Below are 57,671 nucleotides of genomic sequence, written 5' to 3'. Positions count from 1 at the left end.
AGGTCTGTTTGAACCGACTTGGCTCACCAGCGATGTAGAAACGGCCATTCAAGAAATTCGTGAATATATTGATATGTTTGTGCATTAAAAGATGAACAATAAAAAAACCTCCGCAGTGGAGGTTTTTTTGTGCCTTTAAAGTCCCCCTTTGGACAAAGGGGGATTTAGGGGAATTCAATTTACGAGATAAATTATTCCGTTTAATCCCTCCTAACCTCCCTTTAAAAAGGGAGGAACTCTAAATGCTCTTACCAATAATTCTCTACCGCAATATTGCCTTCACCACGACGGTTCATCTTCAGACCACGCGCTTTTAATGCTTCTTTGGTATCTTCCACCATTTGTGGGTTGCCACACAGCATCACATGGCTGGTTTCAACATTCAATTGTAGTCCCACCGCTTTTTCCAGTTCCCCATTTTCAATCAGCACAGGCAAGCGGTCATGTAACGCTGCATTGGGATCTCGGGTGATAATCGGTACGAATTGAAAGCCGCTATGCCCTTCACCAAATGTTTCTGCAATTTCCTGAATACGCTCTACATAAGCCAGTTCAGCTTCTGTTCTTACGCTATAGACCAAGTGGATATTTTTATATTTAGACCAGGTTTCAAAGTCTTGTAGCATGGAAATAAACGGTGCCAAGCCTGTACCTGTAGCCAACAGCCATAAATCCTGCGGCAAAGGCAGTTGATAACGTGCCAGGGTTAAAAAGCCATAGGGAATTTTTTCCAGATACAGCTCATCACCCACTTTGAGATGTTGCAAATTCGAGGTAAATGCGCCTTCGGGTACCACAATTGAGAAAAATTCAAGCGTTTCATCAAATGGTGATGACACTACAGAATAAGCCCGAACCACCAGCTCATCACCCACTTTTAAGCCAATACGTGCAAACTGCCCGGCGGTAAATTTGAAATGCGCAGGTCGCGTCATGGTAAAACTGAATAAGTTATTGGTCCAACGGTGTACAGATAAAACTTTTTCTAAGCTAAATTTTTCAATTGACATGATTTCAACGTGGCATGAAAGACTGTGCTCATGGTAGCATGACCACATAATTTATTAATATTTTTTAAATGTTAAGGCTCTATTCATGCGCATGACTTTACGCCAGTTGGCTGTTTTTGTAGCAGTCGCACAAGAAGGCACAGTAACCAAGGCCAGTGATGCCGTCAAGCTCACGCAAAGTGCTGCAAGTATGGCTTTAGCAGACTTGGAAGATGGCTTAGGTGCTCCACTGTTTGACCGTCTCGGTAAACGTCTACAACTCAATGATTTAGGCCGCTTTTTACTCCCGCAAGCTCTGGAAATTTTAGGTCGTTGCGACGCTTTTGAACAGGCTGCCAAAGGTGAATTGCAAAGTATTGACCTGCGCTTGGGTGCAACATTGACTATCAGTGATTATCTGATGCCCGACCTGATGGCAGACTTTCTACAGATCCAGCCGCAAGCACATTTGCAGTTGCAAGTGGGTAATACCCGGCAGATGATTGAAGCCGTGAATCAGTTCCAGCTTGATTTAGCCTTGATTGAGGGTTCATGTCATCTGCCACAATTACAGTGTATCCACTGGCGTGACGATGAACTTGCGGTGTGTTGTGCACCGGATCATCCATTGGCGCAACTTGGACGTCCATTAACCTCTACGGACTTCGAGGCAGTAGGTGTAGAGTGGATTTTACGTGAAGAAGGTTCAGGTACCCGTGAAGTTTTTGATAATGCAATTCTCAAAGATTTACCGGATGCCAATATCCGATTAACCCTCGGTCATAATGAAGCCATTCTTAAAATTGTCGCTGGTGGTCTGGGAATGTCCTGTATTTCTAAACTCGCCATTGAACCTTTACGTGAAAAAGGTCAGCTGGTCATTTTAGAAACCCCTTTCTGGCAACTGACTCGACCTTTATTCATGTTGGTGCATCGTCAAAAATATCAGGGTCCGGGTTTAAAAGCCTTTATGAAATTCTGTGAAGAATAAAAAATGATTTAAAAAAAGCGCCTAAGTGGCGCTTTTTTATTACCAGCGTGAATCATTTTCACACGGTTCGCCATCGTTATTACCATCCATTTTTGTTCCTGGACAATTTCTTAAGAAGAATAATGCTTCTTCATAAGAACTCATTTGTGAACAATGCGTTCGTCCATCACATTTAAATTGTGTGGTTGCCAGCCTCACTCCATTTTGCTGATCAATACTAGCACTGATTTTTTCTGAACGCGGTTTATTGGTATTATAAGTTTCAGCAGCTAGATTACGCTGCCCCTGCTCCGATAAAATCGCTTCTGGTAAATCTCCCAGTGCTTCTCGCTGTTCCGACACAATACGCTGTTGCTCTATGATCAACTGTTGTGCTTTCAGCTGCTCGGTAGTGCGATAATCCTGATATTTGCCATAGCCCATCACAGCTCCCACCGCCATGATGATCAATGCAATGCCGATCAAGATTTTGCCTGTATGTCCACCTTTATGATAACGTGACGAAGCAGTCGATTTTTTGCTACCCGATGGCTTGGCGGCTATGCGATCCATTGAAACAGATTGTATGTCCAGTCGCACAATACGATCGGCTTTGAATTTACCGTCATCTTCGGCAATAATAAATTTAAAGTTCTCACCGACTTTAGGTTCGATACTGCTATTTGGTACATCCTGAATGTGAAAGAACACATCTTTCACCTCCCCATCCACTGCTATAAATCCAAAACCACACGTAGCATTATAGGTTTTGACTTTCCCCTGAATAAACATAAGGCACTCTTTTTCATTTATATTTTTTCTTATTATAATAAAAAAGAGACTAAAAAGTCTCTTTTCCATTCAGATCATTTGCAATGATCAGCGTTTAAAGTTAGACAGCAAAGCTGAAGTAATCGACTTGTTATGTGCTGCCACTTTAGATTTTTTAGCTTTCGCAGAATTGTCTTCGATACGCTCAATTTTAACAGCTTTATATTTATCGCCATTTTGAACAACATTGAACTTCACGCGTTCGTTACGTTTCGGTTCACCATCAGCAGCTGGGAAATCTGAAATATGGAAGAATACGTCACCTTCTTCTGACCCAATAAAACCGAACCCTTTTGCAGCGTCGTATTGCTTTACTTTGCCCTGATACAATTCATCTTTCATGTTTCTGTCCTATTCTAAAAATCCATATCTACAGTATATAAAAAAGAGGCTGTATCAGCCTCTTTTTTTGATTCTTTCAAAAATTAGTCTTTTTGAACTGAACCAAAGATTTTATCACCGGCATCGCCAAGACCTGGAACGATATAGCCGTTTTTATTTAAACCATCATCAATAGATGCGGTGAAAATTGTCACGTCCGGGTGTTTTTCTTCTACTTTCTTAATCCCTTCTGGCGCAGCAACCAGAACCATCACGCGGATATCTTTACAGCCGCTGGCTTTTAATACATCAATAGCTGCAACCAATGAAGAACCGGTTGCCAACATCGGGTCGATGATCATCGCCAAACGGTTTTGTACGTCTGGTACCAGTTTTTTATAGTAAGTACGTGCTTGCAAGGTTTCTTCATCACGCTCAAGACCCAGTACCGATACTTTGGCACTTGGAATCAGGTTTAAAAAACCGTCTAACATGCCAATACCGGCACGCAGAATTGGCACAACGGTAATTTTTTTCCCCGCAATACGGTCTACGGTTACTTTGCCATTCCAGCCATCAATTTTATGCTCACACATCGGTAAGTCTTTGGTTGCTTCATAAGTAAGCAGCATGGTGACTTCTTGAGCAAGTTCGCGGAAGTTTTTTGTACTAATGTCTGCACGGCGTAGCAAACCAAGTTTATGTCGGATAAGCGGATGACGGATTTCATGAATAGCCACGGGAGAACACCTAAAAGATGAGATAAAAATTTCGACTATTATAAATGTTTTTTATATCTCTTATAAACAAAAAGCCCCCTAACTAAGGAGGCTTTTTGCTAAAAACTTATATTTTTTTTAGATTAGTGTTGAGACAGCATGAAATGCAATGGAGATAAAATCTCGGCTTGGAGCGCTAACTTGATGAGCGGATCTGGGTAAACACCAATAACCAATACAGCAAGTGCCGCAGCCAACACCATAATACCACCCACTTTTTGACCCCAATGTTTATCGGCATCAATACGTGGGGTATCCGGCGGAGTCATGTACATCACCACCATCACACGCAGGTAGTAGTACAAGCCAATACCAGAACCAACAACAATCATTGCAGCAAGGAACCAGTGCTGAGTTGTTACCGCAGCCATTACCACCAGGAACTTACCAATGAAGCCCGCAGTCAATGGAATACCTGCAAGAGATAACATCATCACAGTCAAGGTTGCAGTAAGCACTGGACGACGCCAGAACAAACCACGGTAATCTGCAAGGCTTTGTGCTTCATCCACATTGTTAAACGGACTAGACATTAACGCTACAACACCGAAGGCACCGATCGTAGTCAACACATAAGTGATTACGTATACCGACACGTTACCCAAGCTCGCGTAAGTCATGCTGATTAAACCAATCAACAAATAACCAAAGTGTGCAATTGAAGAATAACCCAGAATACGTTTCAAGTTCACTTGACGCACTGCAAGGAAGTTACCCACCAAGATAGAAAGCACCGCAATAATCGTGATGATGGTTACGATTGACTCTACCAGGATTGCACCTGAAGTGAGTAAATAACGTACGAACAAGCCAATGGTCGCTACCTTGGCAACAGTTGCCAGGAATGTAGCGATTGGTGCTGGTGCACCTGCATAAACGTCTGGTGTCCATTTGTGGAATGGTGCAAGAGACAATTTAAATGCAACGGCAAAGACAATTAAGCCTAGACCTAAAATCACCATTGGCTGTTTGATGGCTTGCATCAATGCCTGAACGTTGTCATAGAAAGATAACGAGCCGGTATATGCATAAATATATGCCATACCCATCAACAACATTGCAGAAGCCGTTGCTGAAAGCACCAGGTATTTAATACCCGCTTCTAAAGATTGCGAACGCTGATGTGTATAAGCCAACAGGCCGTATACAGGAATCGACATCAGCTCAAGGCTAATAAAGAACGCTGCATAGTGAGAGCTTGCAACCATGAGCATTGCACCCGCTACCGAACACAACATCAGGATATACAGTTCTTCACGGTTATCTTGATAGCTTTCAATATAAGCATGTGACAAGGTACAGCAAGCCAGTGCAGCAACCAGAATCACCAATTGATAAAGCAAGGTAAATGGATCAACCATAAACATGCCCATCACGTTCGACGGCGCAAAAGCACCACCGAACATCGCAATCAGGACGTATGCTGCAGCAAGGTTTAAACCGACTACAGAGGCTGTTGCAATTAAATTATGGTTACGTTTAATTGCAATGAGAAGCATCACTACGATCGCAGTTAAAGCCACGATCATCACAGGAGCTAATGGCATAAGCTCAGAAAATGACATTGTGAAGTTCATGGCTTATTGGATCTCCACATTTTGTTGAGATACGACTTGTTGAGTCGCATCGACAACTTCTTGAACTGGGATATAGCTGTTTGCTAACCACGCCATGCTTGAATTTGAAATATCAAGGAAGCTTTGTGGGTAGATACCGAGCCATAGTAGACCAAAAGCACACACTAACAAAATAACAATTTCACGCGCATTCAAGTCTTTCAATGGGTTTGTATTATGTTGTTTTTGCTCTTCATTTGGCGTACCAAACAATGCTTTGTGAATCAGGATCAAGCCGTAAAGACCTGCCAACACCAAGCTGATTGCTGCCACAATGGTGTAGGTTGGGAATTTACCGAATGAACCCATAAGAATCAGGAATTCACCAATAAAGTTACCTAAACCTGGAATACCGACAAGTGCAGCAACAAAGAACATCAAGAAGAATGAAAGGTATTGGAACTGACCACGCATACCGCCCATTAAACGTAAATCACGTGTATGTAAACGCTCATACACTTGACCACACATAATGAACAATGCAGCAGATGAAATACCATGTGCCAGCATCATGATCATTAAGCCTTGGAAAGTCAGAATATTACCGGCATAAAGTGCAAGTAATACAAAGCCCATGTGCGAAATAGACGTATACGCAAGCAAACGTTTCATATCGGTTTGTTGGAAAGCACACCAAGCGCCGTAGAACACACCAATTAAACCGAAGATGATGGCAATGTCTGCAAACTGTGCAGAAGCTGCCGGGAAGAAAGGCATAACAAAACGCAGCAAACCGTATGCAGCTGTTTTAATCAAAATACCGGCCAAGTCAACAGAACCAGCTGTTGGGGCTTGAGCATGTGCATCTGGTAACCAGCCATGCAATGGGAACACTGGAAGTTTTACAGCGAAACCAATGAACATACAGATCATCAAGGCATAAGCCACTGATGGCAATTGTGCATCCAGGGTATTCGCCACACCTAACAAGTAGTTGTAATCGAAACCGATCATACCGGTCATCATGTAACCGTAGACCACCAGACCCAGGATACCGATCAGCATGATCAGGCCTGCAACCTGCGTATAGATAAAAAACTTGGTCGCTGCGTAAACACGTGACTTACCGTCTGCTCCCTTATGACCCCATAATGCAATCAGGAAGTAGATTGGTACCAGCATCATCTCCCAGAAGAAGAAGAACAGGAACAGGTCAATCGCCAGGAATACACCGATTACCCCACCTAAAGACCATAAAAGGTTCAGGTGGAAGAAACCAACATTTTTTTGAATCTCACCCCATGAACAGCCCACTGCAAGTACACCGAGTAATGCAGTCAAGCCAACCATAAGAAGTGAAAGACCATCCACCGCAAGGTGAATGTTAATGCCGAGGGTTGAAATCCACGGCAACATGAATTCGGCAGCCCAAGTTGGAACTTTTGCGCCGAGTTCGTAGTTATAAGTACCCGAATTCCAAAGCGCAACGGTTAGACCCAAAGTAATGAGCATACCGAATAGCGCAATGTAACGTGGTAATTTGTCGTTGAACTTGTCAACTAACCAGCAAATAAAACCTGCAATGAACGGTACGAGGATCAGCGCGGGTAAAATCCAGTTGTTTGTGATTTCCATCTTATTTCCCCACTACCTGAATCACGATCAGGATCATCAGTAACACCACTACACCGAGTGACATACTTGATGCGTATTCACGCAATGAACCTGTTTGACGTGAGCTGGTGAAGCTATGGCCACCTTTCACAATGGCAGGAAGCACTAACCACAAGCCATCAATCGGATCACGACCTAAAATTTTCGCGATAAGCAAATATGGTTTCACAAATACGATGTTATACAACGCATCAAAACCAAGTGCATTACGGCAGATATTAGCAAGACCAGCACCGAATGGAGTACGGGCAAAAGCTTTCACTGCATTATATGCAAAGGCAAATAACACAATACCCACCACCAGACCGGCAAGTGCGATACCTACTGCTGTATATTCAGCACCGTGTACACCTGCTTCAAGCGCTTCAGGAATGACAAATGCTGGAATATTGGCTTTGGTTAACGCAGCTTCTACTGGTGCTTTCAAGAAGTAAGCCAGACCAGTTGAAAGTACCGCAAGGATACCCAGCGGAGCCCAATAAGTTGCGCCTTTGATTTCGTGATACGGTGTGTTTTCTTTGCCAAAGAATACAACCCAGATTAAACGGAATGTATAGATTGAAGTTAAGAACGCACCGGCAACACCTGTCCAGTACAAGCAGTTATATACAGGAAGATTTGCAATATGGCTTTGTGCCCAAACTGCACCAAGGATGGCATCTTTAGAGAAGAAGCCGATGGTCAAGAATGGAATTGCAGCCAACGCACCGCCACCAATCGCGAAGCAGGCAAACAGGAATTTGTTATGTTTGAACAAGCCACCCATTTTGAAAATGTTTTGTTCGTGGTGGTAAGCCAGAATCACCGCACCAGAAGACAAGAATAATAATGCCTTGAAGAATGCGTGTGAAAGCATGTGGAACAGACCAGCCTGGTATGCTTCAGCACCCACAGCCATAAACATATAACCCAGCTGACTCATGGTTGAGTAAGCCAGAATACGTTTGATGTCGGTTTGAACCAATGCAGCAAAACCAGCAACAATCAATGTTACCGCACCAGTGATCGAGATAAACATCATCACTTCTGGTGTCATTTCAAGCACGGAGAACATACGGCAGCACAGGTAAATACCTGCTGTTACCATTGTTGCAGCATGGATCAATGCAGAAACAGGTGTAGGACCTGCCATTGCATCGGCCAACCATGTCTGTAATGGAATTTGCGCAGATTTACCGGCAGCACCCAAGAACAACATTAATGATGTCCAGATCGCAAGTGAATGGTCACCCGCTAAAACTTGAGGTGCATTGGCAACGATTGTTCCAATATGCAAAGTACCAAACTGTTGGTAAAGCAAGAACAATGCAATCAGCAAGAACACATCACCAATACGGGTTACGGTAAATGCCTTGATTGCCGCAAAACCATTTTCAGGGTTTTGGTAGTAGTAACCAATCAACAGGTAAGAACACAGACCTACGCCTTCCCAACCCAAGAACAATAACGCCAGGTTATCGCCAAGAACGAGCAGCAACATACTTGCTACGAACAGGTTGAAGTAAGAGAAGAAACGTGCGAAGTCTTCTTCACCGCGCATGTACCATGATGCAAAGATGTGAATCAGGAAACCCACACCTGTGATCATGCCGGTCATGAGTAAAGACAGGCCATCTAAATGCAGGCTCATGCCGGGTGCAAAACCACCGACATTGAACCAAGTCCAAAGATGTTGAACTTGAGCCACTGAACCATTGCTTACAAAGCCCATGCCAGCAATCAGTGCAAATAAAGCAGATAAACCGACTGAACCGACACCAATAATGGCTGCTACATTTTCAGGAAGCTTGTTACGCCCCGCCGCTAAGAGGACAAAACCAATGAGCGGAAATAATACTGTTAAATATAAATAACTCATCCGCGCATCTCACTAGCAGCATCCACATCCAAATGATGGAAGCGATGGTAGAACTGAAGGACGATCGCAAGACCAATACAAGCCTCTGCAGCAGCAAGAGTTAAAATCAAGATAAACATAATCTGTCCATCTGGCTGTAACCATGCACTACCCGCTAAAACGAACGCAAGCGCAGCTGCGTTCATCATGATTTCAAGGCTCATCAACATAAATAATAGGTTGCGTCGCACCATTACACCGTAAAAACCCAGTGCAAAAAGAATGGTTGCAACGATCAAACCATGTTCTAAAGGAATGTTGCCCATTATTCTTTTTCCTCTTTTGCACTTGGTTCACGTTTACCTAAGTGGAATGCTGCAACGAGGGCTGCAAGCAATAACATTGCGGCAACTTCTACCAATAGTAAGTAGTGAGTAAAGAGCGCTGTACCTACAGCTTTAGGTCCCACAACTTGAGTGCCCATCACAGGACCTGCGGTTGTGTAATCTGAACCAAGCATCCAGACAAGCACTAAGCCCATCAGGAAACTCATCAATGCTGGATATGCCCATGCAGATGAAGTCAGCCATTTACGTTCCTGTTCAACCGTATGTTGACCAAGATTCAGCATCATCACCACAAACACGAACAACACCATGATTGCGCCAGCATAAACAATAATTTCAAGCGCACCAGCAAATGGCGCGCCCACGATCATGAACATGCCTGCGACAGCAAGCAATGACACGATCAGGCTTAATAAAGCATGTACAGGATTCGCGTTAGTTACAACACGAACCGTAGATACAATGGCCACGAGTGCCATCAAATAAAATGGCCACATCATGGTAATAAGCTCCGTACGTCAACAGGTGCACTTTCACGTTGTGCCTGACCTTTGTCTTTACCTGTAACTGCCATACCGGTTACACGGTAGAAGTTGTAGTCCGGATATTTACCAGGACCTGAAATGAGCAAGTTCTCTTTCTCGTAAACCAAGTCTTGACGAACGTATTCACTTAACTCGAAGTCTGGTGTCATTTGAATTGCAGTCGTTGGACACGCTTCTTCACACATACCGCAAAAAATACAACGAGAGAAGTTGATACGGAAAAACTCCGGATACCAACGACCATCTTCTTTTTCTGCTTTTTGTAGTGAAATACAGCCCACCGGACAAGCCACCGCACATAAGTTACATGCAACACAGCGCTCTTCGCCATCCGGGTCACGTGTCAAGACAATACGACCACGAAAACGTGGCGGAACAATTTGTTCACCCGGTACTTCTGGATAAAGAATAGTGTCACGTTTACGTGTCACGTGGCTGAAGACCATCCACAGTGAACGTACGATTGACCCGAATCCAGCTAGAATTTTATACATTTTGTACTCCCTGCTGTCCTAGGCCTGATTCATCAGAATCACAGCACCAGTCACCAACAAGTTGACCAACGCCAATGGCAAACAAATCTTCCAACCAAAATTCATCACTTGGTCATAACGTGGACGCATGAGTGAACCACGTGCCAAGACAAACATCATCACAAAGAATGCTGTTTTGATAATGAACCAGAATACTGGTGGAATAAATGGAATTTCTAGGTTAAATGGTGCTAACCAACCGCCAAAGAATAGAGTGACGATCAATGCTGAAATAAGAACCACGTTGACATATTCTGCAACGAAGAACATACCCCATTTCATACCGCCGTATTCGACGTGATAACCTTCGGCCAATTCTTGTTCAGCTTCCGGTTGGTCAAATGGATGACGGTGCGTTACTGCAACACCTGCAACAATAAAGATGATGAAACCTAAGAATTGTGGAATCACAAACCAAACATCGCGTTGTGCTTCAACAATTTCACGCATGTTGAATGAACCGGCAATTGCCACCACACCCATCAGCGAGATACCCAGGAACACTTCATAAGAAATGGTTTGAGCTGCAGAACGTAGACCCCCCAATAACGCATATTTGTTATTTGAAGACCAGCCACCGAACAACACTGCATAGACTGCAATACCTGCCATTGCCATAAAGAACAACAGGCCGATACTCATGTCTGCTACGCCCATTGTTGGACTTACAGGAATCACCATGAATGAAAGCACTGCAGTCGCCATCGCAACTGCTGGTGCTAAACGGAAAGTCAGTTTGTCGGCAAACTTAGGTGTCCAGTCTTCCTTAAACATGATTTTCAGCATGTCGGCAACGATCTGGAACATCCCCCCGGGACCAACACGGTTTGGACCGTAACGGTCTTGCCATAACGCAAGTAAACGACGTTCGATGAATGACATCAACGCAGCGACAAGCACCACTACAAGCAAGATCACAATCGCTTGAACCACAGAATAAGCGATTGGCCAGTTCTCAGCCCATAGCGGTGTTTGACGTATAATTTCTTGATTCATGAATTACACTCCTACCGCGACTGAGACAGGTTCTGCAAGTGAAACCGTTGGTGCAAGACCAATTGGATAACCGATATAACCTGTAGGTAAATATTCGATCACTTGAACTGGAAGGCTAATGGTTGCCTCGCCTGCTTTCACAGTAATTTTTTGACCATCTTGAACGTTTAGACGCGCAGCATCTTGCTCACCTACTGCAAACATGGCATTCGGAATACGTGATTCCATGGCCGGAGTTTTCACAGTAAATTCACCAGAAGCAAAGATATGATGCATAGGCACTAAACGGAAGCTTTCAGCATTTACAAGTACTGGTGCTGGAGCAACGAATGTACGTACAGGACGTTTAGCCAAACGATCGAATAAACGAATACCTGAATCACCGCCTTTTAAGTGACCACCCACTTGGTCCTGGAATTTGTTCCAGGCTTGTGGAGAGTTCCAGCCTGCAGACCATGCAAATGGAACCAGTGAAGATGGAGTCTGATTACCCACATAACCTTCCATAGAGAATGTTAATGCAGAATCAACATCGACTGGCTGTTTAGGTTCATGCACTGAAAGCGGAGCACGCATAGAGGTACGACCTGAATAACGACGTGGTTCACGTGCAATCTTCAAGCCATGGACACGGTAACCCGCGTCTGGTGCTACATCTTGAATTGCTTCAAGTGCAGGAACGTTTTTCACTACGGATTCAATAACATCGTCAAGCAATGTCCAAGAAATCGCTTTGCCTTTCACACCAGTTTCAATGGCATGCAACCAGCGCCATGATTCTTTGATCGCAAGTTCAGGTTTGTAGTAGCTTGGGTCATACACTTGGTAGAAACGTTGTGCACGGCCTTCTTGCGATACCACAGTACCATCACCTTCCGCGAAGCTGGCAGCTGAAAGCACAATATCCGCTTTCTTCACTGTTTCAGTTTCAGAGTGATCTAGAACAATCACTTCTTTGCCTGAAAGTGCAGCATTCACTTGTGCAGCGGGTAAACGACGGTAAAGGTCATTTTCAACCACAATAATGGTGTCGTAATCTTGCGCGAAAGCTTGTTCTAAGCTTTGACCACCGAAGATTGCCAAGCCCATTGAGTTCACTTCAGGAACAGTCAAGGTTAAGCCTGCATTACCTAGGTTCTGAGCCACTTGTGCAGCAGCTTCCATGATCGCAGCATCTTGCAAGCTTGTACCAGAGATGATCAGTGGTTTTTTAGCCGCTTTTAAGGTATCAGCAATGGTTTGCGCAAATGCTTTGGCATCGTCATCTAAACCAAGAATGCTTTCACCTTTAACACCAGCAGCAACCGCAAAGCCTAAACGCGCGATATCGTTTGGAGATGCAACAACTTCACCAGTCGCTACGTCTGCTAAACGTGTTTGTGTAGCAGTAAGAATGAAGATTGGAGATTTTTCATCCTGACCAATACGTTGTAGCGGTTCAGCCAACCATTCTTGGGTGCGACGTTCTGCTGCCATTTCTTTGGCTTTGTTTTTCGCAGCCTGACGCACAGACAATGCCATGCGTGGCGCAGTTTGGGTTAAGTCTTCACCCAGGATCAACACAGCATCATAGCTTTCGATTTCACGCATGGTCGGGTTATAGACACCCTCGGTTTGCATGATAGAAGCTGCAAGTTCAACCAGGCTTTGCTCTTTTTGCGACATACCGGTTGAATAGTTATCTTGACCAACAAGTTCGCGAAGCGCGAAGTTAGTTTCAAGCGATGCACGTGGTGAACCAATACCTAGAACTTTTTTGCCCTGGATATTTGCAATCACGGTATCTAATGCCTGATCAACTGAAATAGTCGTTACGTTGGCACCATCACGTAATTGTGGTTGACGTGGACGGTCTGCACGGTTCACATAACCTGTACCAAAACGACCTTTGTCGCAAAGGAAATATTGGTTAACGTCACCATTGAAACGGTTTTCTACGCGACGAAGTTCGCCATAACGTTCACCCGGAGAGATGTTACAACCTGAAGAACAGCCTTGGCATACGCTTGGCGCATACTGCATGTCCCACTTACGGTTATAGCGTTCAGAGTGAGTTTTGTCGGTAAATACACCTGTAGGACAAACCTCAGTCAAGTTACCAGAGAATTCAGATTCTAAAGTACCTGATTCTGGACGACCAAAGTAAACTCGTGATGCACTTGCGTAGACACCAAAGTCTGTACCACCCGCATAATCTTTGTAGTAACGTACACAACGGTAGCACGCAATACAACGGTTCATTTCGTGAGAAATGAATGAGCCAAGCTCCTGGTTGTAATGGGTACGCTTCGTGAAACGGTAGCGACGACGGTCATGCTGCGTCATTACAGTCATATCTTGTAAATGACAGTGCCCCCCTTCTTCACAGACTGGACAGTCGTGCGGATGGTTGGTCATCAAGAATTCAACAATCGAAGCACGGAAATCTTTGGCTTCTTTGTCTTCAATCGAGATGTAGGTATTGTCAGATGCAGGCGTCATACATGACATGACCAAACGGCCACGCGTATCTTCTGGATTCGCGTACTGGGTCACGGCACATTGACGGCAAGAACCGACAGAACCTAAGGATGGATGCCAACAAAAGTATGGGATATCAATGCCAAGACTCAAACATGCTTGTAGCAAGTTTTCCGAGCCGTTGACTTCATACGATTTGCCATCGACATGAATTGTAGCCATAGTCGAATTCCTTAAGCTTGTTCTACGTTGCTGGTTTGAGCGGCGGCATTCACAACCTTCGCTTCAAATTCGCCACGGAAATATTTGAGTGCACCCATAAGCGGCTCCATTGCACCCGGTGCGTGGGCACAGAAAGTTTTACCAATCCAAAGCTTACGAGTCAGTTCTTGTAAGTGATCGATATCTTCTTTCTTACCTGTGCCATCTTCCAGTGCTTTCAGCGCTTTCACAGCCCAAGGTAAGCCATCACGGCAAGGCGTACAGAAACCACATGATTCGCGTGCAAAGAATTCTTCTAGGTTACGGGTTGCTGAAACCATACATTGGGTTTCATCAACTACCATCAATAGACAGGTACCTAAACGTGAACCTGCTTTCATAATGCTTTCTGCATCCATTGGCAAGTCGATATGCTCTGCTGCCAGGAAGTCAGTCGAGGCACCACCTGGTAACCACGCTTTCAGTTTCAAACCGTCGCGCATACCACCAGCGTGATCTTCAATCACTTCACGTGCAGTGGTACCAAATGGAAGTTCCCAAAGACCCGGGAATTTCACTTTGCCTGATGCACCGTAAATTTTGGTACCTGGATCTTTCGATTTACCCGCAGATAAGCCGATATACCATTCAGGACCACGCAGCATGATTGCCGGTAAGTTGTTGTAAGTCTCTACGTTGTTGACAATCGTAGGACGACCCCAAGCACCTGCAACTTGCGGGAATGGTGGTTTGGTACGTGGGTTGGCACGGCGACCTTCAAGCGAGTTAATCAATGCGGTTTCTTCACCACAGATATAACGACCCGCACCGGTATGCACATGCATTTCGAAGTTCCAGCCAGTACCAAGGATGTTTTCACCCAGGTAACCTTTGGCACGGATTTGCTCTAACGCTTCATTTAAGTAGCCAGCAGCTTCGATGTACTCACCACGGATAAAGATATAACCCTGAGTTGCTTCTAGCGTATAGCCTGCAATCAGCATACCTTCGATCAATTGATGCGGAAGTTTTTCCATCAACAAACGGTCTTTGAAAGTACCTGGTTCCATTTCATCGGCATTACAGATCAGGTAGCGTGGACCACCATCATTTGGCGCCATAAGCGACCATTTAATCCCTGCCGGGAAACCTGCACCACCACGGCCTTTTACAGTCGCAGCTTTAATTACCTCAAGAACTTCTTTCGGTTGCATGCCAATGGCTTTTTTGAAGCCGGCATAACCTTCAAGTGTTTCGTAATCATCTGCACTACGAACATGTTCCTGTTTGCTCAAACGCCATGTTAATGGGTGAGTTTCTGGGTTACCGTCGCCATAAATTGGTTTTGGTTCAGTATTCATACATACTTCTCCAATAACTGTTTAATTGAAGTTACTTCAACCAAACCGTGCGTGTCTTGATCAATCATCAGGGTTGGACCTTTGTCACAGTTACCCAAGCAGCAGATTGGCAATAAAGTGAAACGACCGTCAGCGGTGGTTTGACCAAATTGAATACCCAATTCACGCTGAAAGGCTTCTGCCAAAGTTTCCGCACCCATCAAGAAACACGCGATCGAGTCACATAATAAAATTACGTGACGACCGACCGGTTGACGGTAAATACGGTTATAGAAAGTCGCAACCCCTTCAAGATCTGCAACACTCATACTCAAAAGCTGAGCAATTGCATTCATTTGTGCATCATCTACCCAGCCATTACGGCGTTGTACACACTTCAGCGCATCTAGACATGCAGCACGTGGGTACGGATAGTGACCAATGTGATGTTCAATTTCGTGGATTTCTTCCGAAGTTAAAATCCCTTCAACATTCACACGTGGCTTTTTATCAGTCAAAATCATCATAATGCGATTACCCCTTAGCGATCCACGTCAGCCATTACGACGTCAATTGTCGCTAAATAAATGATTAAGTCAGACACAAGACTGCCATTAATCACAGAAGGCATTTGCTGTAAGTGCGTGAAAGTCGGTGTACGAATACGGGTACGGTAACTCATGGTTGACTTGTCTGAAGTCAAGTAATAGTTAGACGCACCTTTTACCACTTCCGCCATCACAGATGCTTCACCTGCAGGCATTACAGGACCCCATGATACGCTTAAGAAGTGCGTAATCAAGGTTTCAATATCTTGTAATGTCTTGTCTTTTGGTGGTGGAACAGCCAGTGGATGGTCTGCTTTGTACGCACCAGAAGGCATGTTGTCTAAGCACTGTTTGATGATTTTCAGCGATTGTTCGATTTCACGGAAGTGAACAATCACACGCGCGTAAGCATCGCCTTCGTATTCAACCGGTACGTCGAAATCGTAGTTTTCATAACCGCTATAAGGACGGTATTTACGTACGTCGAAGTCGATCCCTGTTGCACGTAAACCTGTACCAGTCACACCCCAAGCCAACGCAGATTTTGCATCGTATTGCGCAACATTACGGGTACGACCAATAAACACCGAGTTTTTCAATGCTGCGGTATAGTATTCATTCATACGCTTCGGCATCCAGTCCAGGATTTCGCGAATGAGTGATTGCCAGTTGTTTGGAAGGTCATGTGCTGTACCACCAATACGGAACCACGCCGGGTGCATACGGTAGCCAGTGATCGCTTCAATAGCGTCATAGATTTTCTGACGGTCAGCGAACATATAGAATACTGGGGTCATACCGCCGGCATCCTGAATGGCTGTACCGATATATAACAAGTGGTTATTGATACGGAACAATTCAGACATCATGACACGGATACATTGCGCACGGTCAGGAACGGTGATTCCCGCAAGTTGCTCCACACCCATTACATAAGGCATGTTTTGCGCACAACCACCCAGGTAGTCGACACGGTCGGTATAGGGAATGAATGAATGCCAGGTTTGACGTTCAGCCATCTTTTCCACACCACGGTGGTGATAACCAATGTCAGGCACACAGTCTTTCACTTCTTCGCCGTCTAGCTGCAAGATCACACGGAAGGCACCGTGCGCAGATGGATGGTTAGGCCCCAAGTTCAGGAACATGAAGTCTTCATCGGCATTACCGCGTTTTAGACCCCAGTCTTCAGGAACGAAACGAAGATGTTCCTGTTCAAAATCCTGTTTCGCCTGGTTCTGCATATACGGCGTATATTCAGTGGCACGTGCAGAATATTCTTTACGTAGCGGGTGACCTTCCCAATATGTTGGCAACAAAATACGACGGAGCATTGGATGCCCTTCGAAGTTGATACCAAACATATCGTAAGCTTCACGTTCGTACCAGTTGGCATTTGGCCAAATGTTGGTTGCTGTTGGAATATTGAGATCACTCTCATTCAAGGCAACTTTAATACGAATATCACTGTTACGCTCTAGCGACAACAAGTGATAGAACACAGTGAAGTCTGACGCAGGCAAACCGTCACGGTGAGTACGCAAGCGTTCATCTACTGCAGACAAGTCGAACAGCATCACGTAAGGACGTGCCACTGTACGCAAGAACATTAAAACTTCTTGTACACGTGCGCGCTCAACCCAGACTGTTGGAAAGTCTTCAAAAGTCGTTTGCACAAAGAAGTTCTCACCAAATTTGGTTTTGAGCTCTTCTATAATTGCAAATGCTGGGCGTGAATCAACTGGAGTTGATTCTGGCATAGCAATGTTAGTTTCAGCCATTGGCTTGGCTTCCTATTTAATACAAATTCAGGCAACCTTAAACGACAATTACACCCAGACCGGGTGCATCAATATTTTGTCGCTCAGATTATTTAATTTCATCCATAGAGCGTAAGTTTTTCACTGCAATACGTTCAGCATTCTTACGGTCACGTTCTGGCTGCATCTTTGGCTTATATACTGGCTGAAGATCATCACCAATGACCGCTGAAAGCGGACGGCGCTCTAATTGAATTTGGTCTTGTAACAACATTAATGCTTGCAGCAATGCTTCAGGACGTGGCGGACAACCTGGGATGTACACATCGACAGGGATGATTTTATCCACACCTTGAACCACTGAATAGATGTCGTACATACCGCCAGAGTTTGCACAAGCACCCATTGAAATCACCCATTTAGGCTCTAACATTTGCTCGTATAGACGCTGGATTACAGGTGCCATTTTCACGAAGCAGGTCCCTGCAACAATCATTAAGTCAGCCTGACGCGGTGAAGCACGAATAACCTCGGCACCGAAACGTGACATATCATGCACACCGGTCAAGGTGGTTGCATATTCTACATAACAGCATGATGTACCAAAGTTAAACGGCCATACAGAGTTTTTACGGCCCCAGTTTACAGCTGTATGCATTACATCCTCTAAACGAGTCATGAACACATTTTTATTCACTTCTTCTTCAAGCGGATCGCTAACGATCTGACGCTCTTGAAGTGGATATTGATCAGCATCCGGATTCGCACGGGTTAATGTATATTTCATTCCCGGGTTACTCCTTACTAGATGATGTAGTCGCAGATTTTTTCACACGACCAGATGATTGAGCTGGAATTTGACCTGTAGGATCAACAACCAACTCTTCAATAGAATTGAAGCGCGTAATGTCGGCAAGGTTCATATTCGGTGAACCCACTTTCGACTTCATAACTGCTGCTTTGAGACGATCGGTTGGTGCCCAGTTTAATGCCCCTACAGAAATGGCATAAACCAAAGCAATCAATAAATCGACCACAAAAATTACAACAGTGGTAAAACCGAACCAACCTACTTCACGAACTGATGTAGCCCATGCGTAGAGATACAGTGCTTCCAGGTCAAATACCACAAAGAAAATAGCAACCAAGTAGAACTTTGCAGACAAGCGGATACGTGCTCCACCAGCCCCTACCACACCTGACTCAAATTGCTCTTGCTTTGCACGGCCCCATGATTTACCCCCAAGGAGTAAAGGAACTGTGAGCATAAAGACACAAAGAAATGTAACGCCGATCACGAAGGCAATAATTGCCCAATCGTATGGAGTAATGGCACTCATGCGGGGATAACTCCTGGCAGGCCTAATTTATTAACAAAGAATGTATGTATTGGCCTTCAAATACACCAAACACAAAATTAATCCCGCCAATTGTACCTGATTTATGATTTCACTTGCTAGCTTATAAGCCTTAGTCTTTTGGATGATTTTTTCGACATTACCGCTTTTAATTTGCGTATATTCCCTTACACACAACTTTTATCGTTTTATTTAATAAAAATAGTTATTTTTATTAAATTTTCTCACATTAAGATTTTATGAGGAATTTTTACTCACTTATTTCTCAAACCAGAAGTGCAGTTATTAATGAATATCCCATCTATTTTAAAAGTTCATTTTATTTTCAGTATTTATTTAAAAAATGATAGCAACCACGGAAATTGATTAAATTTTCCTCCTGATCATCACGACATTAAACATAAATCACCTTCTTTGCTTTATAAGCTAACCCATATTTTTTGCATAAGCTGCTTTATTCTTGTGGTTTTTTTGCAACACTTTGACATGCGTTTAACAGTTTGTGATATTTGTATTTAAAACTCAAAAAGTGAATAGACAGGAGAAACTATAATGACATTAAAATATGCCCATGAATCTGAATACTTCTTCTTTGCACAACTGTTAGTGCGTCATGTGGAACGATATATCGAGAAACATCCAGATGCACGTGATGCTATTTTTGACCTGCGTGATATTTATGATCTTTTCCGCCAGGACTTTGCTTCAACCACCACCAATCTCGAAGCTATTTTAAACGTTGCTGATGAATACAGGGTCGAAACATTAAACGGGGACCAGAAATTGATCAGCCATTATGCAATTGACCCCAAAAACAATTCTTTGCTGCTAGATTTCAATGCAGATGCACTCGCCAGCTTAAAACAGGGAAAAAGCCTGATTGAACCGGATGCTACCAGTCACGAATAAGACTAAAAAGCACCGAATCCGGTGCTTTTTATAATCTAAAATTCTGTATTCAAGATGCCATCTTTTATAAGATTGGTTTTCTTTTTGGTTTTATTAAAGCGCTGCACAGGCCAGCACATGGTGAAGCGTGCACCACCCAAAACCGGACTTTGATCGACTTCAATCTTACCGCCAAACCAGTATGCAATACGACTCACAATGGATAAACCTAAACCATAGCCTCCGGAAGCACGGGTACGACTGTCATCCAGACGTGCGAAAGCTTCAAAAATGCGCTGACGCTCTTCTTCCGGCACACCTGCCCCGTCATCCTCTACCTGAACATAAGCCAAGCCTTCGTCATTAATTCCGCCACTGACAATCACCTTATGGTCGCAGTAGCGAACCGCATTACCGACCAGATTCTGCACCACACGATGCAAGTAACGACGTTCAGCATCCACCACTATAGTAATAGGCGGCGCTTTCAGTTCAATTTCTTTTTGAGTCTTCAGGGCTTCGGTTTCAATAACCACCTGATCCAATACTTCAAACAGAATAATTTTTTCAAAATCTAAAGAAGGCGTACCTTGCTCCAGTTTTGCATAGGTCATGATTTCATCGATCAAGGTATTCAGTGCCTCAATATCCTTATCAATCATTTCGACCTGCTGCAAGCGATAGTCGTAATCTTCCTCTTCCGCCAGCATCTCCATACCAAAACGAATACGCGCCACAGGCGTCCGCAGCTCATGCGAAACTGCACGCATCAGCTCACGCTGCGCCTCAATCAAACGCTGAATGTGATCAGACATGCTGTTGTAATTGGTCGCCAGACTGGCCATTTCATCGGTACCATCAACCGGCAAACGCAAAGTCATGTCACCCGATTTCATGCGATGCAAGGCATAATTTACTTCGCGTAAGCGACGCTGCATAGGCACCAGCAAACCATATACCCCAAGGCTCAATACAAACAAGCTTAACAAGGTAATGCCTGCAGCCAACTGGAAAGGCATCCAGTTAAATAAGGGTACCGGACCTAAAACCAGCACCTCTGAAGGTGAACTTGGCATCGGTGAAACAATCGAGATAGTGGTACCGCGCACCGAGGCATTATCACGGTATAAAATAATACTGTGATCTAGTCGAAGTCGGCCAATTTGCTCTGAATCGAGCGGCAGGTTTTGAACTTTTTCAATGGCAATTGGATAAGAAAAATTCGCTTGAATTTTGGCAAGATATTCTTTTTCCTGCCCAGGGTAATACACCAGATAATCCAGAATAAAAATCGGCAACGCCTTCATTTGACGTTCCCCAATTTTATCTACTTTTACATAAAGTAAATGCTTGGGATCATCCCTTAACCCAATAATAATATAGGCAATGGAGTTTTCTGCGTCATAACGAACCGCCGCTTTACGCTCCTCGACCCGTCTTTGCTCGGCACGGGATAAATCGACCTTGTTGGCATCGACATAATAAATGGGCAGCTCAAGCAAATCTGAAGCATCAGAAATCCAGTCCCGCTTTTGTTGCTCATTCGGCTGTCGGGCAATACCCTCGCTAATGATATAAGAAATGCCATCGGTTAAAGATTCACGATATTCTTGTGCGCGCTGGTAATTGATGATTTGTACCAACAGGTAGCCAAATAAAGCCACCAAGGCGACTAAAATCACTAACCCCGCATAAATGCGCAAGAATATACTGTGTTTAAACACGAAGCTGTCCTATAAAATTAGCGGGTAGCGCTTAAAGACCGGTTTCTTTAACGAACAGATAGCCTTTACTACGTACAGTCTTAATACGTTTTGGATTTTCAGGATCATCGCCAATTTTTGGACGGATACGTGAGATACGCACATCGATTGAACGGTCCTGACCATCATATTCAATGCCGCGCAGACGCTCAAAAATATCCTCACGAGACAGGATACGACCAGCATTTGAAGCCAACAGCCATAACAGGTCATATTCAGCGCTGGTAAAGTCAACCAAATCGCCATTCAAGGTCACTGAACGGCCACCGTTATCAATCACAAGGTCATCAAATTCGATGCGTTGAGCTACTTCATCTTCAGGTGCCTTGTCGGTACGGCGTAGCAAGGCACGGATACGGGCAAGCAATACACGCGGTTGAACTGGTTTGGCAACGTAGTCATCGGCACCCATTTCCAGACCCAAAACCTGATCCATATCTTCAGTACGTGCAGTCAACATCAAAATTGGTTGATGATAATGTGGACGCACTTCACGACAAATGGTCAAACCATCTGCACCCGGCAACATCACATCAAGCACCACCAAATCCGGTTGTTCAGCAATGATACGGCGGATTGCACGATTACCGTCAGGCTCTACCCCAACCTCCAACCCATTACGGATAAGGTATTCTTGAGTCAAACGCGCAAGACGTTCATCGTCTTCAACAATTAAAATTTTAGGTAACTTTTCTTCTTGGCTCATAAAATGCCCCTTTATATTGGATTAAGGTATCCTTAAAAATCCATTGGATACGCTTTAATATATTCAGCAATATACACACGTTTACATTGTAAACAAGATACCGTTCACCAAACTGATACATCAAAGTAGCATTTTGTTATGTTTTTTTTAAACATTGAATTTATTGGATTTTTCATATTTTAGTGATTTTCAGGGAATTTTTAGAAATATCAAGTTACAAAATGTCTATTTTTTGATCCACCCTGCTGTTTGCACAGTTTCTGACTAGTTAGCCCATTTCTTTTAAGTTATCCACAATGTTATCTATAAGCACATTTTTTTAGCTTTGATATGCTATGCCCTTGTCTGATAAGGCTTCTACAAGAAACATAAAAATAGGGACGTTTTTGCAAAGGATCATTGCAGAGTTCAATCAAAAATTTTAACGAAATGTCAATATTGATCTACCCTGAATTTTCCCGTATCTTGTGCTTATTCCGATTTTAAACCACTAGTTCTTGTGTTTAATCATCAAACACTGAGATGAAATATCGTCCAGTTCAAATGGTCCACACATATAAAACAATAGATGACAATGGAGCTATGCCACAATGAGCGTAATCACTTCAACTCCTGGTCAACTTCAGGTGATTAAACGCACCGGTGATGTTGCCACCTTTGACTCAGAAAAAATTTCTGTAGCGATAGGTAAAGCTTTTTTGGCTGTAGAAGGCCAGCAAAGCGCTGATTCAAGCCGTATTCATGACCGCATCGAGCAGCTGACCGAAATGGTCATGAATACGTTTAACCGTCGTTTACCGTCAGGCGGCACGATTCATATTGAAGAAATTCAAGACCAAGTTGAACTGGCGCTCATGCGTACGGGTGAACAAAAAGTTGCGCGTGCGTATGTCATCTACCGCGAACAACGCTCTGAAGCACGCAAACAAACTGGCGCTCATCATCATCCAACCCTGCAAGTGATTACTGCAAACGGTCAACATAAACCGCTTGACCTAGGGGCCTTAGAAGCTCATGTGGCAAAAGCTGCTGAAGGCCTTGAAGGCATTGACGTACAGGCAATTGTCGATGAGACCGTGAAAAACTTGTACAACGGCGTAAAAGAGTCTGACATCTCAACGACCATGATGATGGCGACACGTACCCGTATTGAACAAGAACCAAACTATACCTATGTCACTGCACGTTTACTTCGTGACAACTTGGTTGCTACAGGTCTTGAGTTTTTAGGTCTGTCTACAGATACCAATGAAGGCGATGCACTTGAAACTTTCTTGAAGAAAGGTATCGAGCTTGAGCTGCTTTCTCCAGAACTTCTTAACTTTGACCTGGCTAAACTGGCAGCTGCGATTCAGCCAGAACGCTCAAATCAATTCACGTACTTAGGTCTACAAACTTTATTTGATCGTTACTTCATCCATTCAGATGGCGTACGTTTCGAATTGCCACAATTATTCTTCATGCGTGTTTCGATGGGTCTTTCACTCAACGAAGAAAACCGTGAAGAACGTGCAATCGAGTTCTATAATTTATTGTCGAGCTTCGATTACATGGCGTCTACGCCTACCCTGTTTAACTCAGGAACACTACGTCCACAGTTGTCGAGCTGCTATTTAACGACCATTGATGATGACCTGTATGACATTTATGGCGCGATGCGTGATAACGCAATGTTGTCTAAATGGGCTGGCGGTTTAGGTAATGACTGGACACCAGTTCGTGCCTTGAACTCGTATATCAAAGGTACAAACGGTAAGTCACAAGGTGTTGTTCCATTCCTTAAAGTGGCGAACGATACCGCTGTTGCCGTTAACCAAGGTGGTAAGCGTAAAGGTGCCGTATGTGCATACCTTGAAACCTGGCACCTGGACATCGAAGAATTCCTGGAACTGCGTAAAAACACGGGTGATGACCGTCGCCGTACGCATGACATGAATACAGCAAACTGGGTTCCTGACTTGTTTATGCAACGTGTCTTTGAGGATGCTGAATGGACACTTTTCACACCATCGGAAACACCGGATCTTCACGACTTAACGGGTTCTGAATTTGCTGAGCGTTATGCTTACTACGAAGGCATTGCCAAAGAAACAAACATGTTGCACAAAAAAGTACGTGCAAAAGATTTGTGGCGCAAAATGCTGTCTATGTTGTTTGAAACAGGTCACCCGTGGATCACATTCAAAGACGTATGTAACTTGCGTTCACCACAACAACACGTGGGCGTAGTTCACTCATCTAACTTGTGTACAGAAATTACTTTGAACACAAGCAAAGAAGAAATTGCGGTATGTAACTTGGGTTCGATCAACCTGGTACAACACGTTCAAGGTGGTGTGTTAGATCGCGAAAAATTGGCGCGTACAGTGAAAACTGCTGTTCGTATGCTCGATAACGTCATCGACATCAACTACTACGCTGTTCCGCAAGCGAAAAATTCGAACTTGAAACACCGTCCGGTCGGTATGGGCATCATGGGCTTCCAGGATGCATTGTATGAAATGAAATTGGCCTACGGTTCAGATGCTGCGGTAGATTTTGCTGATGAATCTATGGAAGTGATTAGCTACTACGCGATTTCAACATCGAGCGATTTGGCTGTTGAACGTGGTACTTACGAAACTTTTAAAGGTTCACTGTGGGATCAGGGTATTTTACCGATCGACTCACTTGACCTGGTTGCGAAAACACGTCCTGAGCGTATGTTTGAAGTAGACCGTACACAACGTTTGGACTGGGACACTTTGCGTGCCAAAGTTCAAAAAGACGGGATGCGTAACTCCAACGTGATGGCGATTGCACCGACTGCGACCATTTCGAACATCTGTGGTGTTTCTCAGTCGATCGAACCAACTTTCCAGAACTTGTATGTGAAATCTAACCTTTCTGGTGAATTCACAGTGATCAACCCGTACCTGGTACGTGCGTTAAAAGATCGCGGTCTTTGGGATGCGGTGATGGTGAACGACCTGAAACATTTCGAAGGTTCTGTTCAAAAGATTTCACGTATTCCTGAAGAGCTTAAAGCAATCTTCGCGACTGCGTTTGAAGTTGAACCACGCTGGATTGTGGATGCTGCATCACGTCGTCAAAAATGGATTGACCAAGCTCAGTCACTTAACCTTTACATCTCTGGTGCAAACGGTAAGAAACTTGACCTGACTTACAAAATGGCTTGGTTACGTGGTCTTAAAACCACTTATTATCTTCGTGCATTGGGTGCGACTTCTGCCGAGAAATCGACTATTAACACTGGCGCATTGAACGCAGTTAAACCTGCAACTGTTGCAGCACCTGTTACTGCTGCGGTAGCGCCTGAAGTGAAAGCTGAAGAAGAAGATTTTGCTCAAGCAGCGCCAGTACCAATGGCATGTTCAATTGACAATCCTGATTGTGAGGCTTGTCAGTAATCTGACGGGCTTTAAATCCTCCCCCTTGCGAAGCAGCGCTTCTCACCTTTAATAAAAGAGGTAGACTCCTCGAAGCAAATGGCGGGATGTCAAGTCCCCCTTTGCAAAAGGGGGATTTAGGGGGATTCAAATTTGAAAGAAATTTTGTTCTGATTATTTTGATAGTCATAACACTCGAAGGCAAAGCAATTCCTACAGCCCACCCTAAGAGACAAATTTTAGACATAAAAAAAAGGGAATCTTCCTACAGATCCCCTTTCCCGTCTAAGAAGCGAGTTCTTCGACATATTGCTTCGCAAAAAGCAGGTGAATAATCGCCTGATCTCGCAATATCGTCAAGGACTTTTGAGTAACAACTGCCCTAATGATATTTAAGGAGTCTACAAATGGCTGTTTATTCTATAAGTTATGACCTAAATAAAACAGGTCAAAATTATGATGGCTTAATCAAAGAAATTGAATCTTTCAATGGTTATGCCAAAGTAATGAAATCTCATTGGATGGTTTGTCATAATGGCACCGCTAATGATGTTTATGAAAAACTGAAAAAGCACTTAGATTCAAATGACCATATTTTAATTATGGAAGCATCTAAGAATTTCCAATGTTGGCTTCCCAAAAACAAAATTGCTTGGTTAGACAAACATTTGTAATTTCAGTTTTAAGACCAACAAAGGAAACCACCATGCTCCATATGACTCACAACTACATGTTAGGACTTGCGGTATTGGTTGTTTCCTTTGTTCTGACCTTTTATGTACCCATTGCTTACTTCTGGGTAAAACAAGGTAAGAAGATGCGTAATCAAAATAAGTAGTGGGGATATTTGCTCTACCGTACAAGTTTAGAGCAGTGATCGACAAAACTTGATTTTGATTACACAAATTGAGCGTATAGTAGGACATCTCAGCCTTGCTGGATGTCTAATAAAAGATATAAGCATCGAAGAGAGAATTGATATGTCTATCCTAAGTTGGGACGATTTCGAAGATGATTCACAGAAACCGGCTGCACCTGAACACCAGTCTGCGCCCGTCGAACCGAAAAAAACGGCTCATTCACAGGTGGTATCTGATGCACACAACGCACCGTCGCATGTGGCAACTGCACAACCCCTTAGAGCCACTCAAAACCGAGGATCAAATCCAACCGATTCGTTGGCAAGAGCATCTGCTTCCCTAGATCAACTTGACGTTGCCCCAGGCTTGGAAGAGCTTGAAATGGGCGCTCAGCGTGTACAGGTTGATGATAAAGCCATGATCAACTGTCGTGCTGACTTAAACCAGCTTGTACCGTTCAAATACGAATGGGCTTGGCAAAAATATCTGGACGGTTGTGCCAACCACTGGATGCCACAAGAAGTCAACATGAACCACGACATCGCACTTTGGAAGTCTGAAAATGGCTTAACCGAAGATGAGCGTACTATTGTCATGCGTTCGCTTGGTTTCTTCTCGACTGCCGATTCATTGGTCGCAAACAACTTGGTATTGGCAATTTACCGTCACATTACCAACCCTGAATGCCGTCAGTACATCTTGCGTCAGGCATTTGAAGAAGCGATTCACACTCACGCTTACCAATACTGTATCGAATCTTTGGGTATGGATGAAGGCGAAGTCTTCAACATGTACCGCGAAGTTCCATCAGTAGCGCGTAAAGCGGCGTGGGGCTTGAAATATACTCAGTCTTTAACTGATCCTACTTTTAAAACCGGTACACCTGAAAACGACCAAATCTTGCTTCGCAACCTGATCGCGTTCTACTGTGTACTTGAAGGTATCTTCTTCTACTGTGGTTTCAGCCAAATTTTGTCTATGGGCCGTCGTAACAAGATGAATGGTGTTGCTGAGCAGTTCCAGTACATCTTGCGTGATGAGTCTATGCACCTGAATTTTGGTATCGATATGATCAACCAGATCAAAATCGAAAACCCAGGTTTATGGACTACCGAGTTCCAGGAAGAAATCATTCAGATGATTCTTGAAGGTACGATGCTTGAAATCGAATACGCACGTGACACTATGCCACGCGGTGTACTCGGTATGAATGCAGCGATGATGGAAGAATATTTGAAATTCATCTGTAACCGTCGTTTAGCGCAACTTGGTTTGCCTGAACAGTTTGCTGGCGTGAATAATCCATTCCAGTGGATGTCGGAAATGATGGACTTGCGTAAAGAGAAGAATTTCTTCGAAACGCGTGTTACTGACTACCAAACTGGTGGCGCGTTAAGCTGGTAATTTAAAGATTCAACGCTGAATGACAGTTGATGTGAGATTTTTGACACATATTTCGAGATTGTTACATCAACTACAATTATAAGCTCGATGAAACAGAGCCTAAATATTAGGCTCTTTTTTTAATCAAAAAATATATATCCAACACTTAACAAGAACTTTAAATATGATTTTTTTTACACAATCAGAAGCACGCTCTGCTGCAAATAGAGCAATTACTTCAAAATTTAATATATCAATGGAATCCGTACTTAATGAATCCGTTGATCGTCAAAAACAACAAGATCACTTTGATATCTTTTTATCTCATTCAATTAAGGATGCAGAATTAATATTGGGTGTAAAAACCCTCTTAGAAGAAAGTGATTTTACAGTATATGTTGATTGGGTTACCGATCCTTTCTTAGAAAGAGATAAAGTTAATGCTGATACAGCAGATGTATTAAGAAAGCGAATGAGACAATGTCAATCTCTAATATATATTTATACTTCTAATTCAAAAGAATCTAAATGGATGCCTTGGGAACTCGGATATTTTGATGGATTTCGTCCAGAAAAAGTTAGTGTACTTCCATTAGCTTTTAAAGAAAATGAAGAGTTTCAAGGGCAAGAATATTTGGAGCTTTATCCAAAAATTACTAAAAATGATTACTTTAATAAACTCAAATACGCATGGGTAAAAGGAAAAAGACTATCAGATTTTGTTAATTAATAATTTAAAGGTTAGATTGTTATATTTAACAATCTAACCAACTAGATTATGAGATATTTTTCATACCCTTTAGAATCAAATAAATAATTTCATCAATAAAAGGTGTTTCCATTAGTTTCTTATAATCTAATAAAGATAATCCTGCAGTTGAAGCCAATTGATTAATATCTATACTTTTAATCGTAGATACAATATCAGGATAATTAGTATCGTAACCTTTCATAGAAAGATACTGTACTAATTCATTATAGCCTTGATTATTTGCCAACTGCCAATCTAGTGTCAAAACTTCAGGTATATAATTATCCTTAATAGCCATACAGATATCACGTGTGATACCCCCCAAACCACCAACTAAATATATTGGCTTGTTGTGCTCTATTGATATTAAAAATTCCTCCAAGACACCAGGCATTTTTCCTTTATAACCTTTCGGTTTTCCTCCAGCTAAAATCCTAATATCACTATTAGATATTGAGCTTTCTCGCATAAGAGTTAAACATCTTGACCATACGTATTGATCATTAACTTCTACAGGATATAAGAATTTAGATTGATCAACTTCAGCTTCTAAATCCTCAGGAACGGAGTACTTAATATGTGAAATAATCTGATCATATTTAGCTTTCCATTTACTCAAATTATTAGTGAGATGTAATGGCCAAGCCAGATGATTCTCAACTTTAAATTCTCTTTCCGGCAATCTATTTTGTAAAATACTGGCTTCATCGAGAATAAACTCAGTAAAACCATCATTTCTTAAATCTCCACCAAAAATAATAGTGTTACCTCTTACTAAAAGATGCCTAATAAGTTCTTGTGAAAATCGTTTCAACTCATCCTCATGGATATGTATATTTTCAAAATCTTCGCCGTATTCAGATATCGAAATACCGATTTTTTTGCTTTGTGTATTCGAATCACCAACCACCCATAAAGGAGTTGATGGTTTAACCTTTAAGTGTTCAAGCCAATCCATTTCCTCTGCATAAATAGGAGGTTCTGGATAACAAATTTTTAAAATCTCATTTTCAGCAATCGTACTTCTTAAAGAAACTATCTGTTGAATTTCAGGAGGACGAGCCAATACAATTGCTGTCGGATCAACCCACGATTGTTGTTTATAATATTCAAGTAAAGTTATAGAAAAATTAAACCTAATTGTTTCAATTAGAGCAGCAACTAAAATATTAAGAACTTCTAATTTAGTTGGCTTATCAGAGGGAGCTATATGAACACAAGGCACATTGGCGGCTGGTGGAAATATTCTATCTTCGTAAATTTGTAAACAATTCACCGAAATAATTGGTCTATTATTTTTTTTAGCTTCTAGAATTTCACGCTGACACCAATAACGAGACGAGTATTCATCAGTCGTTATAGCTATCAAAGTCGACTCATTAATATGATTGATTATCTCTGTGTCAAATTGATAACCTACTGAAATCTCTGAAGCATCAAAGAAGTTTTTCATATTCGTAGTATCAATATAATGCTTAATTGCTTTTGCATATATCTCACCCATTTCTCCCTTTTTAGCATGACTCAAAAAAAGATGAATTGACGTATCTGAGCCTAAAGGTGATGATTTTCTACCAATAAAACCAAATCGATATAACTCATGCGATAATTTTAAAATTGATTCTAATTCACGTGTCTGATCATCATCAGCAAAACTATAGTCATATATTCTTAAAGCATTTAAATTATAAAAAGAACCTTTATGGCTACAATGTTTTAGACCATTTTTATCAAGTACTACTGGGATAATTGACTGATTTTGCCCTACAGGAAAGTTCTTTAAGTAATCAACCCATTTATCATCCGTAAGAGTATTTTCACTAAGACAAACAAACACTATATTTCTTTGAGCTAAACGATCCGGATAGTTTGGAATATTATTTAGGCTACTATAAAAAAACGTAGGAATATTTAATTCCCTTGAAAAAGGTCGCTCTATATCTCTTGTTAGAAATTTTCTGAACGGCATACAGTTCTTTTGAAATGATTCATTATCTGCCTGATGCCAAACAAAATGTACTGCTATTGGAGGTGTAATAATATTAGTCAATGTGTATCTCCATGAATACTACATTTAGCATTGTAGCCAAACATTAATCTTGAATTATTTATTAAATGTTTTCTTGATGTTCTAGCTGTATATGCATCTTCAATCCATTCTAGTAACTGCTGATCTAATGCAGGATAAGACCAAAATCTTGCATAACAATTACGATGTTGTTGCTCCCAATTATCATCAAATCTAACAGGTAAATGACAACTATTATTTTGGCTCGGTAAGACAATGCCTATTAAACCATTTGGTAGAGTGTAAGCATCATATCTTAAGGAGCTTTTTATTTCCCAATCCACATACCTACGACTGTGTGTACAACTACCGAGCAACACTATAGTGACAGTACTATCATCTAGGTACTTTTGACGAATCCGTCTCATTACATAGTCTGTATCCTTACTATTAATGAATTCATCATTATCATTAGCACCAAGAACTTTGGGAATAAAAAGGTGACCGAATCTTTTTATAAAATTATCAACTTCTATTCGATCACCTCTATAGTGAGAAATGAAAACTTTCCGCCTAATCATTAAACCCTCTAATAGTCTTCTATTTTTCTAAATTTTATCATAAAATAATAAAAAACATTAGCTTACAATCAAATGAAAAACCATTTAGAAACTTTTAAATATTTTATAAGTAATCATATTGTGAAAATATTCTTTACTCTGTGTTTTTTTCTAATAATTAGTATGTTCCTTGTAGATTACTCATCAATTGGCTCTACTCTTTTTATAAAAAACTTTCCAATCGTATCGTCATCTATAATCACGCTTACAATCTGTGTGATGAGTTACCTCTTGATTACATCTTATCTCGATAAAAAATATTCATTAAAAATTGAGAAATTAAGTCTAGGAGGACTTAACATACTCTTTGATTCATCAAGAGTTTTATATATCAAAAGTGTCACTAATTTTTTAGATTCAAAAAGAACACTATTTAAAATAGACCCCATCTATGACAATTTTTCGGATATATTTGAATCATATTTTCAAACCTATAATTTTTTCCGACAAGAAATGAAAATTCTTGACCCCAAAAAGGATAAAGACTTGTATGATTTAACAAATCATACACTTCAAGAGTTAAACAAATTCCTTACTAAAAATCAGAATAACTACCGTCGTTGGTATCAAAAAATATCTACAGATAATACAACTGAATATTTCACCGAAAGAAGTGGGAAATATTTTTATAACACGCCTATCCATGAAATACAAAAGACGTATTATGCTTATGATGAGCTATTAAATTCCTTTAAAGAAATTAATACTTTTTTTGAAAATAATGTCAAAAAACCATTTGAAGTGAACTCAGAAAAATGGAACTGGTGATATAACTATCACCCATTCCTTTCTCTCATAGCTCGACCTAGACTATACTCACATGATTCTCTATCCTGAAAAGTTAATTCAATTAATTTTCTTAGTTTTTCAGGATCATTTTCTATATCATTCCAATTTACGATCGAAATATAAGACTTTTCCATTAAAAGATTATCAATAATTCTTGCTGGCATATATGGATATCGACGCTCATATTCAGCACGATCATTAATTGAAATCCATTCATTCGTATTAGTATAAAAATCTCGTTTTTCAGTTTCTCCATGGGCAGCTCTGAAGTAAGTACAGCCAACTGAAGGTAGATTAATAACAAGAATCCCAGACTTACGATTCTTTGCACTATTACGCATACTAGAATATATCTCCCAGTCTACATGCTTCCTCTTCTTGGTTTCAGTACCAACCAATAGAATTAAGACAGAAGTATCTCTTAGATAATTATCCCTGATAATTTCCCTTATCGTATCTGCTGGTAAATTTTCATCAATATCATCAATAGATACCGATTTGTTAATAAAAATATTATGAATATTATTAAAACTTTCAAGATAATCTTTATAGAACTGATCATTAGCATGATGGTAGCTAATAAATACATTATGTTTATTCATATGATTTTACTATTTATGTGAATTAATTAAGTCAACAATCTCATTAGAAATTTCATCCACTGTATGTGTTGCAGTTGAACGTGCAACTTTATCAGCTAAAGAAGGACTAAAATCAATTACTTGTTGCTTTGTTAAATTATGCCAAACTGGAAGTAAAATCTGTTCTCCTGAAACATTGCGAGTTACAATTCCATCTAGTTCATAATTAGTCCAACCTTTAGCAATAAAAGAAGGAGATAAAACAACTAATCCAACTCTACTTTTGGCAAGACCTCTATCAATTTTTTGACGAAGGCTGTCTCCTATCTTTAAAGCGAACTCATCATACCAAACCTTTAAACCTTTATTTGTAAGAGACGTTGCAAATTCTCTTACAAAATCATCTTTATCTTCAGAGGCATGGGAAATAAATACATCAAACGTTTCATGATCATTTACTACTTCTGGTTGTTCTCTATAAAGACTAGGTACTTCACTTAATGACATTTGTCTTGCTTCGGGTAGTGCAGAAGGTAAAATTCGTATTGAAGATCGTGTGCTCCCCCTTAAACCCTGCATGTCAACAGTTAGATACCATCGCCCAGAACTAGGAATAGCTATCCGATAAGGACTTCTTGTTATGAGTCCTCCTCTATAACTATGGCGGCGACCATTTTTGTAATTATTTAAATCAGAAGATTGCATTAATCGAACATTTGCAGATGCTGTTAAGGTAACCTCAATAATTTCACCAGACTTTCTACTGCCTAAATCATATTGTGTAAAACTCATAAAATACTAATTTAAAATATTATTTACGAGCATACTAAAATTTATTTTTTAGCATGTAAAGTAGCATCCATTCTCCAAACGACAGGAGATGACGTTAAGTGTATAACTTTATTTTTTAGATAATTTGCAATAAAAAGATATACGACTAAAATAAAATTATAATGAAACTTTAATAAACACACTTATACCATCCCTGCTTATCATCCCATATAACTCGTCCCGATTCTAATGGAGTCTGTTTATATAGAACATTTGGTCCTGATGATATTTGATTGAAGTTATTCAACCATCCCTTCATATTAATTTTCAAATTAGCATGATCATTTGAAAAACCTTCAAAACTAGCTATAACTAAGCCATCAACTTGACGATATGTTGGTTGTCCGAGAACGATAGTCCCAGTAAATTCAGACAATTTTGTATTTTTACAAATCGTTTGACCAATATCCTTAGATTTAGGAGCATTGATCGCTAAATTTCTTTCATAATCATTTTTTAATCGCTGTTGTTCAAATTTGTGTTTTTCAATAGCTAGCTTTTTATTATTTTCTTCAATATTCTTTTGCGACTGATATACAGTCAAATTGCTATGTACCTCATTATCAGAAATAACTGCTGTTTTAAGGGTTACAAAGTTTAAGGGCTGCCCCATTCCACCAATACGAGATAAGACAGGTTCAATGGAGACATTCCATGGTGCTTTTGATGCACATATAAATGTACCTGTTGCTGAAATGAGACGTTGATTATTCAAAGCAGGTATATGTGTACCTCTTAAATAACGAAACATACTCTTAGACATTTGAAAGAAACGACCATCTTGAGTAGCACAGAGGTTACTCATATAGACATAAGGAATTAAAGCATCAGGTACAGAAGCTTCAAATAAGTACTCTTTACCATTTCCATCTTTACCGTTGAGAGACTTAGCAACGATTAAATCATTTGGTGTTTTATAAGCTTTTACATCACTAGGCTTAATCTAGTTCGCTGTTACACATCCTACAAATGGTAAACACAAGCTCAAAACAATAAATAAATCTATATTTTTCATTTAGATAATTCCGACTATATATAAAATCAGGTATTTTTAATATTATTGAGTGTAGTAAGACTAACACAAAAGAGGATTATAATCCTCAAATTAAATTAATTGAACTTATAATGTTTTAAATTTGGAGTTGTTTTTATGACTAAATTCCCAGATGACTATCAAATGACACGTCAAGAAATTGATGATTTACGTCAAGACACTAAGGATGCTCTGAAATCGCCAGAATATTTAGAATTGCTGAAACAGATAACACCATTAGATTTATCAAAAGTAAAACAGCTACAGGATGTTGCACAAATAGAAAAGATAGATAAAAAATGAAATGAAAGCTTGGAAGATTTCATTTCACAATTTAAAAAAACAAGAATATAAAAACATGAAAGCTCATACATATCGTGCCGAGCCTCGGAATTGGGGTAACCTAATTATAGACGCTCTCTGATGATTGAGGCTATACCATTTACATTACCCAGATAAATATGCTTAATTTATGGGATCAATGATTTAGAAAAGAGAACCATCACTTATTTAATCTTTCGGCAAAATAACATGTGGTTCAACTTTAAGAATATGTGCAATTTCATAGAGTTTATGAACAGTAATATTTACTTCACCACGTTCAATTCGACCAAGATAACTACGGTCAATATTGCAAAGTAATGCTAATTTTTCTTGGGTAATTTTTTGTTCAATTCGACAACTTCGAATTGCATGTCCAATTTTTTGTGCTAAATCGTTCATAAGTTCTATTCTCATAAAGAATAGAACTATTCATTTTTGAGGACTAAGTATCCACGGTTTATAATCCTCATTATTAAATTTGAAAAATTGAATTTTAAATTTCAGCCAGTAATAATTCTAAATTCTTTTTTGAGGACTTAGACCCCCTTGTATACATGTTTTTGTATAAACTTACCTCTACTCTAATTGGCATTCCCAACCAACTAGTTAGTCCTATTCTGAATAGAGCAATCTGCCATTTATAGATTTTTTTGACATAGTTAAATTATTATAGTTTAATTTTTTGACTATTATAAAGTTTTTAAACAAATCGAATGTTATTCATTTTAACTTTTTATTTTATTAAGACTGATGAATATCAATTTTATATTGTTTTAAATGCTTACAATTTTTTATGATCTACGTAAAAAATTTAAATTATTTTATTACCTATACCCTAACAAAATTTATAACAATTTTAATAATGAGAGGTTATCAGGATGAAAACGATTCATATCAATGAGCTTCAGACCATATTAGAAAATGCAGAGGATTACAAAAAGGAACTCAGCAAATATGTTGATGTAATTTATACAGAAAATGGATTCGACTACCTACCTAAAAAAAACGTAACGATCATAGCCAATGATGGCTCTGAGCTATATCAAGATAGTGAAAAGTTACTTGTCAAAGATCGCCGAGGTTTCGTGGTAAATCCAAAACAAGAATGGTCCGCTGGTTTTAACAATATTTTGATACCAATGAGCCTGAATTTTGGGGCGATATTCAACCCTCTCGCGGACTTGGTAATTGACTTTGAAAGAGGGAGACGTATTAGAAAGTTTTTCAATAAAAAACAATCAGGGCAATATGACAAAATAGTTATATCCGTTGGTGACTCATGGTGGCAACACCCTTTAAATAAAGACATTATCGACATTCTGGACGATAAACATGAGAATTTGGCCATATATTGTATTGCTCGTGCAGGACAGGAGCTCCGTGAAATCATCGAGAAAAAGGAATACGTATCACCCCTCAAAACTGAAAAAGCCTCAATCTTTTTACTCAGCGCTGGAGGAAATGATATTTTAGAGGATGTCTCTGTATTTACTTACAACTACGACCCTAAAAAAACAGCCAAAGAGCACCTAAATAAAGAATACTACGAAAAATTAAAGCAGCTTGAGCATTGGTACAAAGAGATCTTCACAAACATAAACCTCTACAATAAGCATATAACTAGAATCATCATCCATAGTTATGACTATCCAATCCCTGTAAAAAGTGGGGATGGTCGAGGTGGGCACTGGATCGCAAAAAACCTATCAAAAAATAGAAATATTAAAGACCATGAACTGCAAAAAGCGATCGCTGTGGAAGTTATTAATGACATCCATTCTATTCTGTTAAAAGTAAGTCAACTACCCGAATTTTCTGCAAAAATCACATTAATGGATTTTCGTGGAAAACTAAAAAAAGTATCGAATTGGTATGATGAGATTCATCCAAATAAAGCAAGCAATATTGTTTTTGCTGATATGATTTTTAACGCGATGTAGCCTGTTGAGAAAACCTGCCCCTTAGTAACCGTGGCTGCAAGGGGCGGGAAAAGTATTAACCGACTTTCCATACAAATGCGTACTCTAGCTCTACTGTGTAGTGAAGCCGATACCCTGATCCAGCTAAGTACTGAAGTAGATTTTTAGAAAATGCTTCCAATATACTTGGTAGCAATGATACTTGACTACTATTAGCATTTTTCAAGTATTGAATAAGCTTTCTATCAACAACTTTTTCACACGTATCCTTGTTTAAAAATACTTCTTTACCTCGCTCTACTGAATCACATTGAACAGCAGTACAAGCAAGATTTGCCCTCGTTTCCCAGAAATAAAGAAGGGCCTCTAGACCATTATTCAGAAAATAAGACCGATCTAACTGTTCATTAACCACTTTTCGACCTTTAATATTTCTAAAGATTGAGTTCGCAGATTTCGGCATATTCATAGCTCCGTGCATCTGACACGGGATCGTAATAGACAGCTCAGAATCATGTATAATTAATGCCTTGATTACCGCAGTACGATAACGATTGAAATTAGTCTGAGGTTTATAGCTACGAATAATTTGCTCTAAAAAGAGTGCCTTATCATCTAAGTCCTTTATTTCAACGTAAAGACCTCCCAATAAATGAGTAATTATTTCCTTCTCACTCATTACACTCACATTTGCCTCAGAAAATGGTCTTAAAGTAAGAGGTTGTTCTCGCAATATATTTTTAATGATCGTATCAGACCTCATTCGCACTTCGTATTCACGCAATACGAGAGCTGTAAACAATTTAAAATCTAGGCGGTCAAATTGAGGTTCACCTAGCTTAGGAAATACCATCTCCGAAATTTGACTTATAGTCTCCTGCCCTGCCGCATTAGGATGCCTCCTTGCTACTTGCGTAAGGCGCTTAACCAAAGTATCAACAAAAGTAGGGATCGTTACGTACAATCGCCGCGCTTGATCTAGATACTCTTTTGGAAGCTGACAAGTTAATAAACCTAAAATCTCTGAAAATTGAGCAGTGTTCTTCAAGCTCTGCTCATGTAAGTCCTGGTTAGCAGTTGAATTTACAGGATGAGTAAATCGGAACTCAAAATTTGTCTGCGACTCTCTCCCACCTTTCAAAAAAGTCAAAAGATGAGGGAATTCTTTACACTTAAGGTAAAACAAACCTAAAACCTTATATGCCAAACTTCTATCTCTTTTTTCATATTCAGTAAATAGAATGCCTGTTGCTTCGTAAATAAAATCCTTAATCTCTTTAGATAAGTCATAATCCATTGAATTAACCGAATAAATCGGATTATCTGATTTATCTAAACCTCGTTTACCTGCGATATACTTATAAAAGCCCCCAAGCCCTTCATTCTTAACAGGCCCAAACCCTACATTCTTAAAAGGCCCAAGCCCTTCGTTCTTAATAGGGCTGCCTATATCATAAGCGTTATCATAGATCACCTCCTTATCAGCGTCTGTTAAACGGTCATGATAGATTGATACAAATTCACTATCAGCTCCACCTCGGGATAAAACACGATTAGTCGTGCGAGCAATTAAATGATCTTTATGGGTCATGTAGTGCTTTATATCGTCCATGGGTTTCTCTGTGCCAAAAAACAGCCATTCACGTACGGTTTCTTCAATCGATCTAGGCTTATCAGGCCCACATATCACTTCGTCATGGGACTCTGATTCGTTTAAAATGCTCATTTATTTCCACCATTCTTTTTTTGGTCATTAATTAGTGCTGTTGTAGCCCGCTTAGTAACACCAACCTTTTTTTCAGAATCTATAGCAACTTGTTCAATACCTCTCACCTGATCCTCAGAATACTTAAAACCATTTGAGCTATTGTCTGATAAGTGTGATGCAACGGTTTTAGGTGAAACACCTGCATCCAATAATTTTTTTACTCGAACGGCTGTTTGCCCCGCTCGCGTTCCACAAGTCATAATTTGATCTGCATGATCCCTAAAAGTATCAAGCAATCGAGGTTTAGGCTGCTTTGTAGCCTTCGGCATTGGAATTACATTATTAGCCGTTGATGATTCCTCATCTTCGGACATAATGTGCACAGTGATAGGTTGGGATTGAGACATGGGATAGCTCCTGAGAGTCGATGAGTTTTATACTTCAGAAACAATTTAACAACCATTCATCAAATCCAGTATCGGAGTATTTTTTATTTTTATTCTTTATTGCTCATAAATATTTTTCATCTTGTAAATTTAATTGAAATTTCAAAAAATTTTATTTTTTAGCAACCATATAATTTAAGATTTTTAAAAGAAAATTTTATGTCAACTTTTAACACAATAAATTGCCCAGCGATTTCTTTCACTAGATTCTCACCCTTCAATGATGCACGGGCCAATCACGAACAAGAGTGAATTAACTTAACCTGAACTTATCATCTTTATCCAATTTCTATATTACGTGAATGCAAAACTGAATGAATAGCTATTAATTATGACAATATTTCAATAATTTACCAAAAATGTAGCAGTTATAGCCTTTTCAATCATGTACTTTCAAAAATCATCACTTAATTTATCAAGACTTCGTACTCTTTTAGGATACTTTTGAATATCTAATGCCTTACCAACTTCATCATGATCTGGATGGGCTAGTTCTGCTACAGAATCTGCTATATTCAGTGAAATTAGAACCGTCACTAAATTTTTGAAACTTATACTTGGATCACCCTTTTCCATTCGACTAATCGTGCGTTCATCTACATGCACACGATTCGCTAATTCTTGGATCGTGATACGTCTACGGACTCGAGCAATTTTAATATTCTCACCAACGCGCTGAAGCAACTCAGCAACGCCATCGATCATAAAAAGACTTGACGATTTCTTCATATAATTCTCAGTAAAATCCAGCAAAAAAGACATTATATCCAGCTTAAATTCACTATAACCACATTTAATGTCCACTTCATCTTAAACTCTTGTAAATCCACTGCTAGCTTAGACATATGGCACTAAATATTATTTTATGAATTTCAATGTAATAGTTCAGCCCACAATTAAGAATACTCTCAATAAAAAACTTTCTAATGCTTAGATAACAAACAAATGCTCACATAAATTTATGTGAATGCTTAACTGCAAATGATATTTTAGATACAATGCATAAATAGAGGATTATAATCCTCAGCGATATATCAAGTGACTTAGATGAATGAAATCAAACATATTCTTAAAGAACCATTTCTTTTATTGGTTGAAAACGATGTACTGATAACATGGTCTAAGCCTAAAGATCTTTGGATGCGGTTTGAGGAGCCTTCTCAAACAACCAAATGGAAAATCTACTCGCTTATTAGGCAATTAGAGAAATTTGGGTATATTAAAAAACAATATGATAAATCTGGAATTTTTTATTATTCAGAAACAGATAAATTAACTGACTTTAGGGTTAATCATTGTCAAGAAAAAGCCATAAAGATATTAACTGAGGAGTTAAGACTACTCAAAGAAAAGAAGGCTGAAAAAGATGTTGAAATACAAATAACTAGAGATCTCAGCAAGCAACTACCTAAAATTAACTTCTGTCTTAAAAACCATATTAAAAATAGCCAAGATATTATAGAAAAACTAGATAACAAGAAAAATATTATATCTAATATTATTAAAAATATAGAATCATGTATTTATTAAAATAAATAAAATGTTTTAATAATATTAATTATATCTATAATAAAAAATATAATCCAATATAATAAACTCTTGCAAAATCTAAAGAAACAACTATTTTAAGATAATGTTCAAATTATTCTTATTACTACTATGAAGACTAATCAGCAAATCAAAGATGATTTTGAGAAAGCCGGAATAACGATTTCCGACTGGAGCTTAAAACATAATTTTTCAAGAGATTTAATTTACAGAATTCTAAATACAAATCGCTTACCACGACGTGGTGAAAGCAAAAGAATTGCTATCGAACTTGGATTAATTTCAGAGGAGAAAGAAAAATGACTTAAGAAAAAATAAAGCGGATTCATAGAATCCGCTCTACCCGTTTGCATTCAAGAGAAAGCTAACTATTGGCGTTTTTAGTATCTCTTGATTGCAATGTTCCGTCAAGCCTTGAGCAATAAAATCAAAATTGCTCAGAGCTTTATCTCATCCTAAAAAATGTGAGAACAGCGATGCAATCAAGCTATTTAGAACAAAAATTAGAGCGTCTTAATCAAAACCTACATGGAAAATTTGAAGATGCTTTTCGAAAACAAACACATGTTTCATCAAAATTTATTGGTGAGCGTAGAATAAAATCGCGTATAGGAAGTCGTGTTTCACTATTTCCAAGCATTAAAAATAAAGGATTAATATGTCTCGAAAGTAATTTAGAACTCGTTCATGCAATAAGTTTAGAACGGAATGAAGATGTCCTTGAGTACAGAACGCAAGCCATTCAAATATTCATCACTGAAAAACAATATATTATTCCTGATTTTATTATTCGTACTTTAAATGGCTATGAAGTTCATGAAATAAAACCGAATTTAAAAACAATTTCAGAAAGAAATTTTTCAAGGTTTCAAATAGCAGAGGAAATTTTAAAAAGTCATTGTATTAAATTCAAAACTTTTGATCGTAACAACCTTCTTTCAAAACAAGATTATCTCTTTTTAAATATCAGTTATCAACGCGCAAATTATAAAATATTAAATAAATCTGATTTAGATAAAGCAGAAATTATTATTAATAATGCAAAATTTAAGAGTAGAGAAGATCTATACCTTTTAATGCAATCAAATAATTTAAATTCAATTATTGCTGATCATTTTATTTTTTATAAAAAAATTCTAGGGGTTTAGATATGAAGAATAATTTTAATCTAAATATTGGTGATCGATTCACATACAATGATGAGTATTATGAAATATGTTATATCTAGCAGGAAACAATTCGCTATTCCAACATTATAAGTGGAAATATGTATTTCATAACAAAAGATGATTTAATTAAAAAAATATTATATGGAGATATAAAGTTAACTACTTTAAGTACTCCACTATTGCACAAAAATCAAACGCTAACGATTGACGAAATTTTTCAGTATATAGACTATGTTGTTTCAAACAAAATCCCATGCTCAATTAAGCATTTGAATTTTGCAATTATAAATATTACTCAAGAAAATCCGAGTCTAAGAAAAATAGCTGCAAGCACGCTGGCAAGGTATATAAAAAAGTATCGAGATAACTCAAATTCATTTAATGTTTTTTATCAAGGAATTGGTGGAAATAATAGTTTTAGATTTTCAATCGAAGTTGAAAAAATTATTAATGAGGTTATTCTCAATTTTATAAAAGAACGAGAAAATTTCAGTCCAAATGATGCTTATTTAATTATTAAAGAGCGAATCAGAGCACTCAATACAAATGCCGAAGTACCATCAGAGCGTACCATATATCGGCGCGTTCATAAATTTGATCCTTATATCATGGTCAAAAATAAAAAAGGAAAACGTAAAGCAAATCTAATTTTTAAAGCTTCAGGTCAAAGCTTAATATCTCCAAGTTTACTCGCAATAGTTGAAATGGATACCCATGAAATTGACTGCATCATTTTAGATAAAAATGGTAATACACTCGGTAGACCACAACTTTGTATCGCAATAGATGTTTATACACGAGCAATCGTCGGGTGGCACTTATGTATGCTTCCCCCTTCTGCAACAAAAACATTATTAGTTCTTAAAAGCATGTTGATGAGACCTCATCGCGGTTTAACAGGAGGTCTTCCGACCGTAATAATTCCGGACAATGGTTGTGAATTCAATAATAATGCGCTTGCCAATTTTTGTAATAGTTTCAATATTACCAAATCAGAATCACAACCATATTCCCCAGATAATAAGGCTCATGTTGAAAGTTTCTTTAAGTCACTTAATGAAAGTATTATCCATAAACTCAGAGGTACTACATATTCATCACCATTACATCGTGGAGATTATGACTCTGTCGGAAATGCCTGTTATACACTAGATACATTAAGAGATTTAGTTAACGAGTGGATTGAGAATATTTATCATAAAAGAATTCATTCAGGTACACAGCAAAGACCTGAAAAAATGTGGAGAGAAGCATCTAAAATATTTCCTGTTTTAACGATTCCTGAACTAGAAATTGAAAGAAAATGTCGGACAGTTTTTCGATATACCATCAATAAAGGGCAAATCAACTTAAAAGGTCTGAGATATAAATCTCAAGCTCTTGCCACATTAAATTATCTTTTTAAAGAAAAAGTCACTATCTATGTTGATCAACTAGATTTAACTACGATCTATGTTCAAGATCTTTTCAATACAAGTAATCTAATTCAAGCTGACTCAATTTATCCTGAGGCAACTAAAGATTTGACTTTGACTGAATAGCTAGAAGCAAAGGAAATATTGCGTGAAAAGTATAAATCTGATCCAGATGAAATCAAAAATGCAGAGACTCTATATCTAGCACGCTTAAACTTCTTATTAAAAATACAAACACTTAACAAGAAGAACAAACGTTTTAGACAAGCCAAAAATGACTTACCTCTGATGATTAAACAGCAGGAAGATCGGTTAAATCTAGCAAATTTACATAATGACGAAATTGATGCGCTGTCATCTACTAATCATATAGAAGAAGACAATCATCTTACATATGACAATTTACCGATGGATCTAACCGATTTTTTCTACGAAGAGATTAATTTCGATGAATAATTATACTCACATTCAAACTCTCGCTAAATTAAGAAATTTTGTTTGTCACCATTCTGATTTTTCAAATGCATTAAATGCTATAGAAGAATGTAGGGATATAAGCTATATAAATAACCAACCTGTAGGATGTCTATTACTAGGCGAAGGTGGTGTTGGTAAATCTATGTTATGTCGAGTTATTAGAGGTAGGAATAAGCCCTATCACTGCATTGAAAATAACGTAGATAAGTACATTGTACCTGCTTTCTATGTAGCTGTTCCCTCTCCAATCACAATTAAAAGTATTGCAATCCGAATGCTTCAAGAACTGGGTTGTACTGACATTAAAAGTACAAGTGCAGATTTGAATTATCGATTACGTATTCTCTTAAAAGAATGTAAAACACAACTGATCATGCTTGATGAATTTCATCATTTATATAGTTCAAGTGTTCAAAATAAATCTACTTGTGAGCTTGTCGCAAATTGGATCAAAACCTTAGCTGATGAAACTCAAATATCTATATGCTTAGCAGGTCTACCTAACATTCAAGATAATCTCTTTATTGATAGTCAGTTAGCACGAAGATTTTCTCGTGTCCTAAAACTCAATCCATTAACGCTAAACATACATAACGAAGCGGGAACACTTAAACCGTTTCTTAAACAAACATCTAATTATATTTCTGAAAATATAAATATTAAATTTGATCCAGAAATTACAACACAAGACCTATTAAAGCGCATATTTCTGGCAACGAGTGGTTATGAAGCATACGTAATGGAGCTTCTATATCAAAGCTGTTTAAATGCTTTAAAGAACGATCGTTTTGTTGTTTCTATGAGTGATTTTAATGAAGCTTATACATTGAAAAATATCAAGTATAAGCCTATGACTCAAAAAAATATTTTTCAACTCTCCCCTAATCAAGTTACTGAAATACTGATTTAAATCATGAAAAAATCAATACTTACACATACACCGATTCCATTTTCAGATGAATTTTTAGCTGGATTTTTTCTTAGAGCCTCTTATATAAATGGTTATCAATCACCGAAGCAAATGTTGAATAACACTGGCATTTCAATTTATACCTTATCTTATGAAGCGATATTTACTGATGAAAATAAACTCAAAAAAGTTATAGAACACTTAAAATTTTCCGATGATTTGTTGAAACTAGTGATTAGAAAGACTCCTCCAACATTTCAATATTTTTTCTGGAATAACAATCAAATAATTCAGCCTCAACTCCTATCATTAGGTTTAAATAAATTCCGTCCAATTTGCTTAGAAAATAATGGTTATTGGAGAAAAAACTGGTTATTAAATCCTTTAACAATTTGTCTGGAACACAAAATTAGTTTAACAATTAGCTGTCCAAACTGTCATGGTCTATTACCAGTAAATCGTAGGTCATTATTTGAATGCACTAGTTGTCACTATGATCTTCGAGAACATAAAAGCGAATCATCAACTCAAAATGATATCAATACTAATCATTGGTTTCTCAGTAACCTAAACACTAATAATGACAATTTTATAGAAATATTTTATGACATATGGATCGCACTACTTGAGTATTTTTCAAACTTAAACATACAAGTAAATAACTCTTTTATCTTGAGACTATCTTACGATTATTTCCAAAATGAAAAGCATTTTGTAGCTTTACTTATTCAGAAAATCGAAGAAAATCTAGTTTATGCTCATCCTCGTATTCAATTACTTCCCTTTTCTCAAAAAAAGGCTAGATTCGAGCATATTTTGGCTAAGATCCTGTCTCACTTTAATGACTATAAAAAATTTTCATCGCAACTTATTGATAGAAAATTTAATAAAAATGAAGCAAGACATATACTTGGAGTTAGCTTTTCATCATTTCATAAAAGATTAAATGCAGGAATTCTATATCATGATCAGCTTGTAAATAATGAAAAAAATAGTTTCAGTGCCAAAATACTTGAGGATTGGTTGATTAATGATGCAAGAAATATCAATGGTACATATGAATATCGTCATCCACCATACCTAGCTGATGAATCCAATCATTATTATACTATTCCTGAAATGATGAAAATACTGGATATCAATGATAGAAACACCCGTTTATTTCTTAAGATTCCAGATATTCCAACGACCAAAAAGTATCTCAATCGTTATACACAGCTTTGTCTTCATAAAGACTTTATCAACGATTTTAATGAAAAATATATTTTCTTAAGCCCACTGGCTAAACAATTAGACGTTTCGCCACTGACACTAAGAGATAAACTTTCTAGTTTAAAAATCGATCCAATCTACATCAATAAACTTTATCCTTCTTTTTATGCTAGAAAAGACATTCAACATTTAGATAAATCTATGATTGAGAATATAGTCACCTACAAGAACAATTTGGGGCGCAAGAAAAAAGGAACTGTGATAGAAAGCGACAACAATGATTTCATCAATCTGAATGACGCTGCTAAACTTTTCAATCTTTCATCAGCCCAAATAGCTCAACTCATTAAACAAGAATGTTTGTTAGTTGAAGATATAAATGAACGCCCATACCGCATTCCACGAAGAAGCATCGATCTATTACTACAATTAAAGAATGACCCTTCTTTTATCTCTATAGATGATGTACTTAAAGCGCTTAACTGCACAGCTGACCAACTACAGAAGAATTGGATCATGACTGGCTATTTGACACTTCGAGATGTAGGTTATTGGCAATCACTACCAAAAAGACAGGTTGATCATGTCTTAGAAATTAACAAGGATTTTTGTACAGCATCAGAGGCTAACGATCTTCTTGGAATGCATAGAACTCATATTACTAATATGGTCTCTAGAGGATTGATCAAGCCATATCTTCACGGCAATCACAATTACTCTGTTAGGTTGTTTAAAAGAGAGGATGTTAAAAAACTGATAGAAGCAGGCTATGGTAAAAAAAATCTTAACTTATATGACATAAATTTCTAAAAAGTCTTAACTTATGTGTCAAAAGAAGCTGAGATCATATGTCATAAAAAATTTAAAGCTATTGATTTAAGTGAATAACTAAATCTCATGTTATATGTCATTCACTGTTCAAAAATCCCGTCTATATGGCGGGATTTTTTATGCTTAAAAATTATGGTAAATTGATAAAACACAAAAACTTAGCATATCAAAAAACATCAATATATTACTTAAAAGAAGAATTCATCTAATGAAACTAGAATCCGGTGAACGTGAAATTATCGAAATTTATCCACGTCTATGCAAACTCACAGCAACTTTATTATTACTCATCACACCAATTATGCTGTTGATACGTTGGCCTGAACTCGTCAATCAAAATTTTCCGTTTAACAAAGTTTATGATCTCATTTTGTTATTTCTAGGCGGAATCATTTCTTTATTTCCTCGATTCATTTTGACTACACATCGAGCAATTTATTCTTTTGGACCTTTCTACAGGAGTGAAATCGAGCGTCAATATGTGCATGATATTAAAATCATTCCCAATCCACGACACATTGTTTCAAATCCAGATTCAATATGGCTAAAACCTTTATTTAGCAAAAATAAAATTCGTGAAGATGCAGATTATTGGCGTAAACATGGTTTCTTAAAATTTGTCCATGATAAAAATGAGCGAACACTCATGAAATCAAGTTTAGATCTTTTACCTTTATCAATACTTTCAGATGAGCAATCAAATGAATTTATTAAAAATATTCAAAGATTTTGGAACTTTGATGCCAATCGTATTGAAATGGCAAACATAGCAGATATTAAAGCTAAATATGCGAGCGAAGATATTGGCAATCGCACCCCTTCGCTGATTATATTCAGTGTCCTCCTGGTGATTGCTGCAATGTTTGCCCCCGTATATCTATTCAAGGCACAACATTTTGCAGTTGAATCTTATTTATGGGCAATTCCATTGATCATTGTGATGACCTTATTAGCCTACCCTTTTATTCGGGCAGAAAATAAAAAATATCCATACATTGGAACCATCTGTAGCGGTATTTTTTTAGGTGCTGCTCTTTATTTTGTCAGCTTGCAATTGAATCGTTGGTATAGTGAATCCCATCATTCAACTCTGAACAGTACGCTCACTTTAGAAAGTTTAGAGAATAATGTACAAATTTGGCGTTTGCCTCCAAACTTAGCAGAAAATGTGGGTACAGATAAAATTTATGTCTCAGACCGTATATCTGGATTTAACAACAAACTGCAACCGCAGCAAAACTATAATATCGAAATTAAACAGGGTTTCTTTCAAGATTATTTTATTGATTCAGCAAGCCTGAAAAACATCCGAGCAATAGCTGAATAGCCATAACTCATTCAGCAAAATAAAATGTTTATTTTTCAAACTGCTCTACTATTATAAAATTGAATAACAACACTACATTTACGACTTAATATCCATAAAAATAGAGGCTAAAATGAAAGGGCAAATTCTAGATTTTTCCATCCAGACCAACACAGGCATTATCAGTGGGGATGACCAAAATCGCTATAACTTTACTGGTGCGGAATGGCGAGGTCAGCGCCCGCCTAATCGTGGCGAACATGTCGATTTTGCTGTCGACGATGCCGGTAATGCCACTCAGATCTATATTACTCTCAACCGCAACAACCCTATTCAAAACCTGTCTGAGCAACTGGATAAAATTTCAAACCAGAATCAATCTGAAGAACAATTTAATATAATTGACTGGTTTGTAAAATGTCTTAAAAATTATGTCACCTTTGATGGACGTGCACGACGTAAGGAATTTTGGTTCTTTATGCTGGTTTCTTTCATTTTGGGCATTATTGTACAAATGATTGATGCAATACTCGGTACAGATCGCCTTTTAAATAGCTTATTGAATCTGGCCTTATTGCTACCGAGCTTAGCTGTCGGTGCCCGTCGCCTACATGACACAAATCGTTCTGGTTGGTGGCAACTTCTTGTCCTGACTGTTATTGGCATTATTCCCCTTATCATCTGGTGGGCAACCGACACCAAGGCTGAAAGCAATCAATGGGGTCAGCCAGCTCGACAAATTTAAATCTTAGAATCAAAAAAAAGGGCGTTGATCGCCCTTTTTCATTTATCTCGACTTAACCATATTTTCGGGCAAAATCTTCATCTGAGGTACATAAGTAAATAATGAACTCAATGAAAGCCACAATCGCAGGGATAAAGGTCCAGAAGAAAATCAGATAAACAATGCCCCAGCCAACTTGCCCTAAATAAAACTTATGTACACCGAAGCCACCGAGAAAAAAGGCTAAAATTGCAGCCACAATCCTGTTTTTCTCACCCAATTGAGTCGCAAATGCTGGAGCTGAACTCAGCACATAAATGTCGTTGGCCTGACCTGTTCCATCCACGGTAAAATCAACTTTCTGACCTCTAGCAGGTGGAACTTGTCCACGCCAGCTTGCTCCAGAAAAGTTATAGCGGTTCTGGTCATCGCCACTAATCACACCAGAATTACTTTGAATAGAAAAATCCAATATCTGACCTTTCATAAATACCCTTATTTTTCTTTATATTAGCTTTTAAAGCATACGTTCAATTGCACACATTTAAAATATTTTTAATCACATTTTTCTAGGCGTATCAGCTTTGTTTTTTATTTCCTTCGGCTAATTTTTTAACCAATAAAAAATCTCAGCAGCCGCTTTATACTTTAAAGCGTAAAAATTTGAATCTAAAAATTGCATAACAAGATTTACGTTCACACTCAAATCTACAACAAAAATAGCCAAACCCGACTAAGCTCAAAAAACTTACAATAGATGAGCACAGGAAAGACCAATACAAGAAAATAATGCGCGAAAACGAGCATTAAAAAATCCAGATGCAACTCAATTGGAGTCACATTGATCACAACCGCATGCAATAGCTGTCCCGTGATGGAATAGTCATTGCACAAAAAATTGCAATCACACCCTCTTTATCATTTTCTTGAAAGGTGATGGTTCATGGACATAGCAGCTGAATATTCCCTATTTCAATGTCGTTATCTTCCGCGTTATTTAATTGGGCTGATCTTTATCCCTGCCATATTTATTGTTTTAGCGCAGCATTCACTCAGTAGCATCAATATGGTTCAGGATTTCAGTAGCCTGATTCAGTATTTATCGCATCAATCCCTATCGGGCTGGTTAGTGGTAACACTCGTCATCATACTGGCCTGTATAGCGATGAACATTAAACTTGTGGTCACTAGCCAAAGCATATCTGTTCAAAGCTTAGGAATAAAGCTCAATAAGCTGGTGCAGCGCGATAGGCTGTTCAAAGCCCAGCTTTATTCTTCGCATGCCTCAAAGTATCGTATGCTAAAGCCTCTCACAGCAGAAGCATTAAGCAAGGCGCAACAGTGGAAAACCTGCAGGATCGGCTTTATTTTAAAGCCTGAATTCCGCAAGCAATATAAAATGGCGCATATCGACCTGAATATGTTGAATGAGGACAACCGACGACAGCTGATCCAGATTTTGGCGCAACACTACTATTTAGACCCTAAATTTTTTTTAGGCAGAGCACAATTTGCCAGACGAAAACTGCAGCACAAATTTTAATAAAAAAGCGCTCTCCGCGCTTTTTATCATTCCCTGTTTAGGCCGGAATACGCAGCACCTGCCCTGGATAAATGTCATCGGCATTTTTTAGCAAGGGACGGTTGGCTTCAAATATTTTGTTGTATTGATTAACATCCCCATAAAATTCTTTGGAAATTTTAGACAGGGTATCTCCCGATTTGACGGTATAGAATTTACTTTCAGGTGCCGGGGTAGCGACTGTCATCTGATCATCCACCTGGGCGACATGATCGATATTTCCCACCGCCAATACAATTTTTTCACGGTCAGCCTGGCTTTGCACCCGACCTTTAATGGTCGCCAGATCCGTCGTGCCATTATAACTAACAGATAGCCCAGTTACAGGTAGTCCCAATGCCTTGATATGCCCTAGAAGCTTGTTTGCAATTTCCTGTGCAGAGGGTTCAGCTGGAGTGGCAGGCGCAGCCTGTTGTTCTGCGGGTGCTGTATTTTTTTTACCAATACCTTTTACAAAATCAAAAAGACCCATTGTATTTCTCCATCATTATTATTTGTACGATTTAAAAATAGCGCTCTTTTTTTATACCTAAAATCTATTCACAGAAAGGTTGTCTTTGGTCAAGCATCAGTAAAGATATGTAATTTTAATTATTCAATAAAAAAGCCACCTTTCGGTGGCTTTTTTATATTCAGCAGAGCTGAAACAACAATTAACCTAGTTTCTTAGAAACATAGTCAATAGCTGATTGAACAGTTGTGATTTCGTTAGAATCTTCATCAGGGATAGTGATGTCAAAATCATTTTCGAAAGACATAACAAGCTCAACTAAGTCCAAAGAGTCAGCACCTAAGTCATCCATAAAAGATGCTTCGTTTTTGATTTCTTCAGCTTTAAGACCAAGTTGTTCTGCAACCGCTTGTTTGATACGTAGTTCGATATCGCTCACAGGAATTCTCCTCATTGCTTGTGGCGTTTTTAATGCCGTTAGTTTAATTGAATATCTTATTTTTGCAAAGTTTATAGTTGAGCTTAGCTCATGTATAAACCGCCATTTACATGTAAAACAGTACCGGTAATGTAACTTGCCTTCTCGGAAGCCAAGAAACTTACGGCATTTGCGATATCTTGTGGATCACCTAAACGGTTTAACGCCACTTGATCACTCATTTTCTTGCGAATGTCTTCACTGAGTTGTTCAGTCATTTCTGTTGCAATAAAGCCAGGAGCCACGGCATTCACGGTAATTTGGCGGCTTCCCATTTCTTTTGCCAGACTGCGACCAAACGCTTCTATGCCTGCTTTGGCAGCAGAATAGTTGGCCTGTCCTGGATTTGCAAAGTGTGCAACGACAGAACTGATATTAATAATGCGGCCAAAACGTGCCTTGGTCATGCCTTTTAAAACACGCTTAGACAGGCGATATACGGCTTTCAAATGAATATTGAGAATGTCATCCCAATCATCTTCTGACATACGCAGTAACAAATTATCTTTGGTAATACCGGCATTATTCACTAATGCAAGTACAGGGCCATGTTTTTGTTCAATTTCTGTAACCAGAGCATCAATCGCTGCTGCATCACGTACATCCAGAACTTTACCTGCGCCATTTTCAGCAAAACTTGCAGATAATTTTTCTGCGCCTGCTTCTGAAGTGGCTGTACCTACTACAAAATAACCGTCTTGAATCAATTGCTGAGCGATGGCTGCACCAATCCCTCTGCTCGCGCCTGTCACTAATGCAACTTTGCGTTCCTGTGTCATGCAATTTTTCCTTCCGCCACTAAAATGGCACTTAGCGCATCTTCCATACGACTGTTGCTGTCGAGTGGGAATGCTTTTTCGATATTTGGTAAACGCTTCGCAAGGTTGGCAAGCACATTACCCGGACCACATTCAACCACGTACTGCACTCCCTGATCTTGAAGGAACTGCATGGTCTTGGTCCATTGCACCGATTGATACAATTGTGCAGTCAATGCCTGACGTAACCCTGCCACATCTGTCGCGATTTCCGCGTTGACATTTTGTATTACAGGAAGGCTAGGTAGCTCAATGGCAGTATGTTCCAAAGCTTGTGCAAATTTGTCAGCAGCAGGTTTCATCAGTGAACAATGTGATGGCACAGACACCGGTAAGGCAATGGCTTTACCGCCATTTTCTTTAGCCAAGTCCATGACCGCCTCTACCAAAGTCTTATCACCGGCAATCACCACCTGGCCCTGAGCATTGTAGTTAGCAGCTTCTACTGAACCACGCCCCTGTATATTGACCTGTTCACATAGCTCAAGCACTTTGGCATCTTCCAGACCCAAAATAGCGGCCATTGCGCCCTGACCTTGCGGTACTGCATCTTGCATGAGTTTGCCACGCAAATTCACCAGCTTAACTGCATCACCCAGTGACATCGCTCCAGCGGCAACCAATGCGCTGTATTCACCCAGAGAGTGTCCTGCAAGATATTTTGGTGCCACCCCACCCAATTCTAACCACACACGCCATAAAGCGATTGATGCTGTCAACAATACAGGTTGGGTAAATTCAGTCTGATTTAAACCTTCGCCGCTTTGTGCAATCTGCCATAGGTCAAAACCCACAGCTGCCGATGCTTCTGCAAAAGTTTCTGTCACGCTACTAAACTGTTCAGCCAATTCTGCGAGCATGCCGACTTTTTGTGAGCCCTGACCCGGAAATACAAATGCTGTTTTCGTTGCTTGAGCGACTTGCTCGAGTTGTTTAGCAGACATAAAAAAATCCTGTAATGAAGTGATATTGTTATTCAACAATCGGTTAAATAACCAACATACACTTATGTAAGCTTATTTACGGAACGGAATTTAACATTTAATTTTTGTTTTGGTAATTGCCAAATACAACAAAAATACAGCACAAAAAAAGGGAGCTTAACGCTCCCATTTTTTCTACTAAGCTTGACGCTTAATACATCATCAATTATTCAGCAGATGCTTTAGCGAATAATTGGCGACCACGGTAGATACCATCTTTAGATACGTGGTGACGACGGTGAGTCTCGCCAGTAGCTTGGTCTACAGTTAATGCATTCTCGGTTAAAGCGTCATGTGAACGGCGCATGTCACGGCGAGAGCGACTTTTACGGTTTTGCTGAACGGCCATGATGGCTCCTTACAAAGATCGAAAAAATGGATCAGAACAAATTCAGTTGTCTTATACTTAACAGTATAACACAAAAATTAGTTAAGTTTACCCTTCAAACTTGCCAAAACACCAAACGGGTTGTCCCGTTTTTCTTCGACAATGTCCTCAGCGGCAGGTTGATGCTTATGCTCACAAACGTCATGCTTAGGAGACAAAGGCACCAACAATAACAATTCATCTTCTATCAGAGAAAGTAAATCAGCCGTCGCAGGCGCATCATAGCTACCTTTTGTCGTTGCTTCACTTTCACCTAAGACGATGAAATCAGCATCCTCATCCAAGCGCTCTATCAGTGATTCATCATCCACAAGCGCTAAATGAAAGTCTGAAACGAGAGAGATTTCAACGGGATTCAGACAACGCTGACATTCCATTGGCACTTTCGTTTCAACATGACCATCTAACCATACGACACGATGATACGCATCCATTGATAGCTTACAGTCTATGTTGATCAATTGGTTATCAATTGATCCAACAGCTTCACGGGAAATTCGAACAAAGCGAGACAATGGCAGTGTACCTGACCATGTAAAGCCTTGTTCAGCCCATTTAAACGGCTCAATCTGTGCCGGAAAGGTATTTGCTGACATAATTAAGGCGGCAATTCTACAAATTCATCGGTACTCTGTCAAAGATTAAGATACAATTTTGTACTTATTTAGACAGATCAATTGGGTAATACAAGTCATGCATCAGTTGCAGCCGCAACCTGAAGTCACCACTTCATTACAGTTAACCACTTATTCAACCTCAAGTTCTGCTGTTTATATCGACCCTGTGCAACTCTCACCTTGGGCCAGTTTGCAAACAGAAGTTCAACAAGTAGATTGGCTTATACTACACTTTAATCACTGGTTTTCCCACTTAAATGTGAGTTTAGTCAAAGGTGATTTTGAACCTGAATATTTTCCGGCAACTGCAGATACTCCTGCCCGTATTCAATTTGCCCATGGTTTCTTTAATAGTGCCTTGCATGAAATCAGCCACTGGACCATTGCAGGTGAAAAGCGTCGTTTATTGCCAGATTTAGGCTATTGGTATGCTCCGGATGGCCGCAGCGCCGAACAGCAAGCGCTGTTTGAACAGGTCGAAATCAAGCCGCAAGCGATTGAATGGATGTTTGCCAAGGCCTTTGGACGAAAGTTTCGCGTGTCTTTAGATAATTTAACTGGTGATAGTGGTAATGGTGCCAGCTTTAAAGACAATGTTTTTGCTCAGGTTCAACAATATTTTAAAGGTGAGGCCAAGCTTCCACGTGATGCTGCACATTTTATTGTCTGTATCTGTGCCTGTACCCGGGGTGGCAAAACATTACAAAGTGATGAGTTTCAACGTCACATGCTGGATTAAATTACACAAAATCATCACAGCCTGATTGCAAGACTTTGTAAAATCAACAGATAATGTCTAACAACAAGTCGGGAGAGAATAAATATGCTGCATTTAAGAATACATCCTGATAATCCTCAGCCGCGTTTGATCACTCAGGCGGTAGAGCGGATTCGCGCCGGTGATGTGGTGGTTTACCCGACCGATGCCGCTTATGCCATTGGCTGCCAGATCGGAAATAAAAATGCCATGGAGCGGATTGCACAGATTCGTGGCTTAGGGCCGAAACATCAATATGCCATCTTGTGTTGTGATTTATCCGATATTGCTACCTATGCCAAGGTGGACAATGCCATGTATCGGTTGCTTAAAAACAATACCCCCGCTGTCACCACCTTTATATTACCTGCAACCAGTGAAGTCCCTAAGCGACTGATGCATCCTAAAAAGAAAACGATTGGCCTGCGTATTCCAAGCAATCCGATTTGTCGAATGTTATTGAAGGAATTGGACGAACCGCTATTAACCAGTACGCTGATTCTTCCCAATCATACAGAGCCTTTAGATGATCCGTATGATATTGAAATGGAACTAAGCAAACGGATTGATGTATTTGTCGATGGCGGTCTGGGAATTTTAAATACCACCAGTATTGTGGATTTATCCGGTGATCATCCTGAAGTGATCCGACGTGGTATGGGTGATGTCAGCGCGTTTGAATAAGCACTGTTAAGATTAAATATTAGGGAGTGATCAGGATCAAGGAGTAGCGCTAAAATGGATCTGTTTTATGTGCTACTCAATCCTCATGATTTTACAGCAAACAGTCGAATTTATGCGGAAATTCCCTGGACACTTGAGTCTGAAGTCAAAGTTATTGCGGCAGAGGCTGAACAAGCCCCATCCCTGATGATCAATAACACCGCATATGCGTTTTTCTCAGAAATTGCATTGATTCAGAAATTATCCAGCCTCTATCAAACTCAGAATCTATGCCTGCAAGACAGTGCGCAACGAATGATCGAATTCATCCTCAAGTTGTCTGAACACACCTCAACAGATCACTCATCGCAATAGCGCAGTAACATTAAAGAAAATCACGCAAGCGCATTTTTTGTTGACCATTCATGTCAAAATTATCGGCTTTTAACCAAGCCAGATAGGCCTTTTCCAATTCAGGCCATTCTTGATCCAGAATGGAAAACCAGGCGGTATTACGGTTACGGCCTTTGGCAAATACGGTCTTGACGAAAAGTGCCTTCATGCTGAAAATCAAAACGCAAGGCAGCACGTTTGGATGGCAGGTTCAAGTCATCACACTTCCATTCCACACGGCGAAAGCCCTGCTCAAAACAAGTTTTTAATAATAAATAACTTCTGTCGAAGCTGTGGACTGTTTCATTAAATATGAAAAATAAATATTTCCAATTTCAATAACATGATCTGCAGAACGCTGATTCAGCAAGCCTAGCCATCCCACAAACGTATGATTAACCTCAACCAGATAATGGGTTGAATCTTTAAAACCAAAGCTCTTTTCAAGAGCAGCCCGTAATTCCTCTGCACTTTCAAAACCTGAATAAGGCAAATAAGTCCAACAACTGCGATCTACTTCGCCATGTACACATTGCCAAAGTTGCTGCATCCGATTCGGGTCAAGTATTGCTGAGGACAGCACCTGCAAGGTGGCATGTTTTCCATACAAGCGGTCTGCTAAAAAACTGATGGGGAAAGGATTAGACACCGGAAGTCCAATAAATTGACCATATTCATTTTCTTGTAGTGTTTGATTATTTTTCATGACAATTAGATTTCTTTTTATTGGCTTTCATATTGTCCAAAAATTTTGTTTTATTCTATTCCGGACTTTCTTTAATTTTATTCAGTATATAAGGCTGGAGACATGGCCAGCTTTGTCCATGAAAATTTAAATATTAAATCAAATAGATCGGTCTAAAGAATCAAAATCCTACAAAACCAGTCCATTTCACATAATCAAGCCGCTCAAAAACCTTACTTAATTTCAGGTTTTTTTGTATTTGATCACTTAACTAATTTATTTGAAGTCAAATTTCCATTACACTAGCGCTTACTAAATTACGTGCTTTTTCTTTCGATGCGAGATCGAAGCAAAAGCCTTCTGCATGCCTTTGAAAATTCGCGTGGCCTATAACTGCAATGAATCAACCTATCCATAATCCTATGGAGCCAAGCTCACACATCCGTGTTATGGATGAGTGGCAAGAATCGATTCCAGAGGATTTATATATTCCTCCTGCTGCATTTGAAATTCTGTTAGAGCATTTCGAAGGTCCACTCGACTTCCTGATTTACCTGATTCAAAAAAGCGGTTTCGACTTATTACAGCTCGACATCGCTCCGATTGCCGCACAGTATCTATCTTATATGGATGCCATGAAGTCCTTGAATATTGAGCTGACGGCAGATTATATGGTGATGGCAGCCTTATTGGCAGACCTGAAATCACGACTGTTACTACCAAAACCAAGTGCTAGCATCGTCGTTGAAAAAGATCCTAAACAAGAACTGATTGACCGACTGGAAACCTATTTACGGGTGAAACAGGCGGCTGAACGTCTGGGTCAGATGCCGGTTCTGGAACGTGATACCTTTCCAAGCAATGTCAGTCTGGGGCATGTGGTGCAAAGCAATGAAGGCTATGATGTCAGCCAGCTACGCGATGCCCTGTTTTGTGTGTTTAACCGCCCAGAACCGCTGGTCCATCAAATTCAACAAGAACCCGTAATGCTAGAAGAACGCATTGCTTTTATTGAAAGCCGCTTACAGTCAGGTGAAATCCTGCATTTCGAGGCCTTGCTGAAACCGAGTCAAGGACGTATGGGTATGGTGGTCACCTTTATGGCCATTTTAGAACTTACACGCCAACAAAAAGTGAATATTATTGCGACAGGTATTGAAGCACCACTGGCGATTCAAGGAGTACAAGCATGATAAATGATCAAGCGATACCCCTATCTG

At 39.4% G+C, this 57,671-nt stretch carries 60 protein-coding genes and 1 pseudogene (2 of these 61 cut by a window edge); 25 read left to right on the top strand and 36 right to left on the bottom strand.

Translation table 11 applies throughout. From position 1 onward, the window contains the following. Positions 1 to 88: the 3' portion of a hypothetical protein gene (locus WAE57_RS04685; RefSeq protein ID WP_086174960.1), read on the top strand. It extends 335 nt beyond the left edge of the window; the window shows 88 of its 423 coding nt (coding positions 336–423); the start codon falls outside the window, past its left edge; it ends in the stop codon at positions 86 to 88. A 160-nt stretch (positions 89 to 248) separates the two neighbouring features. On the opposite strand, the gene WAE57_RS04680 is transcribed toward WAE57_RS04685, so the two are convergent. Further along, complete coding sequence (locus tag WAE57_RS04680) at positions 249 to 1,010, bottom strand: ferredoxin--NADP reductase (protein WP_337708729.1); 762 nt, start codon at positions 1,008 to 1,010, stop codon at positions 249 to 251. Positions 1,011 to 1,095: 85 nt separating this feature from the next. Here WAE57_RS04680 and gigC point away from each other — a divergent pair, with 85 nt between their 5' ends. Then, positions 1,096 to 1,980, top strand: a complete 885-nt coding sequence (gene gigC, locus WAE57_RS04675) for a LysR family transcriptional regulator GigC (RefSeq protein ID WP_337708727.1) — start codon at positions 1,096 to 1,098, stop codon at positions 1,978 to 1,980. Between the two features lie 39 nt (positions 1,981 to 2,019). Here the strand turns inward: gigC and WAE57_RS04670 are convergent, their stop codons facing one another. The 16 genes from WAE57_RS04670 to ndhC form a co-directional block, all read right to left on the bottom strand. Next, the gene (locus tag WAE57_RS04670; RefSeq protein ID WP_337708725.1) at positions 2,020 to 2,751 is read right to left on the bottom strand and encodes a cold shock domain-containing protein; all 732 of its coding nucleotides are present in this window, start codon (positions 2,749 to 2,751) and stop codon (positions 2,020 to 2,022) included. Between the two features lie 87 nt (positions 2,752 to 2,838). Next, complete coding sequence (locus WAE57_RS04665; protein ID WP_237786140.1) at positions 2,839 to 3,132, bottom strand: cold shock domain-containing protein; 294 nt, start codon at positions 3,130 to 3,132, stop codon at positions 2,839 to 2,841. Between the two features lie 83 nt (positions 3,133 to 3,215). Next, positions 3,216 to 3,851 carry a uracil phosphoribosyltransferase gene (gene upp / locus WAE57_RS04660; protein ID WP_337708723.1) on the bottom strand — a complete coding sequence of 212 codons (636 nt, stop codon included), beginning with the start codon at positions 3,849 to 3,851 and terminating at the stop codon, positions 3,216 to 3,218. A 122-nt stretch (positions 3,852 to 3,973) separates the two neighbouring features. Next, a complete protein-coding gene (gene nuoN / locus WAE57_RS04655) occupies positions 3,974 to 5,467 on the bottom strand; it encodes an NADH-quinone oxidoreductase subunit NuoN (protein ID WP_237786139.1) in 1,494 nt (497 codons plus the stop codon). Positions 5,468 to 5,470: 3 nt separating this feature from the next. Next, the gene (gene nuoM / locus WAE57_RS04650; protein WP_171263984.1) at positions 5,471 to 7,075 is read right to left on the bottom strand and encodes an NADH-quinone oxidoreductase subunit M; all 1,605 of its coding nucleotides are present in this window, start codon (positions 7,073 to 7,075) and stop codon (positions 5,471 to 5,473) included. 7 nt (positions 7,076 to 7,082) lie between these two features. After that, on the bottom strand, positions 7,083 to 8,978 hold the full coding sequence (gene nuoL, locus WAE57_RS04645; RefSeq protein WP_337708721.1) for an NADH-quinone oxidoreductase subunit L: 1,896 nt from the start codon (positions 8,976 to 8,978) through the stop codon (positions 7,083 to 7,085). Continuing rightward, on the bottom strand, positions 8,975 to 9,283 hold the full coding sequence (nuoK, locus tag WAE57_RS04640; RefSeq protein ID WP_004651041.1) for an NADH-quinone oxidoreductase subunit NuoK: 309 nt from the start codon (positions 9,281 to 9,283) through the stop codon (positions 8,975 to 8,977). The genes nuoL and nuoK overlap by 4 nt, the downstream gene beginning before the upstream one ends. Beyond that, a complete protein-coding gene (gene nuoJ / locus WAE57_RS04635; protein ID WP_171259646.1) occupies positions 9,283 to 9,801 on the bottom strand; it encodes an NADH-quinone oxidoreductase subunit J in 519 nt (172 codons plus the stop codon). Before nuoJ ends, nuoK begins: the two co-directional genes overlap by 1 nt. Then, entirely contained in the window at positions 9,801 to 10,343 is a 543-nt protein-coding gene (gene nuoI / locus WAE57_RS04630; protein ID WP_086174877.1) for an NADH-quinone oxidoreductase subunit NuoI, read from the bottom strand. Before nuoI ends, nuoJ begins: the two co-directional genes overlap by 1 nt. Before the next feature lie 18 nt (positions 10,344 to 10,361). Then, positions 10,362 to 11,378, bottom strand: coding sequence for an NADH-quinone oxidoreductase subunit NuoH (gene nuoH, locus WAE57_RS04625; protein ID WP_086174878.1), 1,017 nt, complete (start codon positions 11,376 to 11,378; stop codon positions 10,362 to 10,364). Positions 11,379 to 11,381: 3 nt separating this feature from the next. Further along, positions 11,382 to 14,060: an NADH-quinone oxidoreductase subunit NuoG gene (gene nuoG / locus WAE57_RS04620; RefSeq protein ID WP_337708717.1), complete on the bottom strand. Its 2,679-nt coding sequence runs from the start codon at positions 14,058 to 14,060 to the stop codon at positions 11,382 to 11,384. A gap of 11 nt (positions 14,061 to 14,071) precedes the next feature. Further along, a complete protein-coding gene (nuoF, locus tag WAE57_RS04615; protein WP_337708715.1) occupies positions 14,072 to 15,400 on the bottom strand; it encodes an NADH-quinone oxidoreductase subunit NuoF in 1,329 nt (442 codons plus the stop codon). Further along, positions 15,397 to 15,906, bottom strand: coding sequence for an NADH-quinone oxidoreductase subunit NuoE (gene nuoE, locus WAE57_RS04610; protein WP_086174881.1), 510 nt, complete (start codon positions 15,904 to 15,906; stop codon positions 15,397 to 15,399). Before nuoE ends, nuoF begins: the two co-directional genes overlap by 4 nt. A gap of 14 nt (positions 15,907 to 15,920) precedes the next feature. Further along, the gene (gene nuoC / locus WAE57_RS04605) at positions 15,921 to 17,708 is read right to left on the bottom strand and encodes an NADH-quinone oxidoreductase subunit C/D (protein WP_237786135.1); all 1,788 of its coding nucleotides are present in this window, start codon (positions 17,706 to 17,708) and stop codon (positions 15,921 to 15,923) included. 88 nt (positions 17,709 to 17,796) lie between these two features. Next, complete coding sequence (locus WAE57_RS04600) at positions 17,797 to 18,474, bottom strand: NADH-quinone oxidoreductase subunit B (RefSeq protein ID WP_086174883.1); 678 nt, start codon at positions 18,472 to 18,474, stop codon at positions 17,797 to 17,799. Between the two features lie 7 nt (positions 18,475 to 18,481). Beyond that, positions 18,482 to 19,027 (bottom strand): NADH-quinone oxidoreductase subunit A, encoded by a 546-nt coding sequence (gene ndhC, locus WAE57_RS04595; protein ID WP_086174884.1) that lies wholly within the window; start codon positions 19,025 to 19,027, stop codon positions 18,482 to 18,484. Between the two features lie 570 nt (positions 19,028 to 19,597). Between ndhC and WAE57_RS04590 the strand changes: the two genes are divergently transcribed. Beyond that, positions 19,598 to 19,954 (top strand): hypothetical protein, encoded by a 357-nt coding sequence (locus tag WAE57_RS04590; RefSeq protein WP_086174885.1) that lies wholly within the window; start codon positions 19,598 to 19,600, stop codon positions 19,952 to 19,954. Between the two features lie 35 nt (positions 19,955 to 19,989). On the opposite strand, the gene bfmS is transcribed toward WAE57_RS04590, so the two are convergent. Beyond that, the gene (bfmS, locus tag WAE57_RS04585) at positions 19,990 to 21,657 is read right to left on the bottom strand and encodes a sensor histidine kinase BfmS (protein WP_337708707.1); all 1,668 of its coding nucleotides are present in this window, start codon (positions 21,655 to 21,657) and stop codon (positions 19,990 to 19,992) included. 31 nt (positions 21,658 to 21,688) lie between these two features. Then, on the bottom strand, positions 21,689 to 22,402 hold the full coding sequence (gene bfmR, locus WAE57_RS04580) for a response regulator transcription factor BfmR (protein ID WP_086174887.1): 714 nt from the start codon (positions 22,400 to 22,402) through the stop codon (positions 21,689 to 21,691). Between the two features lie 590 nt (positions 22,403 to 22,992). On the opposite strand from bfmR, the gene WAE57_RS04575 reads away from it, so the two are divergent. The 4 genes from WAE57_RS04575 to WAE57_RS04560 all read left to right on the top strand — a co-directional run bounded on the left by WAE57_RS04575 (position 22,993) and on the right by WAE57_RS04560 (position 28,764). Then, entirely contained in the window at positions 22,993 to 25,812 is a 2,820-nt protein-coding gene (locus WAE57_RS04575) for a ribonucleoside-diphosphate reductase subunit alpha (RefSeq protein ID WP_337708705.1), read from the top strand. Between the two features lie 386 nt (positions 25,813 to 26,198). Beyond that, positions 26,199 to 26,465: a hypothetical protein gene (locus tag WAE57_RS04570; protein WP_337708703.1), complete on the top strand. Its 267-nt coding sequence runs from the start codon at positions 26,199 to 26,201 to the stop codon at positions 26,463 to 26,465. 306 nt (positions 26,466 to 26,771) lie between these two features. Further along, positions 26,772 to 28,055 carry a ribonucleotide-diphosphate reductase subunit beta gene (locus WAE57_RS04565; protein ID WP_337708701.1) on the top strand — a complete coding sequence of 428 codons (1,284 nt, stop codon included), beginning with the start codon at positions 26,772 to 26,774 and terminating at the stop codon, positions 28,053 to 28,055. A 163-nt stretch (positions 28,056 to 28,218) separates the two neighbouring features. Continuing rightward, entirely contained in the window at positions 28,219 to 28,764 is a 546-nt protein-coding gene (locus tag WAE57_RS04560; RefSeq protein ID WP_337708699.1) for a toll/interleukin-1 receptor domain-containing protein, read from the top strand. Positions 28,765 to 28,810: 46 nt separating this feature from the next. Here the strand turns inward: WAE57_RS04560 and WAE57_RS04555 are convergent, their stop codons facing one another. Then, positions 28,811 to 30,835: a TIR domain-containing protein gene (locus WAE57_RS04555; protein WP_337708697.1), complete on the bottom strand. Its 2,025-nt coding sequence runs from the start codon at positions 30,833 to 30,835 to the stop codon at positions 28,811 to 28,813. Then, complete coding sequence (locus WAE57_RS04550) at positions 30,832 to 31,374, bottom strand: TIR domain-containing protein (protein ID WP_337708695.1); 543 nt, start codon at positions 31,372 to 31,374, stop codon at positions 30,832 to 30,834. Before WAE57_RS04550 ends, WAE57_RS04555 begins: the two co-directional genes overlap by 4 nt. A 270-nt stretch (positions 31,375 to 31,644) precedes the next feature. Here WAE57_RS04550 and WAE57_RS04545 point away from each other — a divergent pair, with 270 nt between their 5' ends. Then, complete coding sequence (locus WAE57_RS04545; protein ID WP_337708693.1) at positions 31,645 to 32,181, top strand: hypothetical protein; 537 nt, start codon at positions 31,645 to 31,647, stop codon at positions 32,179 to 32,181. A gap of 8 nt (positions 32,182 to 32,189) precedes the next feature. Here WAE57_RS04545 and WAE57_RS04540 read toward each other — a convergent pair whose 3' ends face one another. From WAE57_RS04540 to WAE57_RS04530, 3 genes are all read right to left on the bottom strand, one after another. Continuing rightward, on the bottom strand, positions 32,190 to 32,804 hold the full coding sequence (locus WAE57_RS04540; protein ID WP_337708691.1) for a TIR domain-containing protein: 615 nt from the start codon (positions 32,802 to 32,804) through the stop codon (positions 32,190 to 32,192). A gap of 9 nt (positions 32,805 to 32,813) precedes the next feature. Then, positions 32,814 to 33,575 carry a DUF1883 domain-containing protein gene (locus WAE57_RS04535; protein WP_337708689.1) on the bottom strand — a complete coding sequence of 254 codons (762 nt, stop codon included), beginning with the start codon at positions 33,573 to 33,575 and terminating at the stop codon, positions 32,814 to 32,816. Between the two features lie 169 nt (positions 33,576 to 33,744). Next, entirely contained in the window at positions 33,745 to 34,377 is a 633-nt protein-coding gene (locus tag WAE57_RS04530; RefSeq protein ID WP_337708687.1) for a hypothetical protein, read from the bottom strand. Between the two features lie 387 nt (positions 34,378 to 34,764). Here WAE57_RS04530 and WAE57_RS04525 point away from each other — a divergent pair, with 387 nt between their 5' ends. Beyond that, a complete protein-coding gene (locus tag WAE57_RS04525) occupies positions 34,765 to 34,950 on the top strand; it encodes a hypothetical protein (RefSeq protein WP_337708685.1) in 186 nt (61 codons plus the stop codon). Positions 34,951 to 35,157: 207 nt separating this feature from the next. Here the strand turns inward: WAE57_RS04525 and WAE57_RS04520 are convergent, their stop codons facing one another. After that, positions 35,158 to 35,370 (bottom strand): helix-turn-helix transcriptional regulator, encoded by a 213-nt coding sequence (locus tag WAE57_RS04520; RefSeq protein WP_337708684.1) that lies wholly within the window; start codon positions 35,368 to 35,370, stop codon positions 35,158 to 35,160. A gap of 479 nt (positions 35,371 to 35,849) precedes the next feature. Between WAE57_RS04520 and WAE57_RS04515 the strand changes: the two genes are divergently transcribed. Further along, positions 35,850 to 36,911, top strand: coding sequence for a hypothetical protein (locus WAE57_RS04515; protein WP_337708682.1), 1,062 nt, complete (start codon positions 35,850 to 35,852; stop codon positions 36,909 to 36,911). A 55-nt stretch (positions 36,912 to 36,966) separates the two neighbouring features. Here the strand turns inward: WAE57_RS04515 and WAE57_RS04510 are convergent, their stop codons facing one another. The 3 genes from WAE57_RS04510 to WAE57_RS04500 all read right to left on the bottom strand — a co-directional run bounded on the left by WAE57_RS04510 (position 36,967) and on the right by WAE57_RS04500 (position 39,806). Further along, positions 36,967 to 38,616: a hypothetical protein gene (locus WAE57_RS04510; protein ID WP_337708680.1), complete on the bottom strand. Its 1,650-nt coding sequence runs from the start codon at positions 38,614 to 38,616 to the stop codon at positions 36,967 to 36,969. Then, positions 38,613 to 39,005 carry a hypothetical protein gene (locus tag WAE57_RS04505; RefSeq protein ID WP_337708678.1) on the bottom strand — a complete coding sequence of 131 codons (393 nt, stop codon included), beginning with the start codon at positions 39,003 to 39,005 and terminating at the stop codon, positions 38,613 to 38,615. The genes WAE57_RS04510 and WAE57_RS04505 overlap by 4 nt, the downstream gene beginning before the upstream one ends. Before the next feature lie 432 nt (positions 39,006 to 39,437). Next, positions 39,438 to 39,806 (bottom strand): helix-turn-helix transcriptional regulator, encoded by a 369-nt coding sequence (locus WAE57_RS04500; protein ID WP_337708676.1) that lies wholly within the window; start codon positions 39,804 to 39,806, stop codon positions 39,438 to 39,440. 285 nt (positions 39,807 to 40,091) lie between these two features. Between WAE57_RS04500 and WAE57_RS04495 the strand changes: the two genes are divergently transcribed. The 9 genes from WAE57_RS04495 (at position 40,092) to WAE57_RS04455 (ending at position 48,657) form a co-directional block, all read left to right on the top strand. After that, the gene (locus WAE57_RS04495) at positions 40,092 to 40,574 is read left to right on the top strand and encodes a hypothetical protein (RefSeq protein ID WP_337708674.1); all 483 of its coding nucleotides are present in this window, start codon (positions 40,092 to 40,094) and stop codon (positions 40,572 to 40,574) included. Between the two features lie 129 nt (positions 40,575 to 40,703). After that, on the top strand, positions 40,704 to 40,895 hold the full coding sequence (locus WAE57_RS04490) for a DNA-binding protein (RefSeq protein WP_337708672.1): 192 nt from the start codon (positions 40,704 to 40,706) through the stop codon (positions 40,893 to 40,895). Between the two features lie 173 nt (positions 40,896 to 41,068). Continuing rightward, on the top strand, positions 41,069 to 41,740 hold the full coding sequence (locus tag WAE57_RS04485) for a TnsA endonuclease N-terminal domain-containing protein (protein ID WP_337708670.1): 672 nt from the start codon (positions 41,069 to 41,071) through the stop codon (positions 41,738 to 41,740). A gap of 119 nt (positions 41,741 to 41,859) precedes the next feature. After that, positions 41,860 to 43,302, top strand: coding sequence for a DDE-type integrase/transposase/recombinase (locus tag WAE57_RS04480; protein WP_337708667.1), 1,443 nt, complete (start codon positions 41,860 to 41,862; stop codon positions 43,300 to 43,302). Positions 43,303 to 43,320: 18 nt separating this feature from the next. Next, positions 43,321 to 43,632: a hypothetical protein gene (locus WAE57_RS04475; RefSeq protein WP_337708665.1), complete on the top strand. Its 312-nt coding sequence runs from the start codon at positions 43,321 to 43,323 to the stop codon at positions 43,630 to 43,632. Beyond that, the gene (locus WAE57_RS04470) at positions 43,625 to 44,563 is read left to right on the top strand and encodes a TniB family NTP-binding protein (protein WP_337708663.1); all 939 of its coding nucleotides are present in this window, start codon (positions 43,625 to 43,627) and stop codon (positions 44,561 to 44,563) included. The genes WAE57_RS04475 and WAE57_RS04470 overlap by 8 nt, the downstream gene beginning before the upstream one ends. A gap of 3 nt (positions 44,564 to 44,566) precedes the next feature. Then, complete coding sequence (locus WAE57_RS04465; RefSeq protein WP_337708661.1) at positions 44,567 to 46,585, top strand: helix-turn-helix domain-containing protein; 2,019 nt, start codon at positions 44,567 to 44,569, stop codon at positions 46,583 to 46,585. A gap of 229 nt (positions 46,586 to 46,814) precedes the next feature. Beyond that, entirely contained in the window at positions 46,815 to 47,933 is a 1,119-nt protein-coding gene (locus tag WAE57_RS04460) for a hypothetical protein (protein ID WP_237786131.1), read from the top strand. Positions 47,934 to 48,045: 112 nt separating this feature from the next. Then, positions 48,046 to 48,657, top strand: coding sequence for a DUF805 domain-containing protein (locus tag WAE57_RS04455; RefSeq protein WP_337708658.1), 612 nt, complete (start codon positions 48,046 to 48,048; stop codon positions 48,655 to 48,657). A 52-nt stretch (positions 48,658 to 48,709) separates the two neighbouring features. Here WAE57_RS04455 and WAE57_RS04450 read toward each other — a convergent pair whose 3' ends face one another. Continuing rightward, a complete protein-coding gene (locus tag WAE57_RS04450) occupies positions 48,710 to 49,123 on the bottom strand; it encodes a TM2 domain-containing protein (protein ID WP_237788350.1) in 414 nt (137 codons plus the stop codon). 456 nt (positions 49,124 to 49,579) lie between these two features. Here WAE57_RS04450 and WAE57_RS04445 point away from each other — a divergent pair, with 456 nt between their 5' ends. After that, on the top strand, positions 49,580 to 50,179 hold the full coding sequence (locus tag WAE57_RS04445; protein WP_337708655.1) for a hypothetical protein: 600 nt from the start codon (positions 49,580 to 49,582) through the stop codon (positions 50,177 to 50,179). A 37-nt stretch (positions 50,180 to 50,216) separates the two neighbouring features. On the opposite strand, the gene lysM is transcribed toward WAE57_RS04445, so the two are convergent. From lysM to WAE57_RS04415, 6 genes are all read right to left on the bottom strand, one after another. Beyond that, a complete protein-coding gene (lysM, locus tag WAE57_RS04440; RefSeq protein ID WP_337708653.1) occupies positions 50,217 to 50,690 on the bottom strand; it encodes a peptidoglycan-binding protein LysM in 474 nt (157 codons plus the stop codon). Positions 50,691 to 50,871: 181 nt separating this feature from the next. Continuing rightward, positions 50,872 to 51,108, bottom strand: a complete 237-nt coding sequence (gene acpP, locus WAE57_RS04435) for an acyl carrier protein (protein ID WP_004651013.1) — start codon at positions 51,106 to 51,108, stop codon at positions 50,872 to 50,874. A gap of 83 nt (positions 51,109 to 51,191) precedes the next feature. Continuing rightward, complete coding sequence (fabG, locus tag WAE57_RS04430) at positions 51,192 to 51,926, bottom strand: 3-oxoacyl-ACP reductase FabG (RefSeq protein WP_237788353.1); 735 nt, start codon at positions 51,924 to 51,926, stop codon at positions 51,192 to 51,194. After that, positions 51,923 to 52,909 (bottom strand): ACP S-malonyltransferase, encoded by a 987-nt coding sequence (gene fabD, locus WAE57_RS04425; RefSeq protein ID WP_237788354.1) that lies wholly within the window; start codon positions 52,907 to 52,909, stop codon positions 51,923 to 51,925. The genes fabG and fabD overlap by 4 nt, the downstream gene beginning before the upstream one ends. A 205-nt stretch (positions 52,910 to 53,114) precedes the next feature. After that, positions 53,115 to 53,297 (bottom strand): 50S ribosomal protein L32, encoded by a 183-nt coding sequence (rpmF, locus tag WAE57_RS04420; RefSeq protein ID WP_004279227.1) that lies wholly within the window; start codon positions 53,295 to 53,297, stop codon positions 53,115 to 53,117. A gap of 77 nt (positions 53,298 to 53,374) precedes the next feature. Then, the gene (locus WAE57_RS04415) at positions 53,375 to 53,932 is read right to left on the bottom strand and encodes a YceD family protein (RefSeq protein ID WP_237788355.1); all 558 of its coding nucleotides are present in this window, start codon (positions 53,930 to 53,932) and stop codon (positions 53,375 to 53,377) included. A 97-nt stretch (positions 53,933 to 54,029) separates the two neighbouring features. On the opposite strand from WAE57_RS04415, the gene WAE57_RS04410 reads away from it, so the two are divergent. The 3 genes from WAE57_RS04410 (at position 54,030) to WAE57_RS04400 (ending at position 55,748) form a co-directional block, all read left to right on the top strand. Then, positions 54,030 to 54,692 carry an elongation factor P hydroxylase gene (locus WAE57_RS04410; protein WP_337708597.1) on the top strand — a complete coding sequence of 221 codons (663 nt, stop codon included), beginning with the start codon at positions 54,030 to 54,032 and terminating at the stop codon, positions 54,690 to 54,692. Positions 54,693 to 54,776: 84 nt separating this feature from the next. Beyond that, a complete protein-coding gene (locus tag WAE57_RS04405) occupies positions 54,777 to 55,394 on the top strand; it encodes an L-threonylcarbamoyladenylate synthase (RefSeq protein WP_237788357.1) in 618 nt (205 codons plus the stop codon). 54 nt (positions 55,395 to 55,448) lie between these two features. Next, positions 55,449 to 55,748: a hypothetical protein gene (locus WAE57_RS04400; RefSeq protein WP_337708593.1), complete on the top strand. Its 300-nt coding sequence runs from the start codon at positions 55,449 to 55,451 to the stop codon at positions 55,746 to 55,748. 10 nt (positions 55,749 to 55,758) lie between these two features. Here the strand turns inward: WAE57_RS04400 and WAE57_RS04395 are convergent. Then, positions 55,759 to 56,472: pseudogene (locus WAE57_RS04395) on the bottom strand (GNAT family protein). A gap of 377 nt (positions 56,473 to 56,849) precedes the next feature. Here WAE57_RS04395 and WAE57_RS04390 point away from each other — a divergent pair. Then, positions 56,850 to 57,644 (top strand): ScpA family protein, encoded by a 795-nt coding sequence (locus WAE57_RS04390; RefSeq protein ID WP_337708591.1) that lies wholly within the window; start codon positions 56,850 to 56,852, stop codon positions 57,642 to 57,644. Then, a protein-coding gene (gene scpB / locus WAE57_RS04385; RefSeq protein ID WP_337708589.1) for an SMC-Scp complex subunit ScpB crosses the window boundary here: on the top strand, positions 57,641 to 57,671 show its beginning. It continues 560 nt past the right edge of the window; the window shows 31 of its 591 coding nt (coding positions 1–31); its start codon is at positions 57,641 to 57,643; the stop codon falls past the right edge of the window. Before WAE57_RS04390 ends, scpB begins: the two co-directional genes overlap by 4 nt.

It is taken from the genome of Acinetobacter sp. NS-4 (assembly GCF_037402435.1).
Classification (GTDB): Bacteria; Pseudomonadota; Gammaproteobacteria; order Pseudomonadales; family Moraxellaceae; genus Acinetobacter.
This window is presented reverse-complemented; position numbering and strand designations above follow the sequence as displayed.

What these genes read in the sequence shown, in the direction of transcription:
- WAE57_RS04680 (WP_337708729.1), bottom strand. Translation starts at nt 1,010, where the DNA reads ATGTCAATTGAAAAATTTAGCTTAGAAAAAGTTTTATCTGTACACCGT.
- gigC (WP_337708727.1), top strand. Translation starts at nt 1,096, where the DNA reads ATGCGCATGACTTTACGCCAGTTGGCTGTTTTTGTAGCAGTCGCACAA.
- WAE57_RS04670 (WP_337708725.1), bottom strand. Translation starts at nt 2,751, where the DNA reads ATGTTTATTCAGGGGAAAGTCAAAACCTATAATGCTACGTGTGGTTTT.
- WAE57_RS04665 (WP_237786140.1), bottom strand. Translation starts at nt 3,132, where the DNA reads ATGAAAGATGAATTGTATCAGGGCAAAGTAAAGCAATACGACGCTGCA.
- nuoN (WP_237786139.1), bottom strand. Translation starts at nt 5,467, where the DNA reads ATGAACTTCACAATGTCATTTTCTGAGCTTATGCCATTAGCTCCTGTG.
- nuoL (WP_337708721.1), bottom strand. Translation starts at nt 8,978, where the DNA reads ATGAGTTATTTATATTTAACAGTATTATTTCCGCTCATTGGTTTTGTC.
- nuoK (WP_004651041.1), bottom strand. Translation starts at nt 9,283, where the DNA reads ATGGGCAACATTCCTTTAGAACATGGTTTGATCGTTGCAACCATTCTT.
- nuoJ (WP_171259646.1), bottom strand. Translation starts at nt 9,801, where the DNA reads ATGTGGCCATTTTATTTGATGGCACTCGTGGCCATTGTATCTACGGTT.
- nuoI (WP_086174877.1), bottom strand. Translation starts at nt 10,343, where the DNA reads ATGTATAAAATTCTAGCTGGATTCGGGTCAATCGTACGTTCACTGTGG.
- nuoH (WP_086174878.1), bottom strand. Translation starts at nt 11,378, where the DNA reads ATGAATCAAGAAATTATACGTCAAACACCGCTATGGGCTGAGAACTGG.
- nuoG (WP_337708717.1), bottom strand. Translation starts at nt 14,060, where the DNA reads ATGGCTACAATTCATGTCGATGGCAAATCGTATGAAGTCAACGGCTCG.
- nuoF (WP_337708715.1), bottom strand. Translation starts at nt 15,400, where the DNA reads ATGAATACTGAACCAAAACCAATTTATGGCGACGGTAACCCAGAAACT.
- nuoE (WP_086174881.1), bottom strand. Translation starts at nt 15,906, where the DNA reads ATGATGATTTTGACTGATAAAAAGCCACGTGTGAATGTTGAAGGGATT.
- nuoC (WP_237786135.1), bottom strand. Translation starts at nt 17,708, where the DNA reads ATGGCTGAAACTAACATTGCTATGCCAGAATCAACTCCAGTTGATTCA.
- WAE57_RS04600 (WP_086174883.1), bottom strand. Translation starts at nt 18,474, where the DNA reads ATGAAATATACATTAACCCGTGCGAATCCGGATGCTGATCAATATCCA.
- ndhC (WP_086174884.1), bottom strand. Translation starts at nt 19,027, where the DNA reads ATGAGTGCCATTACTCCATACGATTGGGCAATTATTGCCTTCGTGATC.
- WAE57_RS04590 (WP_086174885.1), top strand. Translation starts at nt 19,598, where the DNA reads ATGACATTAAAATATGCCCATGAATCTGAATACTTCTTCTTTGCACAA.
- bfmR (WP_086174887.1), bottom strand. Translation starts at nt 22,402, where the DNA reads ATGAGCCAAGAAGAAAAGTTACCTAAAATTTTAATTGTTGAAGACGAT.
- WAE57_RS04575 (WP_337708705.1), top strand. Translation starts at nt 22,993, where the DNA reads ATGAGCGTAATCACTTCAACTCCTGGTCAACTTCAGGTGATTAAACGC.
- WAE57_RS04570 (WP_337708703.1), top strand. Translation starts at nt 26,199, where the DNA reads ATGGCTGTTTATTCTATAAGTTATGACCTAAATAAAACAGGTCAAAAT.
- WAE57_RS04565 (WP_337708701.1), top strand. Translation starts at nt 26,772, where the DNA reads ATGTCTATCCTAAGTTGGGACGATTTCGAAGATGATTCACAGAAACCG.
- WAE57_RS04560 (WP_337708699.1), top strand. Translation starts at nt 28,219, where the DNA reads ATGATTTTTTTTACACAATCAGAAGCACGCTCTGCTGCAAATAGAGCA.
- WAE57_RS04550 (WP_337708695.1), bottom strand. Translation starts at nt 31,374, where the DNA reads ATGATTAGGCGGAAAGTTTTCATTTCTCACTATAGAGGTGATCGAATA.
- WAE57_RS04540 (WP_337708691.1), bottom strand. Translation starts at nt 32,804, where the DNA reads ATGAATAAACATAATGTATTTATTAGCTACCATCATGCTAATGATCAG.
- WAE57_RS04535 (WP_337708689.1), bottom strand. Translation starts at nt 33,575, where the DNA reads ATGAGTTTTACACAATATGATTTAGGCAGTAGAAAGTCTGGTGAAATT.
- WAE57_RS04530 (WP_337708687.1), bottom strand. Translation starts at nt 34,377, where the DNA reads ATGTCTAAGAGTATGTTTCGTTATTTAAGAGGTACACATATACCTGCT.
- WAE57_RS04525 (WP_337708685.1), top strand. Translation starts at nt 34,765, where the DNA reads ATGACTAAATTCCCAGATGACTATCAAATGACACGTCAAGAAATTGAT.
- WAE57_RS04520 (WP_337708684.1), bottom strand. Translation starts at nt 35,370, where the DNA reads ATGAACGATTTAGCACAAAAAATTGGACATGCAATTCGAAGTTGTCGA.
- WAE57_RS04515 (WP_337708682.1), top strand. Translation starts at nt 35,850, where the DNA reads ATGAAAACGATTCATATCAATGAGCTTCAGACCATATTAGAAAATGCA.
- WAE57_RS04510 (WP_337708680.1), bottom strand. Translation starts at nt 38,616, where the DNA reads ATGAGCATTTTAAACGAATCAGAGTCCCATGACGAAGTGATATGTGGG.
- WAE57_RS04505 (WP_337708678.1), bottom strand. Translation starts at nt 39,005, where the DNA reads ATGTCTCAATCCCAACCTATCACTGTGCACATTATGTCCGAAGATGAG.
- WAE57_RS04500 (WP_337708676.1), bottom strand. Translation starts at nt 39,806, where the DNA reads ATGTCTTTTTTGCTGGATTTTACTGAGAATTATATGAAGAAATCGTCA.
- WAE57_RS04495 (WP_337708674.1), top strand. Translation starts at nt 40,092, where the DNA reads ATGAATGAAATCAAACATATTCTTAAAGAACCATTTCTTTTATTGGTT.
- WAE57_RS04490 (WP_337708672.1), top strand. Translation starts at nt 40,704, where the DNA reads ATGAAGACTAATCAGCAAATCAAAGATGATTTTGAGAAAGCCGGAATA.
- WAE57_RS04485 (WP_337708670.1), top strand. Translation starts at nt 41,069, where the DNA reads ATGCAATCAAGCTATTTAGAACAAAAATTAGAGCGTCTTAATCAAAAC.
- WAE57_RS04480 (WP_337708667.1), top strand. Translation starts at nt 41,860, where the DNA reads ATGTATTTCATAACAAAAGATGATTTAATTAAAAAAATATTATATGGA.
- WAE57_RS04470 (WP_337708663.1), top strand. Translation starts at nt 43,625, where the DNA reads ATGAATAATTATACTCACATTCAAACTCTCGCTAAATTAAGAAATTTT.
- WAE57_RS04465 (WP_337708661.1), top strand. Translation starts at nt 44,567, where the DNA reads ATGAAAAAATCAATACTTACACATACACCGATTCCATTTTCAGATGAA.
- WAE57_RS04460 (WP_237786131.1), top strand. Translation starts at nt 46,815, where the DNA reads ATGAAACTAGAATCCGGTGAACGTGAAATTATCGAAATTTATCCACGT.
- WAE57_RS04455 (WP_337708658.1), top strand. Translation starts at nt 48,046, where the DNA reads ATGAAAGGGCAAATTCTAGATTTTTCCATCCAGACCAACACAGGCATT.
- WAE57_RS04450 (WP_237788350.1), bottom strand. Translation starts at nt 49,123, where the DNA reads ATGAAAGGTCAGATATTGGATTTTTCTATTCAAAGTAATTCTGGTGTG.
- WAE57_RS04445 (WP_337708655.1), top strand. Translation starts at nt 49,580, where the DNA reads ATGGACATAGCAGCTGAATATTCCCTATTTCAATGTCGTTATCTTCCG.
- lysM (WP_337708653.1), bottom strand. Translation starts at nt 50,690, where the DNA reads ATGGGTCTTTTTGATTTTGTAAAAGGTATTGGTAAAAAAAATACAGCA.
- fabG (WP_237788353.1), bottom strand. Translation starts at nt 51,926, where the DNA reads ATGACACAGGAACGCAAAGTTGCATTAGTGACAGGCGCGAGCAGAGGG.
- fabD (WP_237788354.1), bottom strand. Translation starts at nt 52,909, where the DNA reads ATGTCTGCTAAACAACTCGAGCAAGTCGCTCAAGCAACGAAAACAGCA.
- rpmF (WP_004279227.1), bottom strand. Translation starts at nt 53,297, where the DNA reads ATGGCCGTTCAGCAAAACCGTAAAAGTCGCTCTCGCCGTGACATGCGC.
- WAE57_RS04415 (WP_237788355.1), bottom strand. Translation starts at nt 53,932, where the DNA reads ATGTCAGCAAATACCTTTCCGGCACAGATTGAGCCGTTTAAATGGGCT.
- WAE57_RS04410 (WP_337708597.1), top strand. Translation starts at nt 54,030, where the DNA reads ATGCATCAGTTGCAGCCGCAACCTGAAGTCACCACTTCATTACAGTTA.
- WAE57_RS04405 (WP_237788357.1), top strand. Translation starts at nt 54,777, where the DNA reads ATGCTGCATTTAAGAATACATCCTGATAATCCTCAGCCGCGTTTGATC.
- WAE57_RS04400 (WP_337708593.1), top strand. Translation starts at nt 55,449, where the DNA reads ATGGATCTGTTTTATGTGCTACTCAATCCTCATGATTTTACAGCAAAC.
- WAE57_RS04390 (WP_337708591.1), top strand. Translation starts at nt 56,850, where the DNA reads ATGAATCAACCTATCCATAATCCTATGGAGCCAAGCTCACACATCCGT.